Raw genomic sequence first — 48,601 nt, forward strand, 5'->3', positions numbered from 1 at the left:
GCGAGCAGAACGCGCTGCGAATGCACGAGCCCGCCGAGCCGGTCGAGATTGGCCTGCATCCGCTCGGGATAGACCAGCAGCTTCTCCACCACCCCGGCGAGCCGGTTGAGCGCGAAGTCGAGCGTCACGGTCGCGTCGGGCCCGATCATGCGCTCGACCGAGGAGTGCGAGATGTCCCGCTCGTGCCAGAGCGCGACGTTCTCCATCGCGGGCAGCGCGTAGGACCGCACCATGCGGGCGAGGCCGGTGACGTTCTCGGTCAGCACCGGGTTGCGCTTGTGCGGCATGGCGGAGGAACCCTTCTGCCCTTCGGAGAAGAACTCTTCGGCCTCCAGCACCTCGGTGCGCTGAAGGTGGCGGATCTCGATCGCGAGCCGCTCGGCAGACGAGGCCACGACGCCGAGCGTCGCGAAGAACATCGCGTGCCGGTCGCGCGGGATGACCTGGGTCGAGACCGGCTCGGGCGTCAGGCCGAGCTTCTCGGCGACGTGGGCCTCCACCGCCATGTCGATATTGGCGAAGGTGCCGACGGCGCCCGAGATCGCGCAGGTCGCGATCTCCCGCCTGGCGGCGATCAGTCGCTCTTTGGCCCTCGCGAACTCGACATAATAGCCGGCGAGCTTCAACCCGAAGGTCGTGGGCTCGGCGTGGATGCCGTGGCTACGGCCGATGGTGGGCGTCAGCTTGTGCTCGACCGCCCGGGCCTTGAGCGCCGCCAGCAGCCGGTCGACGTCGGCGATCAGGATGTCGGCGGCCCGCGCGAGTTGCACCGCAAGGCAGGTGTCGAGCACGTCGGACGACGTCATGCCCTGATGCACGAAGCGCGAGTCCGGCCCGACGAATTCGGCGAGATGGGTGAGGAAGGCGATGACGTCGTGTTTCGTCACGCGCTCGATCTCATCGATGCGGTCGACGTCGAACTTGGCCGCCCCACCCTTCTCCCAGATGGTCTTCGCCGCCTCCCTCGGGATCACGCCGAGTTCGGCGAGCGCGTCGCAGGCATGCGCCTCGATCTCGAACCAGATGCGGAACCGCGTCTCAGGCGACCAGATGTCGGCCATCTCGGGACGGGAATAACGGGGGATCATGGTCGGGCGCTCTGACAGTGGCGGGGCGGGCCGCGTCGTACCACGCGCCGCGCGGCGCGCAAGGCGAACGCAGGCGCCCTTGGCGAGATGCGAAATGCGTGGCGGGCCGAGCGGATCGGTCTCTAGCCGCCGTCGAGGTCCTTCAACGGCTTCAGATAGGTCCGTCCCCTGCCCTCCGGCCCTGGCCTGCCCTCGGACAGCGCCGCCACCATGCCGTGGAGCGTGCGGACGTCCTGCAGGCTCGGCTCCATACGGTGGATCATGTTGCGGATGTTGCGCACCATCGAGGCGCGCTTGTCGGGCGAACGGAAGAACCCGCTCTCGTCCAGCTCGCCTTCGAGATGGGCGAACAGCGCCAGCACCTCGTCATGGCTCGCGGGCGGCGACCGGGTCGGCATCTCGAAGGCCGGAGCGCCGCCCGTCGCCGCCTTGAACCATTCATAGCCGACCAGCAGCACCGCCTGGGCGAGGTTGAGGCTGGCGTAGGCCGGATTGACTGGAAAGGTGACGACCCGGCTCGCGAGCGAGATCTCGTCATTCTCGAGGCCGGTGCGCTCGCGCCCGAACATCACGCCGCATCGTCCGCCCTGCGCGGCCTCCACGACCATGAGGCGGGCCGCCGCCCCGGGCGCGTCGACGGGCTTCGCCTGGCCGCGCTCGCGGGCCGTGGTGGCAAGCACCAGGGTGAGGCCGGCGAGCGCGTCCTCGACCCGCTCAAAATGCCGCGCGGCGTCGATGACGTGATGGGCGCCGGCGGCGAACACCCGCGCCTTCTCGCCCTCGGCCTGCGCCCTGCCCCGCACGATCCGGAGCTCGGACAGCGCGAAGTTCGCCATCGCGCGCGCCACAGCCCCGACATTCTCGGCGAGTTGCGGCTCGACCAGAATGATCGCCGGCCCCGCGGGCAGGCTCGCGGCGAGGTCGGACTTGGTGCGGTCGGTGCCGGCCATGGCTCCTCGAAGCTCGACGACGGAAAGCGCGGAGCGATAGCACGCCGCCGCCGCGTCGCGCCAAGCTCAGTCGCGGCCGCGGTCGAACACCGCGAAGGCGAAAGTTGCAAGCGGCAGCGCCGCGCCGACCACCGCCACGCCCGGCCAGCCGTAGGCCGTCATCAGCGGGCTGACCAGCGTCGACCCCACGGCGCCGCCGAGGAACAGGATCGCGACATAGAGCCCGTTCAGGCGACCGCGCGCCTCGGCCGAGAGCCCGTAGATCGCGCGCTGGCCGAGGATCATGTTGAGCTGGACGCCGACGTCGACGACCACCGCGCCGACCAGCAGGCCCGCGACGCCGAGCCAGCCGTCCGCGCCGGCGACCGTGAAGCCGAGCGAGGCGAGGCCAAGCGCCGCGAGCGTGCCCGGATAGGTCAGGCCGCGGTCCGCGAGCCTGCCGGCCCAGGGCGCGACCAGCGCGCCGCTCGCGCCCGCGAGCGCGAACAGTCCGACCATCGTATGCGAGAAGCCATAGGCCTCAATCAGGCGCATCGGCGCGGCCGTCCAAAACAGGCTGAAGACCGCGAACATTGCGGCCTGGTAGCCGGCCCTGCGGCGCAGCACGGCGTGCCCGGCGAGCAGCCGCGGCATCGAGGCGAGGAACGCGCCGTAGCCCATGCCGCCCTGCGGACGGCGCGACGGCACGGCGGCGCGCACCACGACCGCGATCAGCAGCATCAGCGCGGCCGACAGCGCGAAGACGGCGCGCCAGCCGGCGAGGTCCGCGAGCACGCTCGACACGGGCCGCGCGAGGAGGATGCCGAACAACAGCCCGCTCATCACCGTGCCGACCACCTGGCCGCGCGTCTCTTCCGGCGCTGCGCTCGCCACGATCGGCAGCAGCATCTGGGCGGCGACCGACCCGACCCCGATAAGGAAGGATCCGGCGAAGAACACGCCGCCCGAGGGCGAGACCGCGGTGAGCGCGAGCGCGAGCGCCGCGGCGGCGAGCGTCACGGTCAGCAGACGCCGACTTTCGAACAGGTCGACCAGCGGCGCGACCAGGATGAGCCCGACGCCGTAGCCGAGCTGCGTCAGCGCGACCACGGAACTCGCGGCCGCGGGCGCGATCCCGAGGCCGGAGGCGATGAGGTCCACCAGCGGCTGGGCGTAATAGAGATTGGCCACGATCGCGCCGCAGGCGATCGCGGCGATCAGGACGAGGCGCGCGTCGACGGCGGCGGGCGCGACGCGGACGGCGGCGCAGTCGGCTTGACTCATGACAAGTCCTTAGGGAGGAAGCGCCGCCTTAGGTGAGCCCGCCGCCGCCGAAGGGAAGACGCTGATGCGCAGAACGCGCCATGCGTCTGCGCATGTCGGAGCTTTCGCGCCGCCGCGGGCTCGTGCTATCGAGCGCCGCATTGCCGCAGCGCAACCGTCGCCTCCCACCCGCGAAAGGCTGTCCGCTCATGTCGAAGATCAAGGTCGCAAACCCCGTCGTCGAGCTCGACGGGGACGAGATGACGCGGATCATCTGGGCCAAGATCAAGGACAAGCTGATCCATCCCTATCTCGACCTCGACCTCGAATATTACGACCTTGGCGTCGAGCACCGCGACGCGACCGACGACAAGGTGACGGTCGAGGCGGCCGAAGCGATCAAGAAGCACGGGGTGGGCGTGAAGTGCGCGACCATCACGCCGGACGAAGCCCGCGTGAAGGAGTTCGGCCTCAAGAAGATGTGGCGCTCGCCGAACGGCACGATCCGCAACATCCTCGGTGGCGTGATCTTCCGCGAGCCGATCATCTGCAAGAATGTCCCGCGCCTGGTGCCGGGCTGGACGCAGCCCATCGTGGTCGGCCGCCACGCCTTCGGCGACCAGTACCGCGCGACTGATTTCCGTTTCCCGGGCAAGGGCAAGCTGACGATCAAGTTCGTGGGCGAGGACGGCCAGACCATCGAGCACGAGGTGTTCGACGCGCCTGGCTCCGGCGTCGCGATGGCGATGTACAACCTCGACGACTCGATCCGCGATTTCGCCCGCGCCTCGCTGAATTACGGGCTGGCGCGTGGTTTCCCGGTCTATCTCTCGACCAAGAACACCATCCTCAAGGCCTATGACGGCCGCTTCAAGGACATCTTCCAGGAAATCTACGAGGCCGAGTTCAAGGACAAGTTCGCCGACAAAAAGATCTGGTACGAGCATCGGCTGATCGACGACATGGTGGCGTCCGCCCTGAAATGGTCCGGCGGCTATGTCTGGGCCTGCAAGAACTATGACGGCGACGTGCAGTCCGACACTGTGGCGCAGGGCTTCGGCTCGCTCGGCTTGATGACCTCGGTGCTGACGACCCCGGACGGCAAGATCATGGAGGCGGAAGCCGCCCACGGCACCGTCACCCGCCACTATCGCGAGCACCAGAAGGGCAAGGCGACGTCCACGAACTCGATCGCCTCGATCTTCGCCTGGACCCGCGGCCTCGGGCATCGCGCCAAGCTCGACGACAATTCCGAGCTCAAGGCCTTCGCCGAGATGCTGGAAAAGGTCTGCGTCGCGACCGTCGAGGCCGGCCACATGACCAAGGATCTCGCGTTGCTGGTCGGCGACGAGCAGAAATGGCTGACCACCGAGGGCTTCCTCGACAAGGTCGACGAGAACCTCCAGAAGGCGATGGGCTGAGGCGCGGAGGCTTTCGCGCCGCCTCGCTTTTCTTTAGAGCGGGACAGGAGACGTTTGGCGCGTTCAACCGCGCCCGTCATCCCGGCCGAAGTGCCGGGATCCATTTCCTCCGCGTGCGCCAGCCTTGCGCGGTCGGTGATAATGGGTTCCGGGACAAGCCCGGAACGACGGCGGCGTTTCTACGCCCAACCAGTGTGTGGACGCGCTCTAGCGGAGCGCGCCCTTCTTTCCCGACGAGACTTCGATGACCGTCCGCCGCGCCGACCTTACGCCCGCCCGCCTGCCGCGCGGCTTCGCCGACCGCGGCGCGGCCGAGCTGAAGACGCTGCGCGAGATGACCGAGCGCATCCGCGAGACCTACGAGCTCTGGGGCTTCGAGGGGCTGGAGACGCCGGTCTTCGAATACACCGACGCGCTCGGAAAATTCCTGCCGGACCAGGACCGGCCAAATGCCGGCGTGTTCTCGCTGCAGGACGACGACGAGCAGTGGATGTCGCTGCGCTACGACCTCACCGCGCCGCTGGCGCGCTTCGTGGCGGAGAACTTCCAGCGGCTGCCAAAACCCTATCGCAGCTACCGTTTCGGGCCGGTGTTCCGCAACGAGAAGCCGGGTCCGGGCCGCTTCCGCCAGTTCCTGCAGTTCGACGCCGACATCGTGGGCGCGGCGAGCGTCGCGGCCGACGCCGAGATGTGCATGATGATGGCGGACGCGCTCGAGGCCGTCGGCGTCAAGCGCGGCGACTATGTCATCAAGGTCAACAACCGCAAGATCCTCGACGGCGTGATGGAGGCGATCGGCCTCGGCGGCGAGGAGAACGCGGGGCGGCGGCTGACGGTGCTGAGGGCGATCGACAAGCTCGACCGGCTGGGGCCCGAGGGCGTGCGGGCGCTGCTCGGGCGGGGGCGCAAGGACGAGAGCGGAGATTTCACCAAAGGGGCGGGCCTCGACGACGAGGCCGCGCTCCGTGTGCTGTCGATCCTCAAGGCCAAGACGGCCGATAACCTTGAAACAGCCCGCCGTCTGTTTGAAGAGTTCTCCTCTACTGAGTCCGGCCAGGACGGAGCCCGCGAACTCTCGGCGATCGCAACCTTAATCGAGCAGGCGGGATATGAGGGTCGCGTCTCCATCGATCCCTCCGTGGTCCGCGGGCTCGAATACTACACCGGGCCGGTCTACGAGGCCGAGCTCACCTTCACGATCGAGGATGACGACGGCCGTCCCATCCAGTTCGGCTCGGTGGGCGGCGGCGGGCGCTATGACGGGCTGGTGGGCCGCTTCATGGCCGAGGACACGCCGGCGACCGGCTTCTCCATCGGCGTCTCGCGCCTTCTCGCCGCGCTTACCGCGCTGAAGGGCGAGACGGCGCCCGCCGCCGACGGACCTGTCGTTGTGCTGGCGCTCGACCGCGAGCATATCGGCCGCTCGATGGCCCAGGCCGCGAAGCTGCGCGAGGCGGGGATCGCCGCGGAGGTCTATCTCGGCTCGTCCGGCATGAAGGCGCAGATGAAATACGCCGACCGCCGCCGCAGCCCTTGCGTCGTCATCCAGGGTTCGGACGAGCGCGAAGCCGAGATACCGCAGGTGACGCTGAAGGACCTCGTCGAGGGCGCGAAGGCCGCGGCCGCGATCAAGGAGCGCTCGGAGTGGACCGAGAGCCGCCCCGCGCAGGTGACGGTGCCTGAGGAGCGCTTGGTCGAGGAAGTGCGCGCCATTCTCGCTCGGCACGGTTAGCGCCGCGCCCATGTCCCGGCCTCGAGCCGGGACCCATTGAGCGCTGAGGGTTCGAAAAAATGGCGTCGCTGGCTGCGCTGCGTCGGACGATCATCGCGGCGAATGGGTCCCGGCTCGAGGCCGGGACGTGAGGGCGGAGCTCGTTCGTCAGGCGTCTTCGCGGCGTCGCCCCCTCCACCGCTTCGCGGTCCCCCTCCCCCGCTTCGCAGGGGAGGAGCAGGGACGGCGCCGCTTCGGATCCTCCTCCGCGACGCGGAGGAGGGGGACCATGCGAAGCATGGTGGAGGAGGCCCGAGCGCGACGCGCTCTCTGCGCTCCCCGCCCCTACCGCACGGACGCGAGCGTCTCCGTCACGTCCGCTTCCGTCACCTGCGCCATCGGCTTCATGAACTTCACGGCCTCGGTCTTGCGCCCGACCCGCATCAGCAGAACGACCGTCTCGGCGCCGCCGCAGGCCGGGTCGCCGCAGGCGATCTCGCTCACCGTCACGGCGTCGTCCTCGCCGAGGCCCAGAGCCTCGCGGACGAGCGCAGCGACCCGGCGGGACGCGTCGGCGCGGGCCGGGTCTTCGCGGGATCGGCGGAACAGCAGGGCCATGGGCCGCAATCTAGTCCGCCGCCGCGGCGCGCCGCCAGAGGCGCGGCCGATAATCATCCGGCGCGAAAAGGGTCGCGCGGAGCGGGACGGCCTGCTAGAGGCACAATCCGTTTCGACGCCTTCGCCCCGTCATGCCCGGGCTCGACCCGGGCATCCATCATCTTCGCCAGGGGATGGATCGCCGGGTCAAGCCCGGTGATGACGGCTCATCCTGTCCGGCCCCTCGCACGCTGATCGCAGAACTCTAAGCCTTCCCATGTCCTCCCCCCGCGCCCTTCCCAGTTCCTTCGTCGAGCGTCTCGAGGGCGCGGGCTTCGCGCGCGTGACGCCCGGCGTGCTGCAGCCGGCCGAGCCCTTCCTCGACGTGATGGGCGAGGAGCTCCGCCAGCGCGTCTTCCTCACCAGCGACGCCCAGGGCCACGAGCTTTGCCTCAGGCCCGACTTCACGATCCCGACCGCGCTGATCCACATCTCGCGGGGGGCCTGCGACGCGCCGGGCGCTTACTTTTACGAGGGGCCGGTGTTCCGCCACGGCTCCAACGGCGGCGAGGCGCCCCAGGCGGGCGTCGAGAGTTTCGGCCGGGCCGACGCCATCGCGGCCGAGACCGAGGTGCTGGCGCTCGCGATCGAGGCGTGCGGAGCGCTCGGCCTGCCCGAGCCCGCGATCCGGATCGGCGACCGCGCGGTCGTTGAGGCCGCGGTCGACGCGCTCGACGCGCCGGTCGCGTTCCGCCGCCGGCTGAAGCGCTCGCTCGCCCATGGCGGCACGCTGGAGGCGCTGAGCGTCGCGCGCGCCGAGGAGGCCGAGCACGCCGGCCTGTTCGCGGCGCTCGCGGCCGCGGGGCCGGAGAGCGGGCGCGCGGTGATCGAGGACCTGCTGTCGCTCGCCGGCATCGCCGCCGTGGGCGGCCGCACCGCGGGCGAGATCGCAGAGCGCTTCCTGGAGCGCGCCGAGGCGCTGTCCGTCGAGCTTCCGGCCGACGCGCGGCGCGCGCTCGGCGCGCTGCTCGCCGTCGACGACCTTGCGCCAGAGGCGCTCGCGACGCTTCAGGCTCTGTCGGAGTCGGCCGGCGTGTCGACCGCCGTCGCGACGCTCGGGGAGCGGCTCGACACGTTCCGCAAAGCCGGCCTGCCGGTCGAGCGCATGCGCTTCCAGACCCGCTTCGGCCGCGGCCTCGACTATTACACCGGCCTCGTCTTCGAGCTTTCGGGCGCGTCGGGGAGCGAGCCGGTCGCCGGCGGCGGCCGCTATGACGGGCTTCTCACCGCGCTCGGGGCGCCGAAACGCACGCCGGGCGTCGGCTTCGCGCTCTGGCTCGAGCGTTTCCCTGGGGCGCGGCCATGAGCGGGAAGCTGTCCGATAAACTCATCCTGGGCGTGCCCTCCAAGGGCCGCCTGCAGGAGAACGTCTCGGCCTTCTTCGGACGCGCGGGGCTGACTTTCGTGCAGCCCGGCGGAGCGCGCGACTATCGCGGGGCGATCGCCGACGTGCCGGGCGTCGAGGTCGCGTATCTCTCGGCGTCCGAGATCGCGGGGCAGTTGGCGAGCGGCGCGGTCCACCTCGGCGTGACCGGCGAGGACCTGATCCGCGAGACCATCCCCGACGCCTCAGCTCGCGTAAAACTGCTGCAGCCGCTCGGCTTCGGCTATGCCGACGTGGTGGTCGCGGTCCCGCAGGCCTGGATCGACGTGAGCTCGATGGCCGACCTCGACGACGTCGCCGAGGACATGCGCCGCCGACACGGGCGCCGCCTCAGGGTTGCGACGAAATATGTCAATCTCACCCGCGGCTTCTTCGCCTGGAAGGAGCCGCGCGACGGACGGCCGGCGACCGGCGTCTCGAACTACCGCATCGTCGAGAGCGCCGGCGCGACCGAGGGCGCGCCGGCGGCGGGCGCGGCCGACGTCGTGGTCGACATCACCACCACAGGCGCCACGCTGAAGGCGAACGCCCTGAAGGTGCTGGACGACGGCGTCATGCTGAAGAGCGAGGCGCATCTGGTCGCGAGCCTGCGCGCGGACTGGACCGCCGAGGCGCGCGACGCCGGGCGTGCAGTCCTGGCCCGGATCGCCGCGGAGGTGCGGGCGCGCGCGGTGCGCGAGGTGCGGGCGCGCTTCCAGGGACGGGTGGAGCGGCTGATCGTCGATCTCGGCGCGCGCTTCGACGCGCGGGCGCCGTTCGGGCCGCCGGCGGAAGGGACGCCGCTGGTGCTGCACGCGCCCAAACGCAAGCTGTTCCCGCTGATCGAGGCGCTGCAGGCGGCCGGGGCCGGGGCCGTGACGGTCTCGACGCTCGAAGACGTGTTCGAGACCGAGCCGCCGCTGGTCGCGGCGCTGATGTCGGCGCTTGGGGATCAGACAAAATAAAAGGCGGAACCGCCTCGGGGGACAGCGGTTCCGCCTCATGAGGCTGACCGGTCGGGGGGGCCGGTCGCCTGACCAAAAGCTCTGTTGCGTGAGCTTTCGAGCATAGAACGCGGCCTTCGACCGCCGGTTCCGGCCCCCTGCAAAAAATTTTGGAACGGTTCAGGCAGCCGCCAGCCGGGCCGCCACCGCGTCGAGCGCCTCGGCCGCCTTAGCTCCGTCCGGACCGCCGGCCTGAGCCATGTCGGGCCGTCCGCCGCCGCCCGCGCCGCCGAGCGCGGCGGAGGCCGCGCGGACCAGCTCGACGGCGTTGAACTTCTCCGTGAGATCCGACGTGACGCCGACCACGACGCCGGCCTTGCCCTCGGCCGTCACCCCGACGATGGCCGCGACGCCGGAGCCTAGAGAGCGCTTGGCCTCGTCCACCAGCCCCTTCAGGTCCTTCATCTCGACGCCCTCGACCGTGCGGGCGAACAACTTGACGCCGCCGACCTCGCGCGTCGCGTCCTGACCCGACGCGCCGCCGCCCATCGCGAGCTTCTTGCGCGCCTCGGCGAGCTCGCGCTCGAGGCGCTTGCGCTCCTCGATCAGCGTCTCCACACGGGAGACCAGTTCTCCCTCGGGCGCCTTGAGCAGCGCCGCGATGTCGGCGACGCGCGCGTTCTGCGTCTCGAGATGGAGCCGCGCCGCCTCGCCGGTCAGCGCCTCGACGCGCCGCACGCCGGACGCCACGCCGCTCTCGCCCACGATCGTGATCGGGCCGATCTCGCCGGTGGAGCGCACGTGGGTGCCGCCGCAAAGCTCGACCGAGAACGCCTTGTTCGACCCCGGCTCGCCGCGGCCCATCGAAACCACGCGGACCTCGTCGCCATATTTTTCGCCGAACAGCGCACGGGCGCCCGACTCCATGGCGTCGGCGACCGGCATCACGCGGGTCACGACAGGGTCGTTCTGCCAGACCACGGCGTTGGCGACGCGTTCGACCTCGGCGAGATCGGCGTCGGAGATCGGCTTCGGATGGCTGAAGTCGAAGCGGAGGCGATCCGGCGCGACCAGCGAGCCCTTCTGCGCGATGTGGTCGCCGAGCGTGAGCCTGAGCGCCTCGTGCAGCAGATGGGTCGCCGAATGGTTGCCGCGCACGCCCGAGCGGCGGGCGTGGTCGACGATCAGCGCGACCTCGTCTCCGATCGAGATCGCGCCCTCGCGGACCTCGACCGAGTGGACGAACAGGTCGCCGAGCTTCTTCTGGACGTCCGTGACCGCGGCGGAGACGCCGGGACCGCGCATGGCGCCGTGATCGCCCACCTGGCCGCCCGATTCGCCGTAGAACGGCGTCTGGTTGACGACCACGAGGCCGCTCTCGCCCGTGGACAGCCGCTCGACCTCGGCGCCGTCCTTGACGATCGCGACGACGGCGGCCTGCGCCTCCTCCTCTGCGTAGCCCAGGAATTCCGTGGGTCCGACGCGGTCGCGCACCGAGAACCACACAGTCTCGGTCGCGGCCTCGCCCGAACCGGACCAGGCGGCGCGCGCCTCCGCCTTCTGCCGCGCCATCGCGGCGTTGAAGCCGTCGACGTCGACCGCGACGCCACGCGGCCGCAGCGCGTCCTGCGTCAGGTCGAGCGGGAAGCCGTATGTGTCGTAGAGTTTGAAGGCGGTCTCGCCCGGCAGGCTGTCGCCGTCCCCGAGCCCCGCGGAGGCCTCGTCCAGCAGCCCGAGGCCGCGCGCGAGCGTCTGCCGGAAGCGCGTCTCCTCGAGCTCGAGCGTCTCCTCGATCAGGCTTTCGGCCCGCACGAGCTCCGGATAGGCGCCGCCCATCTCCCGCACCAGCGCCGGCACAAGGCGGTGCATCAGCGGATCCCTGGCGCCGAGCAGCTGGGCGTGGCGCATCGCGCGCCGCATGATCCGGCGCAGCACGTAGCCGCGGCCCTCATTGCCCGGCAGCACGCCCTCGGCGACCAGGAAGCTAGAGGCTCTCAGGTGGTCGGCGATCACGCGGTGGCTCGCCCTGGCCTCGCCTTCGGCCGGCACCCCGGTCGCCTCGACGGCGGCGGCGATCAGCGCCCTGAAGAGGTCGATGTCGTAGTTCGACGACGCGCCCTGCAGGATCGCCGAGATGCGCTCGAGCCCCATGCCGGTGTCGATCGAGGGACGCGGGAGGTCGCGCCGGTCGCCGGGCGCGATCTGGTCGTATTGCATGAAGACCAGGTTCCAGAATTCGAGGAACCGGTCGCCGTCCTCGTCCGGGCTTCCGGGAGGCCCGCCGAACAGCTTGTCGCCCTGATCGAAGAAGATCTCCGAGCACGGGCCGCAGGGGCCGGTGTCGCCGGCCGCCCAGAAATTGTCGGACGACGCGATGCGGATGATCCTGTCGTCCGGCAGACCCGCGATCTTCTTCCAGAGGCCGTGCGCCTCGTCGTCGTCGATATAGACGGTGACGAGGAGGCGGTCCTTCGGCAGATCGAAATGCTTGGTGACGAGCGTCCAAGCCAGCTCGATGGCGCGGTCCTTGAAATAGTCGCCGAACGAGAAATTCCCGAGCATTTCGAAAAAGGTGTGATGCCGTGCGGTGTAACCGACATTGTCGAGATCGTTGTGCTTGCCGCCGGCGCGCAGGCATTTCTGGGCCGTGGTCGCGGTCGTGTAGGCGCGCTTCTCGAGCCCGGTGAACAGCGTCTTGAACTGGACCATGCCGGCGCTGGTGAACATCAGCGTCGGGTCGTTGCGCGGCACCAGCGGCCCAGACGGCACGACGGCGTGGCCCTCGCCCGCGAAATAGTCGAGGAAGGTCTTCCGGATCTCGTTGACGCCGCTCATCGTGCCCTGGAGGTTCGTCGCTTGGGTCCCGCGCCCGCGCCGGCCGAAAACGACCGGCGCCCCGTCATGCCAAGCCATTGAGCTTCTGCATCACGAGGCGCGGCGGCACCTTAGACAAGGCGGCGAGCCGCTGTCCAGAAAGCTGGCCCCGGCGCGACGCCCGGCCGCGAACTGAGCCAACCCTTGCTTCCGGAAACCACCCTTCACCTCTCCCCGTTGGGGAGAGGTCGACGTCGCGACAGCGAGGGCGGTTGAGGGGAGCAGGTCTTCCGCGAGATGGCGACGCCCCCTCACCCGGCCTTACGGGCCGACCTCTCCCCGCTGGGGAGAGGTGAAGGACGGCGCCGCGTCGCTCATGTGATCCGCCGGAGAGCGAAGGGCGCAGGCGACCCCGTCAGGCGTCGACGTCGGGGTCCGAGGGATCGACCTCGTCGAAGATCTTGTCGGCGATGACGCCGGCGGCCTGCCGCACCTCGGTCTCGATGCGACGCGCGACGTCCGGATTGTCCTTGAGGTGAAGCTTGGCGTTCTCGCGGCCCTGGCCGAGGCGCTGACTGTCGAAGGAGTACCAGGCGCCGGACTTCTCGACGATGCCGGCCTTGACGCCGAGATCGATGAGTTCGCCGGTCTTCGAGACGCCCTCGCCATACATGATGTCGAACTCGACCTGCTTGAACGGCGGCGCGACCTTGTTCTTCACGACCTTCACGCGGGTCTGGTTGCCCACGACCTCGTCGCGATCCTTGATCGCGCCGATGCGGCGGATGTCGAGCCGGACCGAACAGTAGAACTTGAGCGCGTTGCCGCCCGTGGTGGTCTCGGGGCTGCCATACATCACGCCGATCTTCATGCGGATCTGGTTGATGAAGATCACCATGGTGCGGGACTTCGAGATCGAGCCGGTGAGCTTGCGCAGCGCCTGGCTCATCAGACGCGCCTGCAGGCCGGGCTGCACCTCGCCCATCTCGCCCTCGAGCTCGGCGCGCGGGGTGAGGGCGGCGACCGAATCGACCACCAGCACGTCGATCGCGCCCGAGCGGACCAGCGTGTCGGTGATTTCGAGCGCCTGCTCGCCGGTGTCCGGCTGCGAAATCAGCAGGTCTTCCAGATTGACGCCGAGCTTGCGGGCGTAAACCGGGTCGAGGGCATGCTCGGCGTCCACGAAGGCGCAGACGCCGCCCTTCCTCTGGGCTTCGGCGATGGTGTGCAGCGCGAGCGTCGTCTTCCCCGAACTCTCGGGCCCAAAGATCTCGATGATCCGCCCGCGCGGCAGGCCGCCGACGCCGAGCGCGATGTCGAGCCCGAGCGACCCCGTCGACACCGTCTCGATCTCGGCCGCCGCCTGGCCCGCGCCGAGCCGCATGATCGAGCCCTTGCCGAAGGCGCGCTCGATCTGAGACAGCGCGGCGTCGAGCGCCTTGGTCTTGTCCATGGAGCTTCCTTCGACGAGACGAAGCGAGGGCTGGGGCATCGCGGGGCGCTCCTTATGGCACGGTGTGCGGCGGGGCTTCAACGCAACCAGATGTACCTGATTTGTTCACGGAACGCAAGGCGAACAAATTCGGCACGCGCGCTCCGCATTTCTTGTCAGCCGCGGCCCCAAAGCGTCGTCAGAGATCGGCTGGAAGCGGTTGAGCGCTTGTTCCGGCGGCTGCTTTGCTCCGGTCGCTCGACAACACGATTATCGTTTGACCGAAACCGCGCGACACTTGTTCAATTCTCGAGGTCTCATTGGCAGAGATTAAGAGTTTCATAAAATCTCAGAACTATATTGCGGTTTACGCCTTCCTTAGCTTATCTGGTCGGGCCAATCTCCAATATAATGCACACGTCATTATTGATAAGATCATAAAAAACGCGAATTGGGACGCCGACGCTCTCCACCCAAAAGCAAAACCGCCACTTCTTAAGCCCGGCATTACAAAATAATAGCTCAACAAGAGACCCACAATAATCCCGCCGCTTAAGTAAAAATATATGCTTGTACATTTAAAATAATTCAGTAAGAATATTGACGGAAGCCCTATCAAGACAGCGCACGCCAAGGACACCGTCCCCACCAACTGCATTGTCCATATTGCTAGTCGAAAGTTGTCGCCAAGCAACGTTAAGACGCACAGCAGTAAACCAGGAAACAGGGCGATCAAGAAGAGGCAGGCTACCTCCCTGGTGGATATGAATCTCTTCATGTAAAGGGCCTCACTCCGCCGGCGCGGCGGCCGCATGCCCTGATTCGGGCCGCCCGCCGCGCAGCCGGATCGCCAGCCGGTCGAGGTAGAGATAGACCACCGGCGTCGTGAACAGCGTCAGCAGCTGGCTCACGATCAGGCCGCCCACCATCGCGTAGCCGAGCGGCTGGCGGAGCTCGAAGCCGACGCCCGTTCCGATCATCAGCGGCACGCCGCCGAGCATCGCCGCCATGGTGGTCATCAGAATCGGCCGGAAGCGCAGCATGCAGGCCCGGCGGATCGCCTCCTCGGGCGCGAGGCGCTCGGCGCGCTCGGCGGCGAGCGCGAAGTCCACCAGCATGATGCCGTTCTTCTTCACGATGCCGATCAGCAGCACGATGCCGATCAGCGCGATCAGGCTGAACTCGAAGCCGACGAGATGCAGCACCCCGAGCGCGCCGACGCCGGCGGAGGGCAGCGTCGACAGGATCGTCAGCGGGTGGACGAAGCTCTCATAGAGGATGCCGAGGATGATGTAGACCGCGATCAGCGCGGCGAGGATCAGCAGCGGCACCGTCGAGATCGAGGCCTGGAAGGCCTGCGCCGTGCCCGCGAAGGAGCCGGTCAGCGAATCCGGCGCCCCGAGGCCGCGGATCGCGCTCTGCACCGCGATCGTCGCCTCGCCGAGCGCGACGCCCGGCGCGAGGTTGAAGGACAGCGTCACCGCCGGGAACATGCCCTGGTGGTTGATGGTGAGCGGCGCGGTCTCCTCGCGGGTCCAGGAGGCGAGTGCGGAGAGCGGCACCTGCTCGCCATTGCCCGGCGCCCGGACATAGAGGCGGTTCAGCGTCTCGATGTCGCCGCGCTCGACGGGCGGCGCCTCGAGGATCACCTTGTAGGTGTTGAGCTGGGTCGAGAACTGCGCGACCTGGCGCTGCCCGAAGGCGTCGTAGAGCGTGTTCTCGACGGCCTCCGGTTGGATGCCGTAGCGCGACGCCTGATCGCGGTCGATGCTGAGCGTCAGCGTCGCGCCGGAATCCTGGCTGTCGGTCGCGACGTCGCGCAGCTGAGGCAGCTTCTTCAGCGCCTCGAGCGCACGCGGAGCGAACTCGTTCAGCGTGTTGATATTGGCGTCCTGCAGCACGTACTGGTACTGCGTGCGGGTCCGCCGTCCGCCGAGGCGCACGTCCTGGGCGGACTGCAGGAACATCTGGACGCCCTCGACCTCGGCGAGCTTCGGCCTCAGCCGGGTGATGATCTCGTCGGCGGAGGCGTCGCGCTCGTCCTGAGGCTTCAGCGTGATGAAACTGCGGCCGGCGTTCGGCGGCGCAGCGCCGCCGCCCGCGCCGATCAGGCTTCCGACGGTCAGGACCGCGGGATCGGCGAGCAGGATCCGGTCGAGCGCCTGCTGGCGGTCGGCGAGCGCCTCGCTCGAGGCGTCCTGCGCCACCTCGCTCGAGCCGGTGATCAGCCCGGTGTCCTGCTGCGGGAAGAAGCCCTTCGGGATCGTCACGAACAGGTAGACCGAGGTCGCGATGGTCGCGAAGAACACCATCAGCGTCACGAACCGATGGCGCAGCACCACGTCGAGGGCCCGGCCATAGCCGGCGAGCAGCGCGTCGAAGGCGCGTTCGATGAAGGCGTAGACGCGCCCGTGACGAACCTCGTGCTCGCCCTTGAGGTGGCGGGAGGCGAGCATCGGCACCAAAGTGAGCGACACGACCGCCGAGACCGCGATGGTGATCGCGACCGTCATGGCGAATTCGCGGAACAGGCGGCCGATGATGCCGCCCATCAGCAGCAGAGGGATGAAGGCCGCGACCAGCGACACGCTGATCGACACGATCGTGAAGCCGATCTCGCCAGCGCCCCTGAGCGCCGCCTGTAGCGGCTTCATGCCTTCCTCGATGTGGCGGGCGATGTTCTCGATGACGACGATCGCGTCGTCGACCACGAAGCCGACGGCGATAACCAGCGCCATCAGCGAGAGGTTGTTGAGGCTGTAGCCGAAGGCGTACATCACGGCACAGGCGCCGAGCAGCGATATCGGCACCGCGAGCGACGCGATCACGGTCGCCCAGAGGCTCCGCAGAAAGACGAAGATCACCAGAACCACGAGGATGATGGCCTCGATCAGGGTCTTCTGGACCTCCTGGAGGGACGCCCGGATCGTGGTCGTCCGGTCGCTCATGATCTCGACCTTGAGCCCCGGCGGCAGCGAGGCGACGAGGCGCGGCATCTCGGCCTTGATGGCGTCGACGGTCTCCACGACGTTGGCGCCGGGCTGCTTGCGGACGACGATGAGCAGCCCGCGCTGGCCGTTGACCCAGGCGGCCTGATAGCGGTCCTCGGGGCCGGTCATGGCGCGGCCGACGTCGCGCACCCGGATCGGCGCGCCGTCGCGATAGGCGAGGATCACGTCGTTCCAGCGGTCGGCCTGCGCGAGCTGGCCGTCCGAATAGATCGTCAGGGCGTTCCGCCGCCCGTCGATCACGCCCTTCGGGCTGTCGGTCGTGACCGTCGCCATGACGCCGCGGATCTCCTCGAGAGTCAGGCCCTTGGAGGCGATCTTGGCGGGATCGATCTGGACGCGGATGGACGGCTTCTGCTCGCCCGCGATGGTGACCTGGCCGACGCCCGACAGCTGGCTGATCTGCTGGGCGATGCGGCTGTCGGCGAGATCGTTCGCCGTGGTCAGCGGCATCGTGTCGGAGCGCACTGAAAGCAGGAGGATCGGGCTGTCGGCGGGGTTGGTCTTGCGATAGCTCGGCGGCGAGGGAAGGTTCGGCGGCAGCTGTCCGCTCGCGGCGTTGATGGCCGCCTGGATGTCTTGCGCGGCGGCGTCGATGTCTCGGCCGAGCTCGAACTCCGCCGTGATCGTGGTCGCGCCGACCGCGCTGATCGAGGTGAGCTCGCTCAAGCCCGGAATCTGCGCGAACTGGCGTTCGAGCGGCTGGGCCACCGACGACGCCATCGTCTCGGGGCTCGCGCCCGGAAGGTTCGCGGTGATCTGGATCGTCGGAAAGTCGATCTGCGGCAGCGGCGCGACCGGCAGACGGCTGTAGGCCGCAAGCCCAACGAGCACGAGCGCCGCCATCGCGAGCCAGGTCGCGACGGGGCGCCGGATGAACGGGCCCGAAACGCCGCCCGAAACCTCCGCGCCGGCCGGCGCGGTCACTGGGTGGCCACTCCTTCGGCCGACGCAGGAGCGCGCGCCTCGGCGGCCCGCGAGACCTCGAGCCGGCTGCCCGGCTGGACGCGAGACGCGCCCCCCGTCACCACGCGGTCGCCCGCCGCGACGCCTTCACGGAGCACCGCAAGGCCGTCGGCCTGACGCGCGACCACGATCTTGCGCCTCTCCGCCTTATCCTCCGCGCCCACCACGAAGGCGAACGCGCCCCGGGGCCCACGCTGGACCGCCTCCTCGGGCACGGTGACGACCTCGCGCAGCGTGTCGACATGGACCCGCACGCTGACCGACTGGCCGGGCCATAGCGCGCCGTCCCTGTTCGCGAAGGTCGCCTTCGCCTTGAAGGTGCCCGTCGCCTGGTCGATCTGGCTGTTCAGCACCGAGACCACGCCGCGCGCGAGCTCACGGCCGTCGGGCGCGAAGGCGATCGCCTCGACCGCGCCGCGGCGCATCGCGGCCGACATGTCGGAGAAGTCCCGCTCCGGCAGGGTGAACACCGCGGTGATGGGCTCGATCTGCGACAAAGTCACGATCCCGGTCGCGTCGGAGGAGCGCACCAGATTGCCCTTGTCGACGAGCCGAAAACCCGTGCGGCCGTCGATCGGCGCGCGGATCGTCGCGTAGTCGAGCTGCGTCTGCGCGCTCTCGATCGCGGCTGCGTCGCCCTCGATCTGCGCCGTGAGCTCGGCGACCCGGGCCTTCTGCTGGTCGACCTGCTGGCGCGAGGCGTAATTCGACTGCGCGAGCTGCTGGGAGCGCGCGAGGTCGCGCTCGGCGTTGGCGAGCGACGCCTCGTCCTGCGCCTTCTTGGCCTTGGCCTGGTCGAGCGCCGCCTTGTAGGGGCGCGGATCAATCTGGACCAGGAGGTCGCCGGCCTTGACCTGCCTTCCTTCCTCGAAGGCGATCTCGGTCACCGCGCCGTCGACGCGGCTTCTCACCGTCACGACGTTGAGCGGCTGCACCACGCCGAGGCCGGACAGCGAGATCGGCACGTCGGCGCGCCGCGCCTCAGCGACCGTCACGGGCACCCGCGGGTCTACGCGCACGCTCGGGATCGCGGCGTCCGCGCCGCCCTGCATCCGCCAGACGCCGAAACCCGCCGCGCCCGCCAAGGCGAGCGCGAGGACGAAATAGGCGCGTCCTGCCATCTGTCGCTTGTTCCGTCCTTGCTACGGCGCGGCGCGGCGATGTCGGCCGATCCAACCCGCCGCCGGTTCGGCGTCGCCGCTAGACTCCACTCAGCGACAGCGAGAGTAACGCATTTTCACGCCCTATACGCCCCCTCCGCGATGACATGCGCGTGTCGCGCCCGGGACGGCCTCGCGCCGCCGTCGGAAGAAGCTCATGGCTTGCCGGCCCCGCAGGCGACGCCATATCCACACACCCGTGGCGGAGAACAACCATGCATTCATTCGAAATCGGCGAGACGGCTCATTTTCTCGGCAGTCCTGTAGGGGCCAAACCACAGGAGGCCGAAGTCATCGCGCGTCTGCCGCTCGAGGACGGACAGCCCGGCTACCAGGTCCGCTGCCTTGGCGACGGTCGGATCCGCCACGTGCTCGAGTCCGACCTCAAGGCGCCCGCCGCGAACTGACCCCGCCGAGAATCGGGCCCGTCAGGCGGCGCGCGCCACGCTCGGCGCGCCGCCATGCAGGCGGGCCGAGCGCCGGCCGGTCGATGGGTCGACCGTGAACAGCGCCCAGCGCCGTCCCGGATTGCGGTTCGCGGCGAGCTCCATCTGGAGGCGCCACCATTCGGGCGGCAGCGGCGCGGCGCCTGCCGGCGGCCTGCCGGGCTCGAGCGGCACGGCCACATAAACGAAGCGCTTGGCCGCGGCGAACAGCTCGTCCAGCGCCCACGCGACGTCCTCCTCCGGCAAGCCCGAGAGCGAGTCGATCGCCGCCACGCCGTCATGCGGCCCGACGACTTTCGTCGCGAACGGAGCGCTCGGCCCGACGGGCACGGTCTTGGCCCCGGCGAAGGCGCGGGGAGCGCCGTCGGCCGAGGGGGCCGAGACGTCCAGAACATCCTTCGCTCCGGTCGCCGTCACGAGCTTCGCCACTTCGGACGCATGGCGACGCTCGTCGCCGGCCGTCGCCGGCGCGGCGTTCCCTGCCCGCGCGATGGCGTCGGCGAAGCCGCCGCTCGGATGGTCGCGTGCGAAGGTCGTGAAGCGCGCCGCGTCCGCGGAGCGCTCGAGCGCGTGCCACACCTCGCCGTCCGGGTGCGGCTCATAACGGAGCTGGTCCGGGAACGGCCGCCAGGGCTGGGTCCTGAGCGTTGTGAAGTGGAAGCACTTGGACCGGTCGGCGGAATATTCGCTGTCCCGGGCGTTCCATTCGCCGGGCAGTTTCCCGAACAGGCCGCGCCCGTTCATGATTCCGAGGAAGAAGTCGCGCTTCAGCGGCTGGCGCGCGTCCTCGATCCGCCAATGCGGCGCCATCTTGGCGCAGTCGATGAGCGCGACCGAGGTCTCGTCCTGCTCGACGCACAGGATCGCCGCGTCGCCCATCTCGAGGTCGAACAACTCGGAGGGGTCGGCCAGATAGATCTGGTCGACGTCATTGTAGATCGCGCGGCCTCGCCGCCCCGCGAGCTCGGGGATGGCGTAGCGGTAGTTCGTGAAGCCCGTGGTCCAGCCTGACCGGTCGAACCCTTTCAGGTTCTTCATCAGATGGATCTCGTAGGCGCGCGACGGCTCGCGGACCTGCAGCACCGACCAGACGAACACGCGTTCGGCGCGCGCCTGCAGGGGTTCGGTGCCCAGAAAGATCCGCACCGGCGGTTTCGGCGACGGCGCGACGCCCGGCTCCGGGTCGAGGCGCACCACCTCGGGCGCTTCGCGATGGCCGGGCGGGCGCGGCCGGTCCTTGCGGAACCAGAACTTCGGGTGGCGATGATACCACCGCGTCTTGTACTTCTTGCGGGTGTCAGGAGTCTTGCCCACGTCCGTCTCTCTTCGACGTTTTGGGCGCCGCCAGGGGCTGGCGGGCGGGCCGGCACGCTATGCCGGGGGGTCGCGTCGCGCAAGCCGCAAGCCGTGCTCGCGGGACGGACGGCGCTGGCGCCGCGCCGCCCCCCTCGGATAGAAGTCGCCGGTCGAAGCTGGCGGCTCACAACCCTCCGCCGGCCATTCTGCATGGGCGAGACGCATGGCCGAAATCGCGATCGTCATGCCCGTCTTCAATCGCGAGCGCAGCGTCGGCGCCGCGATCGACAGCGTGCTGGCGCAGGAGTTCGACGACTTCGAACTGCTGATCGTCGACGACGGGTCCAGGGACGGCACGGTCGCGGCGGTCCGCGCCTATGACGACCCGCGGATCAGGCTGATCGTCCAGGACGTCAACCGGGGCGGCAACGCCGCCCGCAACCGGGGCGTCTCGGAGGCGACGGCGCCGCTCGTCGCCTTCATCGACAGCGACGACGCCTTCCTGCCGCACAAGCTCGGATATCTGGTCACGTTCTTCTCAGAACGTCCCGAAGTCGACGTGCTGATCGACAGTTTCGAGCTCGTCTATCCGCCGGAGACGGGAAAGTCTCCCGCCCCGCGCCTCAATCCCGTGCTCGACGGCAGCCCCGAGATCGAGCAGGCGATCTTCGACCGGCGGGTGTTCAAGGCGACGCCCGCGATCAGCGCGCGCCGGGACGCGATCCTGCGCGCCGGCATGTTCGACGAGACTCTGAAGCGCCGGCAGGATTTCGACCTGATGCTGCGGCTGACCAAAGTCGCGCGCTGCGCCACGACCGACGCGATCCTGTGGACCAAGCAGTGGTCGGCTGACGCCATCTCGGCCAAGGACGACACCTTCGCGGCCGCGACCATCGACCTCTGCCGCAGGCATCCGCAATATCTCGCCGACCCGCGATTCCGGCCGGGCCTCGCCCGCGACGTCGCGCGCCACTTCGTCCGGCTCGGCGCCAAGGGCGCGCTCGGGGTGGCGGCCGCGGACGCGCGACGCCTCGGCCAGGAGTTCGGCGCAAGGACGCTCGCCCGGCTTGCGGCGCAGGGCGTCGTGGAGATCGTCAGGCGGAAGCGCGAGAAGAAGGCCTCGCGCTGAGCGGCGTCAGCCGTGGACGAAGGCGGCGGGCGGCGTTCGCGCGCCGGGGCTCTCGGGCAGCGGGCCGAAGCTGCGCGTCAGCGCGCTCTGGAGCTGGCCGACCAGGGCCGCGCCGAAGAAGCCCAGCGTCACCAGCATGGCGAAGGGCCGCTGCCAGACCGGCAGGCCGACCTCGCCGCCCTTGGTGACGATGCGCTTCCAAGACCGGAACAGCTTCGACGCGAAGAACTGGAACGCGAAGCCGACACGGCCGAGCCGGCTCTTGGTCACCGTGTGATAGCCTTGGAAATCGCGGTCCATGCCGGTGGTCCAGGCGCGCCAGGCGAGGAACTTGTAGCCCGGGTGCGGCGCATGGATCGTCATGGCGTCCGCGGTGCGCGTCCATTTGAAGCCGCGCTGGTCGATGTCGCGCAGCCAGAAGCCGCACTGCTTCTTGAACGCAGGCAGGTCCGGGAACGGGTTGCTGCGGATGAAGTCGCCGCGGAAAGCGCAGTTGTTGGCGTGGATCTTCTTGCGCTTCACCGTCTGCTTGCGCTCGCTCGGCAGGTTGAAGATCCAGCTCAGCGCCATGGTGCGCGACAGGAAGTCCTCGTGTCCGAGCACGGTGAAGCCGCCGACCGCCATCATCTCGGGGTCGGCGAACGGCTTCAGCAGGCCCTCCAGCCAGCCGGGCTGCGGACCCGCGTCGCTGTCGAGCATGATGACGAAATCGGTGTTCGCCCGCGCGACGCCATAGTTCTTCAGCTTGTAGTAGGTGAGGCCCGGGGTCGCGACGAGCTCGATATCGGCCAGCGTCCGGAGCTTCGGCGCGACCTCGTCGATGACGTTGTCGATGGTCGAGGCGCTCACCGCGCCTTCGTCGTAGAGATACATGACGCGCGGCTTCACGGTCATGCGGTTGTGCGCGCGCTCCAGCTCGTCCTGGAAGCACGTCATGGCGCGCTTCGCCCACTCGTCCTCGACGTCGATGGCGTTCTCCCATTCGACGATCACGGTGAAGGGCGGAAGCGGAGCCTCGGTCGCGGCCGAAGGCGCAGTCTCGGTCATGGTCATGGATGTCGTCCTCGCTCGCGCGACGGATCGGCGGCGGCGTTCGCGCCAGCCTGCCTTTGGCCGACCCCATAAACCAGCGCGCCCGCGCGTTCAACGAAGAACGATTCTGACTTCGGCGGGCTGGAGGCCGGAGACACCGCCTTCGGCTATGTCCCGAGGACCGAACGCATCCGGTCCGCGAGCCGCTCGCGCTCGTCATGCGGGGCGGGAGACTTCCGGTTGAGGCGGCCGTCGAACACCCGGCCCCAGCCCCGCTCCTCGATCATCCGGTGGAAGGCCGCAAACTCGCGGCGCGGCGTGACGAGACCGTCGGACATGATCTTCCGGCAGAGCGGCGCGAACAGGCCTCCGCGGATCGCCGTGCGGGCGATCCAGGCCCGCGCCAGTGAGATCGGCCGCATTGGCGGCTCGTGCAGCGGATAGATCGTCAGCGGCCGCTGCGCCTGAATCGCCTCCGCGAGCATGGATTCGCTCTCACCCGTGACCACGAGCAGGTCGGCGTTGGCGAGGATCGCCAGATAGGGGTTCTTGGAGCGGTCCGGCGACCATTCGAACAGCCGCGCCTCTCCCGCCGCCGCGCGGATCGCAGCGACGGCGTCGGTCGGCGTCCGGGGGCTGGTGACGATCGCTAACCCACCCCCGGTCTCCGCCGCCGCGGCGGCGGTCTCCTGAGCCATGCGGCCGGCGAACTCAGCCGTGAGGTCGTGCTGCCCGGTCGGTCCGCCGACCAGAAAGGCCGTGCGCGGCCGCTGGAGCCCCGCCAGCGGGTCAGGCTCGTTCTTCGCGATCTCGTCGAGGCGCTCCCGATCGACCTGGGTCAGCGGCAGATCGATCTCGAGCAGCTTCGGGTCGGGAACCTGGCGGAAATAGGAGAGCCGCACGGTGAGGTCCGCGACTCCATCGGGCGTCTTGCGGCCCAGAAGCACCGCCTTGGCGCGGCCGCGGCTCGCCTGCTTGATCCAGCTCACGACCGGCACGGACCGCCGGCCGGCCGCGATCACGAGGTCGGGGAAAGGTGGCGCGATCTGTTCGCGGGACCGATCATCGAGAGTGTCGAGGGAGGCGCCGCGACGCCCGAACCAGCGGCTCTCGGGAGTCCGGAAGCAAAGCGCCTTCTCGATCGACGGCAGGCCGAGCGCACGGGCTGCCCCGAGCACCTGGGTCCGGTTGCCCGGACGATCGTCTGTGAGGAGCCAGACGATCGGTCCGGCGGAAGGCGGCTCGGTCATGAATTCTCTGGCGGAACTCCAAGCGGCGACGACCGCCGCCCGAACGCGCCGGTCATGACGGCCATGGCCGTCATGCAGCCGCGCACGCGGCTTCGTCAACGCCATGCGCTTGAGACGGCGCCCGAATGCTCATAGACAGAGCGCCGTCGCAAGGGTCCGAGAACCCGGGTCGCGCGCGCCCCGCGCGCCGCAGCCGAAATCGCCATGACGCCGAAGCGGACCGCAATCCTCACAGACGAAAAACGCGCCCGGCCGTCGACGCTGATGCGGATCGCCTCGGTGATCCCGCTCCGGCGCACGGTCGTGACGCTGGTCCTGCTCGTGCTCGCGGGCGCCGCCGAAGGCATCGGCATCGCGAGCCTGCTTCCGCTTGTCGCCGCGGTCGGTCCGGAAGCCTCGCAGCCCAAGGGCGCGAGCGGAAAGATCGCCCATGCGGTCGAGAGCATCGGGCTCGAACCGACGCTCGGACTGTTCGTCACGGTGCTGATCGTCGGCATGCTGCTGAAGGCAGCCCTCACCATCATCGCGATGAACCGGGTCGGGCGCGCGGGCGCCGACGTCGCGACCAAGATGCGCCTCGACCTGATCGAGTCGCTGCTCGCGGCGCGCTGGTCCTACTATGTGCGCCAGCCGGTCGGCCGCTTCTCCGCGTCGCTCTCGATCGAGGCCATGCAGTCGGGCGAAGCATACAACTCTCTCTGCAAGTTCGCCGCGGAGATGATCCAGGTCGTCACCTATCTCTCGGTGGTCACGCTGTTCTCGTGGCAGCTCGGGCTGCTGTCGGTCGCCGTCGGCCTGATCATGGTGCTGACGCTGAACCGCTTCATCTCGATGGCGAAGCGCGCCGCGCGCAAGCAGAAGAAGCGGGTCAGCGCGCTGGTCGGCGCCCTGACCGACCTCCTGGTCGGCATCAAACCCATGAAGGCGATGGGTCGGCAGGCGCGCTTCAAAGAGCTGTTCGAGCGCGACGCCGAGGCGATCCGCAAGGCGCAGCGCCGCCAGTCCTTCGCCCGCGACACCAATAAGGCGCTGCAGGAGCCGATCCTGGCGATCTTCATCGCGATCGGCGCCTATGTGACGATCGGCGTGATGGAGATGCCGACCGGCCAGGTCATCGTCATGGCGCTGCTGCTCGGCCGCACCGTGTCGACCATCGGCAAGGCCCAGCAGCAGCTCCAGTCGGTCCGCCTCCAGCAGGCCGGCTTCAACGCCATCAGCAACTCGATCGAGATCGCCCGCGGGATGCGCGAGCAGACCCGTCCGGGCGTCGCGCCGGCCTTCGAGCGCGGAATCGAGTTCCGCAACGTGTCCTTCGCCTTCGGGGACACCGAAGTGATCAAGGACGCGAGCTTCGAGGCGCCGAAGGGGCGGGTCACCACCATCACGGGCTCGTCCGGCGCCGGCAAGACCACGACGGTCGACCTGCTGCTCGGGCTGCACGAGCCCTCGGGCGGCGAGATCCTGGTCGACGGCGCGCCGCTGCAGTCGATCGACCTCCTAGCCTGGCGCAGGCTGACCGGGTACGTCCCGCAGGAGCTGATGCTGTTCCACGACACGCTGCGCGCCAATGTGACGCTCGGCCAGCCGGAATTCACCGACGAGGACGTGGCCCGCGCGCTCGAGCAAGCGGGCGCCGCCGATTTCGTCGCAAGCCTGCCGGAAGGCGTCGACACGGTGGTGGGCGAGCGCGGCTCGCGGCTGTCCGGCGGCCAGCGCCAGCGCATCTCGATCGCCCGCGCGCTGATCGACCGGCCGCGTTTGCTCATCCTCGACGAGGCCACCACCGCGCTCGACCCCGAGACCGAGGCCGCGATCGTCGCGAACGTGGTCGAGCTCACCCGGCGCACCGGCCTGACGGTGCTCGCGATTTCGCACCAGCCGGCCTGGGCGCGGGCGTCCGACAACGTCGTCCACCTCGCCAACGGCGTCGTCACCAAGATTGACAGGCGCGCCCCGGAGTGGTCGACCCCCGCGGAGCCGGAGACAGAACAGCCGCCGCGCGTGCGCGCGCTCGGCCCAATGTCCTGATCCCGATCCCGACCGACGCAGGAGGCACAATGACGTCGGACGTCGCCGACCTTGCGCGCCCGCTGACGAGCGCGGGCGCCGCGCCTACGATCCTCGACGCGCTCGAAGCCGCGGGCCGCGGACCGGAGGGTTTCAACTTCCATTCGGGCAAGGGCGTCCTCACCGGAGCCCTGCCCTTTTCCAGGCTCGTCAAGGAGGCCCGCGCGCTCGCTCTCAAGCTGCTCGGCGTCGGCGTGAAGCCCGGCGACCACGTCGCGCTGATCGCCGACACCGAGGGCGACTTCGTCCGGCTGTTCTTCGCCTGCGCCTATGCCGGGGTCGCGCCTGCGCCGATGCCGCTGCCGATGGCCTTCGGCGGGCGCGACAACTATCTACTCCACGTCCGCCGCATGATCGAATGTTCGGCCGCGTCGGCCGCCTTCGCGCCGGCCGCGATGAAGGATTGGCTCGTGGAGGCGGCCGACGGTCTGGACCTCCACCTCGTCGGAACGATCGAAGACCTCGCCGACGTCGCGCCGGCGCCGGGCCCGCTCACGCCGCCTGATCCTGACGCGCTCGCCTATCTGCAATTCTCGTCAGGCTCGACGCGCTTCCCGAAGGGCGTTTCGGTCACCCATCGCTCGCTGATGGCGAACGCCACCGCGATCAGCCGCCACGGGCTGAAGACCCGCGCCGGCGACCGCTGCGTCTCATGGCTGCCCTTCTATCACGACATGGGGCTGGTCGGTTTCATGCTGTCGCCCATCGTCGCGGGACTTTCGGTCGACTATCTCGCGACCCGCGACTTCGCGCGCCGCCCGCTGCTGTGGCTCGAGCTCATCGCTCGCAACAAGGCCACGATCTCCTATTCGCCGAGCTTCGGCTTCGAACTCTCCGCGCAGCGCGCAGCGACCGTCGACCTCGGCACGCTGGACGTCTCGTCCTGGCGCTGCGCCGGGATCGGCGGCGACATGATCCGCCCCCACGTGCTGCGCCGCTTCGCCGAACGATTCGGGCCGCACGGCTTCAGTCCCTCCGCTTTCGTCGCGAGCTACGGCATGGCGGAGGCGACGCTCGCACTGTCCTTCGCGCCGCTCGACGAGGGTCTCAAGACCGAGACCGTCGACCTCGACCGGCTGGAGCAGGAGGGAGTCGCGGCCCCCCCGACCTCCGCCGACGCCCGCTCGCGCGAATTCGTGCTGTGCGGACCGGCGCTTCCGGGCCACGAGATCGAGTGCCGTGGGCCGGACGACGCTGCGATGCCGGAGCGCCGGGTCGGCCGCGTCTTCGCCAGGGGCCCGAGCCTGATGCGCGACTATTTCCGCGAGCCGGAAGCGACCGCGGAGACGCTGTCGCCCGATGGCTGGCTCGACACCGGCGACCTCGGCTATCTCGTCCATGGCCAGATCGTCATCACCGGCCGCGCCAAGGACCTCATCCTCGTGAACGGCCGCAACGTCTGGCCGCAGGACCTCGAATGGGCCGTGGAAGCCGGCGTTCCGGGCGTGAGGAGCGGCGACGTCGCGGTGTTTTCGGTCGACCGCCCGGAGGGCGAGGAGGTCGTCGCGCTCGTGCAGTGCCGGAGCCAGGACCCGGCGGCCCGCGCGGGGCTCGCCGAGGAGGTCGGCAAGCTGCTGCGCCTGCAGTTCGGGACGCCCGTGACGGTGCGGCTCGTCGGCGCCCACGCGCTGCCGGTCACCTCCTCGGGCAAGCTCAGCCGAAGCCGTGCGCGGGAGCTGTTCCTCGCCATGCAGCCCGAGGCCGCCTGAACACATTCGGCGACGAAATATTTCAGTCATAAAGCAGTTTGCGCGCGTCATGCCCATCTGACGGCGGATCGGCGCCGCCGCAACGCTTGCGGCCATTGACCGAACGGTTCGGTCAAGCGGCCATAAACCTTTCTGTCACAAGCCGTTTTTGGCGGCTCGTCTGATCGACGCGGCGGCGGCAGACGGCTCCACTCTCGCCCCCCGGACGCGGCGCGGCGGCAGACGGCGCGAAGTGCATTTTGGCAACACCTGGCGAGCTATGAGGTCGAACGCCTTCTCGGCCTCGCTCGACTCATGGTTCAGTAAGGTAACGAGCGTGTAACATCCTGCATTGATTAGTGTTTTCGAACCGTCTTCGTGAACTTTACAGGGCCGGGAGCGCTCCCTAGGTTCCGGCTCGAGACTAAAGTTTGCTGTGGCGTTCCGCCAAGGCAATGAGATGAGTGAAGATCAAGCAGCGTTGATCGACGAGATTTCGGAAGTCCTTGAAGGCGTCTTGAGCAGAAGAATCGAGTTGAAGCCGGAAATGAACATCGTGAATGACCTTGGCCTCGACTCGATCGCCGTGATGAATTTCACCATGGCGCTGGAAGACAAGTTCGATATCTCGATCCCGCTGCATGACATGGCCAGCGTCGTGACCGTCCAGGACCTCCTGAGGACGATCGAGACGCTGCGGAGTGACGCGTAATGTCCATTCTCGACAAGTTCTCCCCGCTCGCCGGTCGTTACGACCGGATGCGCGACAGCGGAGCCGATCCGTTCTCGATCAAGTTCGACGACGTCGTGTCCTCGGTCGAGGGCGTGGTGAACGGCAAGCGCACCCTGCTGTTCGGCACCAACAACTATCTGGGCCTGACCTTCGACCCGCACTCCGTCGAGAAGTCGGTCGAGGCGATCCGGCTGCACGGCACCGGCACCACGGGCTCGCGCATCGCGAACGGCTCCTACAAGGGGCATGAGGAGCTCGAGGCCGCGCTCGCCGATTTCTACGGCCGCAAGCACTGCATGGTGTTCTCGACCGGCTATCAGGCGAACCTCGCCATGATCTCGACGCTGGTCGGCCAGAACGACCACCTGATCATCGACGCCGACAGCCACGCCTCGATCTACGACGCCTCGCGGCTCGGCCACGCGCCGGTCGTGCGGTTCCGGCACAACAACCCCGACGACCTCGCCAAGCGCCTCTCGCGCCTGAAGGACCAGCCGGGCGACAAGCTGATCGTCGTCGAAGGCATCTATTCGATGCTCGGCGACACGGCGCCGCTCAAGGAGTTCGTCGACGTCAAGCGCGAGTTCGGCGCCTATCTCATGATTGACGAGGCGCACTCGATGGGCGTGCTCGGCGAGACGGGCCGCGGCCTTGCGGAGCGCGAGGGCGTCGAGGAGGACGTCGACTTCGTGGTCGGCACCTTCTCGAAGAGCCTGGCCTCGGTCGGCGGCTTCTGCGTCTCGAGCCTGCCGGGCTTCGAAATCTTGCGCATCGCCGCACGTCCCTACATGTTCACGGCTTCGCTGCCGCCGGCCATCATCGCGTCGACGACCGCCGCGCTGGAGACCATGCGCTCCGAGCCGCAGCGCCGCGCGAAGCTGACCGCCAACGCCCGCCGCTTCTACAACGGCCTGAAGGGCGCCGGCTTCACGGTCGGCCCGGAGGCCAATCCGATCGTCGCCGTCATCCTCAACGAGGTCGACGTCGCAGTGGCGTTCTGGAAGCGGCTGGTCGACGAGGGCATGTATCTCAACCTCGCGCTGCCGCCTGCGACGCCGAGCCACCAGGCCTTCCTGCGGTCGTCGGTGAGCGCGGCCCACGAGCCGGAGCACATCGACTTCGCGATCGAGCTGATGACCCGCGTCGGCCGCGAATTCGGCCTGCTGCCCGAGAACGTGCACCCGTTCCCGCCGCGTCAGGTCACCGCAGAACGCCTTTCCGCCAGAGCCGCCACAATGCCGGCCCGGCGGCCAGCAGCGGATGTCGGCGCTGGAATGGCGTGACCTCGATCTTGTGGCCGGAGTGCCGCTCGATCTTCCAGGCGATGTAATCGGCGCCGCCTGAGAAGCTGAAGGCGGCCTTCGCGAGCCGCAAAAGGTTCAAGGGCTTGGCGAGCCGTTTTCGGGCGCGCCAGGCCCTTTCCGCATCCGCCCGCGCTTGTCGGCCGATGGCGGGCGACAACTCGCCGAGATCGTCGCGGAACGCGATCCCCTCGGCCGCCCAGGCGAGCCTGAGCGCCGCGTCGTAGCGGTCGGGCGCGGCCTCGACGATCGAGCCGGGACGCGACGCCCCCTCAACCCGGAGCTCCGACGAATAGGTCCGCGAGAACAGCGCCGACCAGAACCCGGCCGCCGATCCCTTCTCTGGTCCGAGATGCGCCGCCCACCAGGCCGCGCCCCTGACCGCGACCGCGACAGCCTCCGCCACCGCCTGCGCGGCGAAGGCGTCGCGGCTCCAGGCGAGCGCGGAGGGCTGAGCGAAGCGCGCCCAGATCGTTGTGTCGCGGCTCTGGTGGCGCGCGTGGCGGCGGAACTGGCCGAGCGTCATGACCGCGAGCTTCGAGCGCAGCGTCATGCCGGCCGCGGTGGTCTCGGCATATTCCACATTGGGCGGCAGATGGCGGGCGCCGAAGCGCAGCAGGGGCGAGGCGTCCCAGGCTTCGAGCCGGTCGAGCAGGACGTAGAAGTCGAGCAGGCCGTCTGTCGCGCCGGTGCGGAGCGCCGAGCCGTAGAACAGGATCCCGACCACCCCCTGCCCGCCCCGCGCGGCGAGCTCGGCCGCGAAGGTCGAGACAGCCGCCGGCACGGGCCGTGCGAGCTCCTCGGCGACGAAACGGACGAGGGCGGCCCCGGGGGCGGTCACAGCCGCACGAACCTGATCTCGGGCCCCGCGGTCAGCTCGACGCGGCCGTCGGGACCCGCCACGAAGGTGTCGCCGTCGAAGATGAAGGGCTCGCGGATCGTCAGAGACAGCCGGTCGGCCTTGTGGCTCTGATAGCCGGCCTCGGCGGCCCATGACGGCGGACGGCCCATGCCGGCCGTCGCGAGCGTGCGGATCAGGCGGCGGGGCGGCGCGGCGACCTCGGTGACGTCGAACGCGCCCTCGCCCGTTCCCCAGAACGGCCACAGACCAAGCATCAGGCGGTGGAGCGAGGTCGCGAGCAGCGCGAAGCTGTAGCGGGTCTCGGGATTCGAGCCGTCGATCGAGAGCGCGAGCGGCACGCCGTTCCGCCAGGCGTCGCGGTCCTTGCCGAGCGCCGCGGCGCCCGCCATGAGGACGCCGAGCGCGACGCCCATCTTCTGCGCGAAGCCGCGCGAGTGGACGCGCTCATTGGCGAGACGGGTGGCCCGCTCGAAGGCGCCCAGGCCGAACACGAAGCCCAGCATCTGCGCGCCGGCGGCCTCCACGCGGATCGGCCGGCGCGTCTGGGCCGGAAGCTCGGCGCCGGCGCCGACCGCCTCGGCGAGCGCCGCGAGCCGCTCCGGCGGCACGCCTCCGACGTCGGCCGCCGCCACATTGGTCTTGCCGCTCGGGACGATCGCGATCGCGGGCAGCGTCTCGCCGAACGCCCAAGGCAGCGCGCTCATGACGTCGCGCAGCGTCCCGTCGCCGCCGTCGACCGCCACCACGTCGACGCCCGCCTCGGCGAAGCGCCTCAGCGCATGCGGATAGTCGTCGAGCGTCTCGGGCGCCCCATACAGCACGCCGTCGCCAGCCGGCGCGAGCGGCGAGGCGCCCGCCCGGTTCCGCCAGCTCCGCGCGTTCGAGATGACGCCGAGCCGCGTCATGCGCTGCCGCCGCTCACGCGGCGTCGAGCCAGGACACGAGCCTCGCATGGCGGCTGAGGATCATCGCCTGCACGAGCTGGGCGAGGTGGACGACGAGCGACAGCACGATCCACGCGCAGACCAGGATCATGCCCCAGTCGGGCCTCCCGACGAGGGTCAGCGCGGTCAGGATCACGAGATTCGGGTTCCGCCGCGCGGTGATCAGCCGGAAGAACGAATCGAACGGCCGCCAGACATGCATGTGGAAGCCCCAGAGCCGGATGAACGCGCCTTCGAAGACCCGCTGCACGATGTAGCCGCCCACGATGATCCAGATCATCAGATCGGCGTGCGGAACCTCGAAGCCGGCCTTCGGCAGACCCCAGATCCACGCGATCCACCAGAAGGGCGGGTGGATGAGGTCGATGCCGTGGTCGAGAACGTCGCCGAATTTCGAAGACGTCATGGTGACGCGTGCGAGCTTGCCGTCGACCGTGTCCAGGAAGGTCATGATCCAGGCCGGGATCAGCCCGAGCAGGAAGTTCCCATTCCAGAACAGGAAGAGCGCGAGGAACATCAGCGCGAGGCCGAGATAGGTGACGGCGTTCGGCGTGATCTCGCGCTCCGCGCACCATTTGGTGACGGCCTTCGCCGGCCGCGGCCAGACATATTTCGTGACGACGTCGGTCACGCCCTTGTAGGAGCCCGCGAAGCTCCTTGCCTCGACCTCCGCCACGCTCCGCTCGTCGAGCGGGATCAAATAGGCGATCTCGCGCTTGCGGAGCTTGCGGTTGTAGGAGCCTGCGAGCCCTTCCGAGTCGAGCGCCTCGAGCCCGTCCGGAACGCGGCCCGCGCCGATCTCGGCGACGGCCTCAGCCGCCTGGGCGCCTTTGACGTTCGCAGCCGCCGCCGCGCCGCCCGCCACGAGCGCGACCCCGGGGCGTATCGCGAGCTCGTCGATCAGGCGTTGCTCATAGGCCCAGTCGAGGCGCAGAATCATCACGTCCGCGTCAGGCGAGACCCCTTCGGCGTCGGCGCGCACGTCTTGCACACCTGCCCGCGCGAGCTGGCGCCGGAGGCGTTCCGCCGAGCTCATGCCCCAGATGAACACCGTCGACGCGCCCGCCAGAACCGCGGTCGCCGCCCGGGCCTCGCTGCCATTCTCAGTCATTCCTCTTGCGTCGCTCCACGCTGCGGGACTATCGCGGTGTCGTTTAACGGCGAAATCCGCGCGGCGCCAGCGAGCCGGCCCCTTCATCGCGAAGGCGCAGGCCAGGGATCATGAAACTCTCATGACGAACGCCACGATGCAGAAGTTCGGCCATCCCCGCTCCGCGGTCGCGGATGTCGGGGCCTGGACGGTGCTCGTCCGTCCCAAGCAGCCGACGCTCGGGTCGCTGGTCCTGGTCTGCCGCGAGGACGCGAAGGCGTTCTCCGAACTGAGCCCGCAGGCCTTTGCGGACCTGCGGGACGCCGTCGCCGGGATCGAGCGCGTCCTCAAGGCGCATGTGGACTACCAGCGCATCAATTATCTGATGCTGATGATGGTCGACCCGGACGTCCACTTCCACGTCATCCCGCGCTATGACGGCGAGCGGCGGTTCGGCCAGGCGGCGTTCACGGACGTGGGCTGGCCGGGGCCGCCGGACCTCGGAACCGCCGTCGACCTTGACGACGCCGCGCTCGACGCGCTGGTGGCCGAACTCAAGTCGCGCTGGGCGGCCGCCTGATGACCCTCCTGCCTCGGATGCGCATCCTTGACCGTTATGTGCTCGCGCTGACGCTGAAGCCGATGATGGTTTCGCTCGGCGTGGTGCTGATGGCGCTGCTGCTCGAGCGCATCCTGCGGCTCATCGACATCCTGGCGACCGCCGGCGCCCCGATCTTCATCGCCTTCGCGCTCGCCGGAAATCTGGTTCCGCATTATCTCGGCTTCGCGATGCCGGCGGGCTTCGCGCTCGGGGTCTACAGCGCGATCTCCAAGCTCAGCGCCGGCGCCGAGCTCGAGGCGGGGCTCGCCTCCGGCGTCTCCGTCCGCTCGATCGTGCGGCCGCTGATCGCGCTCGGCGTGGTCCTCAGCGTCGTAAGCATCGTGGTGGTTGGATATCTCTCGCCGCTATGCCGCTACGCCTATCGCGAGATCATCAACCAGTCGGTCTCCTACGCCTGGCGCGCCCACGCGCCGGCCGCGACCTTCATCAGCGTCAAGGACGGCCTGACCATCACGGCCGACGAGGTCGACAAGACCGGCCGGAACCTCAAGGGCGTCTTCATCCAGAACCGCGAGAACGGCGTCGACGTCGTGACCTCCGCCGCCACCGGGTCGCTCGAGCTCACGCCCGACAAGACTCAAATCCAGCTCCGCCTCAAGAACGGCGCCGTGGTCCGCGACTACGGCGCTGAACGGCCGAGCACGCTGCGCTTCCAGGACTTCATCCTCGACCGCAAGTTCGACCTGAAGGCGCCGCCGTTCCGCGAGCGCGGCGGCAGCGAACGCGAACTCACCATGACCGAGCTCTGGAACGAGATGGACGCGCCCCTGCCCTCGCAACCACGCGAGCAGCTCGCCGCCGAGTTCCATTCACGGCTGGCGCGGTCGCTCTCGCTCATCTTCCTGCCGCTGCTGATCGTGCCGCTCAGCATGACGATGCGGCGCAACACGCGCATCGTGAACATGGCGGCGGCCGCGATCATGATGGTGGTCTGCCACAACGCGCTGCAGATCGGCGAGACGCTCGCCGACAAGGGCCTGGCGCCGGCCTGGATCGCCTGCTGGAGCCCGTTCGTGCTGTTCCTCGGCATCGCCCTCATCCTGTTCCGCACCAGCACGGACCGGCCTGGCGACACCATCATCTCACGCGCCATAGACGGGGTGAGCGACAGCCTCTCCCAGGCGACGCGCCGCGTCGTGGGCCGGTTCCGGACCGCGGAGGCCTGAATGCGGTTCTCGCGTTATCTCAGCGTCATGCTGTTCAAGCTCGCGCTGACGGCGACCTTCATCCTCGCCTTCATCGCCGAAATCCTCGACCTCGTTGAAAACGCCGGCGACATCCTCGGGGCGGGCGAAGGAGTGCTGGGCATCCTGCGCTACGTCGCGCTGCGGTTCCCGACCCTGCTGGTCCACGCGCTGCCGCTCGGCGCGCTGGTGGGCGCGCTGATCACGCTCGCGCTGCTCGCCCGCAACAGCGAGATCACGGCGATGCGCGCGGCGGGGCGAGGCGCTTTGGGCATGTTCCTGTCGATGCTGCCGGGCGCGCTCGCGCTCGTCATCGTGCATTCCACGCTGATCGACGTCATCGCGCCGCGCACCGAGGCCAAGCTCGCGATCCAGGCGACCAAGCGGCTGGAGAAGGCCGAGGAGGAGGGCAAGAACGCCAAGACCACATGGCTGCGCGTTGGCGACGCCGTGATCTCCTTCGACCGCGTGAGCGATCGCGGCCGCAGGCTCCGCGACCTGCGCATCTATGACCGAGACTCGAGCAAGATCGTGATCGCGCGCACGACGGTGGCGGAGGCCCGTTACCGCGACGGCAAATGGACGCTTTCGGGAGCCGAGCGCGTCTCCTGGGCGCGCCAGACGCTGAACGAAAAATCCTCCGCCGACGGCGTCTGGAACACCACCATGACGCCGGACGACGTGCTCGCGGCGCTCTCGCCCGAGAGCCGGATTTCGCTCACGGCCGCCCGCAAGGTGGTGGCGGGCGAGCAGACGCCGAACGCGCCGCTGCCGTTCTACGAGACGCTGATCGAACGGGTCTACGCCGCGCCGCTCGGCCTGATCGTCATGGTGCTGCTCGCGATGCCGGCCTCCCTGCTCAACTGGCGCGACGCCCGCTCGACATGGCACGGCTTCACGGCGCTGGCGGCGGGCCTGCTGTTCCTGCTCGGCGACGGCGTGATGACGACGCTCGGGCTGACAGGCGTGGTGGCGCCCGCGGTCGGCGCGTGGACCGGGCTCATCCTGTTCGCGCTGATCGGCGCGTGGCGGCTGTGGCGGATCGACGGCGGCTGGCCCGAACCGCGCGCTCCACGGCCTCCCGCGGGCCGCCTCGCGGAGGCGACGGGTTGAGCTCTCCCGAGATCCGTCCGGTCGATGGCGCGCGCGAACTCGACCGGTTCATCGCCCTGCCGAACCGGCTGCATGCCGCCGACGCGACCTATGTCGCGCCGCTGAAGCTCGAGCGTCGTCAGGCGCTGTCGCAGAAATCCAACCCGCTGTTCAAGCATGTCGAGGCCCAGTTCTGGATGGCCTGGCGGGATGGGCGCCCGGTCGGCCGGATCAGCGCGCAGGCCGACCCGCGGCTGGGCGAGGTCGGGCAGTTCGGGCTGATCGCGGCCGAGGACGACGGCGAGATCTTTCATGCGCTGTTCTCGACCGCCGAGGAGTGGCTGAAGTCGCGCGGCAAGACGCAGGCGCAGGGTCCGTTCAACCTCAACATCAATGAAGAGTCCGGGCTGCTCGTCGACGGCTTCGACACGCCGCCGATGCTGCTGATGCCGCACGACCTGCCTTACGTCGCGCCGCGCGTCGAGGCCGAGGGCTACGCCAAGGTCATGGACCTTTTCGCCTATCTGCACGACACGCAGGTCCCGTTCCCGCGCGCGATCGAGCGCATCCTGGAGCGGGAGCGTCCGGCCGACGTCAAGGTCAGGCACATGGACTGGTCGCGCTACCATGAGGAGCTCGCGACCGTCGTCGACATCTTCAATGACGCCTGGTCGGAGAATTGGGGCTTCCTGCCGTTCGGGCCGGACGAGCTCGACCACATGGCGAAGTCCATGAAGCTGCTGCTCGACGAGCGGCTCCTCTGGTTCGTCGAGGTCAAGGGACGGCCGGCGGCCTTCGGGCTGTCGCTGCCGAACCTCAACGAGATGATCAGGGATCTCGACGGCGAGCTGCTGCCCTTCGGCTGGGCCAAGCTGCTCTGGCGGCTGAAGCGCCGCACCTACACGTCGGGCCGCATCCCGCTGATGGGCGTCAGGCGCGAATTTCATTCGGGCTATCTCGGCAAGGTGCTGCCGCTCTTCATCTTCGAGAAGTTTCGCGAGGAGGGCCGCGCCCGCAACGTGCGGCACGTCGAGATGTCCTGGGTGCTCGAGACCAACAAGCCGATGCGCCATATCGGCGAGGCGCTCGGCGGCGGCAGGGCCTACAAGACCTACCGCATCTACGAGAAGGCGCTGGCGCGGTGACCGCCGCCCTGGTGCTGGCCGGGACCCGCAAGGGCGGCGACCAGCTCGCGGAGTTCGCGGGCGTCAGCCACAAGGCGCTGATCCCGGTCGGCGGCGAGCCGATGCTGGAGCGGGTCGTCCACGCGCTGAAGGAGAGCGGGCGGGTCGACCGCATCGTGGTGTCGATCAACCGGCCGAAGCTCGTGACCATGCCGGGCGTCGAGGTGATCCGCTCGGCCAGGACGCTGAGCGAGAGCGTGATCGACGGCCTCAGGACGACCGGCGGACCGACGCTGATCACCACCGCCGACCACGCGCTGCTCGAGCCCGAATGGGTTCGCTATTTCATGGATCATCGGCCGGCCAAGGACGTCGTGATCGGCGTCGCGCGGGCGGAGATCGTCATGGCGGCGGCGCCGGACACCAAGCGCACCTTCATCAAGCTCGCCGACGCCGCCTATTCGGGCTGCAACCTGTTCCACCTCGACAATGTCGACGCCGAGCACGCCATCGGCCTGTGGCGCGAATTCGAACAGCTCCGCAAGAAGCCGCTCAAGATGCTGCACAAGCTCGGGCCGAGCGCGATTCTGGCCTACGCCATGGGGAGGCTGACGGTCGCGCGGGTGATCGCCGAGGTCGAGCGGATCGGCGGACTGACGGCCGGCGTCGTCGAGATGCCGTTCGGCCGCGCCGCGATCGACGTCGACAAGCCGGAAGACCTCATTCTGGTGCGCCGCCTGGTCGAGGCGGCCTGAAGCAGCGCGCGACGTCGAAGCCCCCTTCTCCCGCAAGCGGGAGAAGCTAAGGATGAGGGGGCGTCATCCGCCCCGCCCTTTCCCAACCCTCTCCCGCAAAGGGGAGAGGGTCGGCGCGCGCCACGATCTACGCCCCCTCCTTCTCCGCGATCAGCGCCTCGAGGCTCTCCAGCCTGTCGGCCTCCGCGGTCGGCTTGTCCCAGCGGATGCGGGCGACCCTCGGAAACCGCATGGCCACGCCGGATTTGTGCCGCGTCGAGCGCGCGATGCCTTCGAAGGCGATCTCCAGCACGAGCCCCTGCTCCGCGGTGTGGACCACCTCCCGCACTGGGCCGAAGCGGTTCGTGGTGTTCTTGCGCACGAAGCGGTCGAGCTCGGTCAGTTCCTCGTCGGTGAAGCCGAAATAGGCCTTGCCGACCGGCGCCAGCCGCTCTCCTTCCTCGGGATCCGTGGTCCAGACCCCGAACGTGTAGTCCGAATAGAAGGACGAGCGCCGTCCGTGGCCGCGCTGGGCATACATCAGGACCGCGTCGACCGTCATCGGGTCGTGCTTCCACTTGAACCAGAGACCCTTGGGCCGGCCGACCACGTATGGGCTGTCGCGGCGCTTCACCATCAGCCCCTCGACGGCGGCCGCGTCGTCGCCGGCGCCCGCCGAGGCCGGGTCGAGCCGGGCGGCCGTGAGCCCGTCCCAGTCATCGAACGGGACGATGGCCGAAAGGTCGACTCGGCGGTTGTCTTCCCGCGCGATGAAGGCCTCAAGGCGCTTTCGCCTCTCTTCGAAGGGCCTTTCGCGCAAGTCCTCGTCGCCTTCGACGAGCAGATCGTACGCGCGGATATGAGCCGGGAACTCGGCCAGCAGCTTCGGCGTCACGCTCTTCCGGTTCAGCCGCTGCTGCAGCACGTTGAAGGTCTGCACGCGGCCCTCGCGCAGGATCAGCAGTTCGCCGTCGATCGCGCCATCGAAGGTCAGCGCCTCGACGAGATCCGGAAACGCGCCCGAGACGTCCTCGCCCGACCGGCTCCAGAGCCGCGCGACATGTCGCCCCTCCGCGTCGCGTCCGGCGGACGCCTGCACCCGGATGCCGTCCCACTTCCATTCGGCGACGAAGTCCTTGGGCTCGAAGGCCCGGAAGTTGGCGTCCTCGAGCGGGTGCGCGAGCATCGGCGGCCGGAACGGCGCCGGGTCCTCGGCGAAGGGCCTTTCGCCCCGCCCCTCCACCCAGGCGAACAGATCTTCGTAAGGCGGCGCCAGCCCCGGCCAGACCAACTCGACGTCGTCGGGTTTCACGTCCTCGCCGAGCGCCGCCACCGCGGTCTTGGCGAGCCGCGCCGACGCGCCGATGCGCAAGCTGCCGGTGATGAGCTTCAGGAGCGCCCAGCGGCCGGTCTCGTCGAGCGCGTCGAGCCATTGCGCGAGCCGTTTCGGCAGGTCGAGCTTGGCGGTCGACGTTAGTCCCTCGACGATTTCGGACAGCAGCGGCGAGCGATTGGCGCGGGTCTCCCCCGGCCACATCAGCGCGACGGTCTCGGCGAGGTCGCCGACATAGTCGTAGGACAGCCCGAACAGCACCGGGTCCGTCCGCTCCATGATGAGGCCGCGGATCAGGCCGGGCTTGGCGTGCCGGAACGACAGCGCGCCGGTGAGCGCCGCCAGCGCGAAGCCGCGCTCCGGGTCGGGGGTCTCGCGAAAGTACTCGGCCATCAGCCGGATCTTGGCGTTGCGCCGCGGCTCGTAGGCGAGGCGGTCGAGCAGGAAGGCGAAGCGGTTCACGGCGCGGCCGCCTCCTCGGCTGGCGTCTCGTCCCCCTCGTCGCCATAGCCCACCAGCCTGAGCGGCCGCGCCTTCAGCCCAGCGGTCCCGCACCAATGGACCAGCGCGTCCTCCTCGCCATGCGTGACCCAGATCTCCTCGGCGCCCGTGTCGAGGATCGTCCGGCGGAGTTCGTCCCAGTCGGCGTGGTCGGAGACGACGAGCGGCAGCTCCACGCCGCCCTGGCGCGCCCTGGCCCGGACCCTGAGCCAGCCGGAGGCCGCGACCGCCACGGGGTCGGGGAACTTGCGGGCCCAGAGTTCGCGGAGCGCCGAGGGCGGGCAGAGCACGATCGCGCCGGCGAGCTTGGCGCGGTCCGCCGCCGTCACCTGCACAGTCTCGCCGAGATCGACGCCGAGGCGCGCATAGGCCTCCGTCACCCGGACCATCGCGCCGTGGAGGTGGATCGGGCGGTCCCAGCCGGCGGCGCGCAGCAGCTTCATGAGCCGCTGCGCCTTGCCGAGCGAATAGGCCCCGACGAGATGCGCGCGTTCGGGAAACAGCTCGACGGAATGGAGCAGCTTGGCGATCTCGTCCTCGGCCGGCGGATGCCGGAACACCGGCAGGCCGAAGGTCGCCTCGGTGACGAACAGGTCGCAGGGGACGACCTCGAAATCGGCCGCCGTCGGATCATGGGCGCGCTTGTAGTCGCCCGAGACCACGGCCCGGAACCCCTTCCACTCCAGCCTGATCTGCGCGGCGCCCAGCACGTGGCCAGCGGGGTGGAAGCTGACCGAAACTTCGCCGACCCTGGTCTTCGCGCCATAGGGCGACGGTTGGCGCGTCCCGCAAAAATCCTCGCCATAGCGCGCCTCCATGATGGCGAGCGTCTCGGGCGTCGCCATCACCGCGCCGTTGCCGGGGCGGGCGTGGTCGGCGTGGCCGTGCGTGATCAGCGCCCGCTCGGCGGGCCGCATCGGGTCGATATAGGCGTCGGCCGGCGGGCAATAGAGGCCGCGGGGGGTGGGACAGAGCAGGTCTTCGGGGCGCATGCGGAGAAAGAGATATGCCTCGTTCCGTCAGGTGCGAGTCAAACCAGCCGGCACCCAATATGGTACCTCAGTATCCCATGCGTGCTTTTGCCGATCGCTGATCTTTGACACATCGCTCGACGCCTTCCCAATATGCGCCGAACGCATTCTTGCAGAACTGAACGATTGGATCTGCATCTTGCTGAGCGCGCGCCGCCTTAGCGTTCGCCTCGTCATAGGCCGACAGCGTGCCGCTGCGCTGGAGCAAGACGCAGTCGAGGGCCGCGGTCTTGGTCGCCTCGGACCCACATTCGCGCTGGCTATTCAGTTTCCAGCGGTCTGCGAACTCGGACTTCAGCCCCTCTTTATTCTCGGCGCCGAGATCGCCCTTGAAGTGCTTTAACCAACCGATCTCCGTGTAGCAGTTGATGGCGTCGCTCACGTCATCGAACCGACTGCAGAAGTCTTTCAGCTGATGTTCCGAGAGCAGCTGGATCGGCGTTCCCTTTGCCTTCGGTGCCTCACGGAGGCATTGCGAGATCAAGCCGCCGCTGCCCGAGAAGATTGCCCGGCAAGCCTCCGGGTTGTTGTCTCCGGCGGCGACAGGCTCGAGAATGCCGGTCATAATCAGCGCGACGGCAAGAAATGTTCGCGTCACAGCGACGACTCCGGCTCACCGAAATGCGGCGATGATCTCAGGCAAGCTATCAATCGGCAAAAGGCTTATCACGTCGGGCGGCCTTCGACTGGCTCGAGCGCGTCGCGCGCTTATATTATAGACCGTGTCCGCCCGCTGTCGCAGCGACGCAGCCGCGATCCTGCCCGACCGCTTCCTGCGCTGGTTCGCGGACCGCGGCTGGACGCCGCGCGCGCACCAGCTCGAGCTGATGGCGCACGCCCGCGCTGGCCGCGACGCGCTGCTGATCGCGCCGACGGGCGCAGGCAAGACGCTCGCGGGCTTCCTGCCGAGCTTGGTGGAGCTCGCCGAGGGCAGCCAAAGCGAGAACGCCGGACTCCACACCCTCTACGTTTCGCCGCTCAAGGCGCTCGCGGTCGACGTCGCCCGCAACCTGACGACGCCGGTCTCCGAGATGGGGCTGCCCATCTCGATCGAGGGTCGCACCGGCGACACGCCGCCTTCGCGCCGGAAGCGTCAGAAGCAGCGCCCGCCCGACATGCTGCTGACCACGCCCGAGCAGCTCGCGCTGCTGATCGGCGATCCCGGCGCGGTCCGCCTTTTCGAGACCGTGCGCCGCATTGTGGTCGACGAGCTGCACGCGCTCGCGCCGACCAAGCGCGGCGACCAGCTCGCGCTCGCGCTCGCCCGCGTGAAGGCGATCGCGCCGGAGCTTACGACCGTCGGCCTGTCCGCGACGGTGAAGACGCCCGCGGAGCTCCAGCGCTGGCTGAGCGATCCGAGATCGCGACGCGGGCCTGCGGAGCTGGTCCAGATCGCCGGCGGCGCCGCGCCCGACATCACGGTCCACGAGACCGACGAGCGGCTGCCCTGGTCCGGGCATGGCGGCCGCCACGCCATCCTCGAGATCTACGAACAGATCAGGCGCCACAAGACCACGCTGGTCTTCGCCAACACGCGCGCGCAGGCGGAGCTCACCTTCCAGGCGCTGTGGGAGGTCAATGACGACACGCTGCCGATCGCGCTCCACCACGGCTCGCTCGACGTCGGCCAGCGCCGCAAGGTCGAGGCCGCGATGGCCGAGGGGCGGCTGAAGGCGATCGTCTGCACCTCGACGCTCGACCTCGGGATCGACTGGGGCGACGTCGACCTCGTGGTCCAGATGGGAAGCCCTAAGGGGTCCTCGCGTCTGCTGCAGCGGACGGGCCGCGCCAACCACCGGCTCGACGAACCGTCGAAGTCGATCCTGGTGCCGGCGAACCGCTTCGAGGTCATTGAATGCCAGGCCGCGCGGGAGGCGGCGCTCGCCGGCGAGCAGGACGCCGATGCCGTGAAGCCCGGCGGGCTCGACGTGCTCGCCCAGCACGTCCTCGGGGTCGCCTGCGGCGGCCCTTTCGACGAGGACGCGCTGTACGAAGAGGTCGTCTCCACCGCGCCCTACGAGACGCTCGACCGCGAGACCTTTTCGGACGTCGTCCAGTTCGTCGCGACCGGCGGCTACGCGCTGAAGTCCTATGAGCGTTTCGCCAAGATCCGGAAGACCAAAGACGGGCTCTGGCGCGTCGCGAACCCCGCGACAGCGCAGCGCTGGCGCATGAATGTCGGCACCATCATCGAGGCGACGTCGCTCAAGGTCCGGCTCGGCCGCGTGCGGCGGACGGCCGCCGGCGGCGTCGGCCCGGCGGGCTTCGGCGGGCGGGTGATCGGCGAGATCGAGGAGTATTTCGTCGAGACCATGACGCCGGGCGACACCTTCATGTTCGGCGGAGAGATCCTGAAATACGAGGCGCTGATCGAGACCGAGCTCTACGTCTCGCGCTCGTCCTCCGAGGCCCCCAAGGTCCCGACCTATGTGGGCGGGCGCATGCCGCTCACCACCGACGTCGCCGCCCGGGTGCGGGCGATGCTGGACGACCGCGAGAGCTGGCCACGGCTGCCGACCCAGGTGCGCGAATGGCTCTCCTACCAGCAGGAGCGCTCCATCATCCCGAACCGCAACCGGCTGCTGGTCGAGACCTTTCCACGGGCCGGAAAGCACTTCCTCGTCGCCTACCCGTTCGAGGGGCGGCTCGCCCACCAGACGCTCGGCATGCTGCTGACGCGGCGGCTGGAGCGCGCCCACGCCCGCCCGCTCGGCTTCGTGGCGAGCGACTATGCGCTCGCGATCTGGGGACTTGGCGACGTCTCGGCGATGATCGACGGCGGCCTGCTCTCGCTCGACCAACTGTTCGACGAGGACATGCTCGGCGACGACCTCGAAGCCTGGATGGCCGAGAGCGCCTTGATGAAGCGCACCTTCCGGAACTGCGCGATCATCGCCGGGCTGATCGAGCGCAACGTGATCGGCGCGAACCGCAAGACCGGCCGGCAGGTCACCATGTCCACCGACCTGATCTACGACGTCCTGCGCCGCCACGAGCCGAACCACGTGTTGCTGCGCGCGGCCCGCGCCGACGCCTCGCGGGGTCTGATCGACCTCTGGCGGGTGGCGGACTTCCTGAAGCGGGTGAAGGACCATATCGAGCACCGGCCGCTCGACCGCGTCTCGCCGCTCGCCGTGCCAATCCTGCTCGAGGTCGGCCGCGAGCCGGTCTATGGCGCCGCGCAGGACGCGCTGCTGCGCGAGGCGGCCGAAACGCTGGTCGAGGAGGCGATGGGGCCGGAGGCGGCGGCGAAGGCGCAGGACCGAGGGCCGCCGTCGTTTCTGAGAGCGCTGTGAGAACGCGTCATCCCGGAAGGCCGACAGGCCGATCCGGGATCGCTTCAGAACTGGCCTCACGGTCTCGCGCCCAGTCCGGAGAACGATCCCGGCTCCGCGCGGCTTCGCCGCTTCGGCCGGGATGACGCTGCGCCCAGGTTCCTGCTACGTTCTCGCTCGATGATTCTTTCCGCCCTCCTCCACGACGATTTGGTCGAGCCTACGCTGTCCGTCGCGGGCGTCGCGCTCGTCGCCGATCCGTCGGGCGCGCTCTACGAGCCGCGCTCCGGGGCGCTCGTCGTGGCGGACCTCCATCTCGAGAAGGGCTCGTCCTTCGCGCGGCGCGGCCAGTTCCTGCCGCCTTACGACACGGCGACCACGCTCGGGCGCCTGGCGCGGCTGGTCGAGGCCTACCGGCCGCGGGCGGTCGTCGCGCTCGGCGACAGCTTCCACGACGGCGGCGGTCCGGACCGGCTCTGCGAGGCGGATCGCGCATCCATCGCCGCCTTCCAGCGCGGCCGCGACTGGATCTGGATCTCGGGCAACCATGATCCGGAGCCTCCGGCCGCCTGCGGCGGCGAGGCGGCGGCCGAGATGGCGCTCGGAGCGCTGACGCTCCGCCATAAGCCCCGCCCCGGCGCGAGCTCGGGCGAGCTCGCCGGGCATCTTCATCCGGTCGCCAAGGTCGCGATCCGCGGACACGGACTGCGCCGCCGCTGCTTCGCGACCGACGGCGCGCGCGTGGTGCTGCCGGCGTTCGGGGCCTATGCGGGCGGGCTGAACGTTCGGGACGCCGCGTTCCACGGCCTGTTCGCCGCCGGCGCGCTGACCGCCTGGATGCTGGGCGAGACCGGCGTCTACGCGGTCGCGGGCCAGGGCCTGAGGCCCGACTGACGCGCAGCGCGTCGCTTAACGGCCGTCAGCGGCTCACCAGCGGTAGCGCAGGCCGACCGTCTGGTATTGCGAGCCGCCGCCAGTCTTGTTGAACACGCCGAGACCGCCGCCGGAGCGGTGGTGGAAGCGGAACACCAGGTCGAGATTGGGCTGGCTCGGCAGACCGAAGGTGATCTCCGGCGATAGATAGTGAAGCACCTCGGACTGGTGGTCCCTGGACTTCTCCTCCTCGATCCGCGAGACGCCCGACGCCCAGTTCAGGCCGGTCGAGACCGCGATCGTGGTGCGGACATAGTCGTTCCAGGGAAATTTCTTCCAGCGGGCGTAGAGCGCGCCCCAGAGCTCCCATTCGTCCTGGTCGCCGAAGCGCTTGCCGGCGCCGAGCTCGGTCTCGAAGGCGAAGAGTTCTCTATACGTCAGAACCTCGCGGTTGAAGGCGCCGCTGACGAGGGTCGAGTCCTTCGTCTTCCAGTCCCAGGGCGGCGTGTTCCATTTAATGAAGATGTCCGTCATCGGCGTCGCAATGTAGCGCCCGAGGAACAGGGTCGCGGTGCAGTTCATCTCGCAGGGACCGAAGGGATTGATGATGCGCCAGCCGTTCTCGACGCGCGCCGTCGCCTCGATCGGGGCGGCCGGCTCGTAAAGATCGGCGGCGCGGGCGGGGGCGGCCGCCACGCCGAGGGACAGCGCGATCGCCGCCCCCAGCGGGCCGCGAATGGCCTTCAGACGCTCAAACACTGTTTCGCGGACTCCCCAGTACGCTCTTACGCCGCCCCATAGCGCGCCAAACCTAGCAGGTTGCGCGCAAAGAACCATATCATGCGGCTTCGGCAGCCGCTCGCGCCTTCAATTACCAGCGGCTTGCGACGCCATGACAACAGCTGCGGCCGCCGTCGCGATGGTCGAGAGGGCGGCGAGCAGTATCCGCAACCGCGGATACCAACGCGGCGTCGCGAAGCGCCCGGAGCGGACGCCGTCGAGGATGCCATGGGCCGCGAGCCCGGCCGCCATCAGTCCGAGGCCGGCGGCGCCGCCGACCAGAAGTCCAGCCCAGGCCCAGAGCGGCGGCATCATCGCCACGACGTAGAGCCCCGCCCGCGTCGTCGCCGAGGGATGGCGCAACGCCAGCCCCCAATGCACGCCGCCGAGGAAGGACAGGATCGTCGCGCCGTAGAACAGCAGCGCCGCCCCGGCGTCGATCCCGACGAGGTCGCGGTGCTGGAGCGCGACCGCAAGCGCGAGCGCGATGAAGGGCGCGAGCCCGGCGAGCCCGAGCGCCAGCGGCAGCGTCGGTATCTCGCGGTCGTCTCCGATCGGTTCGGACGCGATCAAGGTCATCGCGCGGCCCGCTCCTGGGAAGGCTCGGCCGGAGCCTTCAGTCCCGACGGAACATAACGCTCGCGAGCCAGCCGAACAGCAGCGCGAGCGCCACAGTGGCCGCGCCATAGGCCGCGCGGTTGGTCTCTGCGAGCCCGGCGACGCGCGCCTCGAAACCGTCCTTGGCCACGCGGAACGTCGTTGCTCCGGTCGCGACCGTCACGCCGGCGCGCATCAGCCGCGCCTCGATGCTGAAGTCTCCGAAGGGCACGTTGGGCGGGAGCGTGATGGCGCCCTTGAACAGCGACGATCCGATGACTTCGACGCCCGAGGCGTCCTCGCGCCAGAGCAGCCGGCGCTCCTGGAGACGCCGGAGGGCGGCGGAGAACTTGGCGTCGTCGCCCTTCAGCGGCGTCAGCGCGTTCGACAAACCGCCCGCCGCCACCGCGTCGAGGCCTAGGCCCCCTTCCCTCCTCCGCTGGAAGTCCGTGATCTCGTCGAGCGGCCGCGACGACAGGACGTTGAGGAAATAGGGGACTTCGCGAAACTCCCTGCCCGAGCGGTTGAGCCAGAGGCCGTGGGAGCGCGACTTCTCGCGAACCGTCAGCGTCTCGGCCGGTCCGCGCGTCGTCACGACGAGGTCGTAGTCCTCCACGGACTGCACGGCCCCCGAGGCGTCGACCGCCGCGCCGAACAGCGTCACCTCGCCGCCCTGGAAGTTCGAGGCGATCACGACCTTCGGCGTCGACAGGGTGAGCAGCAGGCCGTCGGCGCGCGCCGGCGCAGGCGCCAGCACGAGGCCGATGAGGAGCAGCGCCGCCCTCACCGTCCGCGCTCCGTGATCGAGACCGAAAAGCGCTCGTCGGGCGCGGCCGCGAGCTGGTGCAGGAAGCGGGCGCCGACCGCGAGCAGCAGGAGGGCGAGCAACAGGCGGAGCTGCTCGCCCGGCAGCTTCTGGCCCACCCGGACGCCGAACTGAGAACCGACCGCGCCGCCGATCATCAGCAGCGTCGCGAGCAGAATGTCGACCGAGCCGTTCGTCACGGCGTGCATCATGGTCGAGGCCAGCATGGTGACGAGGATCTGGAACAGCGAGGTCCCGACTACGACCGCGGTCGGCACGCGGAACACGTAGACGAGCGCCGGAACCAGCAGGAACCCGCCGCCGATGCCGAGCACCGCGCCGACGAAGCCCACGAAGGCGCCGAGTCCGACCAGCGGGATGGCGCTGACATAGATCATCGAGCGGCGGAAGCGCAGCTTGAGCGGCAGCCGGTCGGCGAGACCGCGGCCGCCCGCCGGGCGCTTCGGCTTCGGAGGCTCGCCTCTGCGCAGGATCGAGCGGATCGATTCGACCAGCATCAGCCCGCCGATCGCGCCGAGCAGCACGACATAGGCGACCGCGATCACGGCGTCGAGCTGGCCGGCGTTCCGCATCGCGTTGAAGAACCAGACGCCCAGGCCGCTGCCCGCGACGCCGCCCGCCAGCAGCACCAGCCCGAGCTTGAGGTCGATCGCCCGCCGTCGCCAATAGGCGAGCGCGCCGGTGAAGGCCGAGGCTGCAATCTGCGGCGCCTCGGAGGCGACCGCGACTGCGGTCGGCACCCCGATGAAGATCAGGATCGGCGTCATGAGGAAGCCGCCGCCGATCCCGAACATGCCGGAGATGAATCCGACCGCGAGGCTCGCGCCGAGCACGAACAGCACGTCGACCGGGATTTCGGCGATGGGCAGGTAGATCTGCATCAGACGGACGATCCGCGCCCGTCGGGACGCGGGCCGCAGCACTCAAGGCCCGCCCTTTGCGCGTCCGTCAATCCCAAGCACTTTGGTCGGACAATGCCTTAGGTTCCCGGATCAGGGCGTCCGCGCGTCCTTTTTCTCAGCGACCCGGTCCCACCCGCCGGCGGGCGCCGGAACCTCGTTGGCGGCGGCGTCCACCGCGCGCGGACGGAACTGCTCGACCGCAGCCTTGGCGACATTGATCGAGGAGCCGAGCGCCTTGCCGACCTCGTCGCGCTTGCGGGCGGCGTCCTGGTCGCCCTGGGCGGCCGCGAGCGCGAACCATTTGTAAGCCTCGACGAGGTCCCGCTTGCCGCCCATGCCGCGCGCGTAGAGCACCGCGAGATTGTACTGGCTGTCCACAAGGCCGCGCTCGGCCGACATGCGGAACCATGTCACGGCGGCGCCGAAATCCGGCTTTCCGAGTCCGCCTTCGGCGTGAACCACGCCGAGATTGTGCATGGCGCGGACATTGCCGGACGCGGCCGCCTGCTCGTACCAGCGGCGCGCCGTCTGGACGTCGCGGACCACGCCGCGCCCCTTCTCGTAGAGGCTGCCGAGCCGGTGCTGGGCCGGAGCGAGGCCCTGGGCCGCCGCCTTCTCGAGCCAGCGGGCCGCAGCCGTGGCGTCGGGCTCGACATTGCGGCCGTCGAGCAGGCGGTCGGCGATTTCGAGCTGCGCCGAGGGATCGCCGGAGGCCGCCCGCATTCGCAGGGTCGGACCGCCGATCTGGTCGGGGAGCTCGTCGCCGAGCCGCGCGACCGAGCCCGTGGTCGCCGGCTCGCCGATCTTCCAGGTGCCGCCGCGGGTCGTGGCCGGATCCGAGAAGGCGAAGCCGGTGAGGTCGCGCGCGGGGGCGCGGGGCGCGGTGATCTGGGCGGCCGGCTTCGGCGCCGGCGGAGGCGGAGCGGCCTCGGCCGCCGTTCCGGCCGGCCGCGCCTCGATTGGCGGCGCGACGTTCGCCGCGCCCCCGTCTTCCGGCTCCGGCGCCGCGAACTCGGGCGACGCTGCTGCGTCCTGACGTCGCGCCGCGTCCTCGGCCGCGGGACGAGGCTCGGGAGCGGGCGCAAGCCGCGACTGCCGGGCCGGTTCGGGGGTCGGGTCCGGCTGCTCGCCCG

Annotated in this window: 39 protein-coding genes; 17 read left to right on the top strand and 22 right to left on the bottom strand. The window is 69.3% G+C overall.

Translation table 11 applies throughout. From position 1 onward, the window contains the following. The 3 genes from purB to EK403_RS01140 form a co-directional block, all read right to left on the bottom strand. Nucleotides 1–1,088, bottom strand: a 1,088-nt coding sequence (gene purB / locus EK403_RS01130) for an adenylosuccinate lyase (protein ID WP_245479438.1), incomplete at its 3' end; no start/stop codon positions are given. Between the two features lie 122 nt (nucleotides 1,089–1,210). Further along, on the bottom strand, nucleotides 1,211–2,038 hold the full coding sequence (locus EK403_RS01135; protein ID WP_128775670.1) for an RNA methyltransferase: 828 nt from the start codon (nucleotides 2,036–2,038) through the stop codon (nucleotides 1,211–1,213). A 66-nt stretch (nucleotides 2,039–2,104) separates the two neighbouring features. Further along, complete coding sequence (locus EK403_RS01140; RefSeq protein WP_128775671.1) at nucleotides 2,105–3,301, bottom strand: MFS transporter; 1,197 nt, start codon at nucleotides 3,299–3,301, stop codon at nucleotides 2,105–2,107. A 188-nt stretch (nucleotides 3,302–3,489) separates the two neighbouring features. Here EK403_RS01140 and EK403_RS01145 point away from each other — a divergent pair, with 188 nt between their 5' ends. Then, a complete protein-coding gene (locus tag EK403_RS01145; RefSeq protein ID WP_128775672.1) occupies nucleotides 3,490–4,701 on the top strand; it encodes an NADP-dependent isocitrate dehydrogenase in 1,212 nt (403 codons plus the stop codon). 244 nt (nucleotides 4,702–4,945) lie between these two features. Next, the gene (gene hisS, locus EK403_RS01150) at nucleotides 4,946–6,433 is read left to right on the top strand and encodes a histidine--tRNA ligase (protein WP_128775673.1); all 1,488 of its coding nucleotides are present in this window, start codon (nucleotides 4,946–4,948) and stop codon (nucleotides 6,431–6,433) included. A 324-nt stretch (nucleotides 6,434–6,757) separates the two neighbouring features. On the opposite strand, the gene EK403_RS01155 is transcribed toward hisS, so the two are convergent. Beyond that, on the bottom strand, nucleotides 6,758–7,030 hold the full coding sequence (locus EK403_RS01155) for a hypothetical protein (protein WP_128775674.1): 273 nt from the start codon (nucleotides 7,028–7,030) through the stop codon (nucleotides 6,758–6,760). Between the two features lie 256 nt (nucleotides 7,031–7,286). On the opposite strand from EK403_RS01155, the gene EK403_RS01165 reads away from it, so the two are divergent. Next, nucleotides 7,287–8,375, top strand: coding sequence for an ATP phosphoribosyltransferase regulatory subunit (locus tag EK403_RS01165; protein ID WP_128775675.1), 1,089 nt, complete (start codon nucleotides 7,287–7,289; stop codon nucleotides 8,373–8,375). A gap of 8 nt (nucleotides 8,376–8,383) precedes the next feature. Beyond that, on the top strand, nucleotides 8,384–9,397 hold the full coding sequence (gene hisG, locus EK403_RS01170; RefSeq protein ID WP_128775876.1) for an ATP phosphoribosyltransferase: 1,014 nt from the start codon (nucleotides 8,384–8,386) through the stop codon (nucleotides 9,395–9,397). A 159-nt stretch (nucleotides 9,398–9,556) separates the two neighbouring features. Here hisG and alaS read toward each other — a convergent pair whose 3' ends face one another. The 4 genes from alaS to EK403_RS01190 form a co-directional block, all read right to left on the bottom strand. Beyond that, complete coding sequence (gene alaS, locus EK403_RS01175; protein WP_128775676.1) at nucleotides 9,557–12,211, bottom strand: alanine--tRNA ligase; 2,655 nt, start codon at nucleotides 12,209–12,211, stop codon at nucleotides 9,557–9,559. Nucleotides 12,212–12,605: 394 nt separating this feature from the next. After that, nucleotides 12,606–13,682, bottom strand: a complete 1,077-nt coding sequence (recA, locus tag EK403_RS01180; protein ID WP_128775677.1) for a recombinase RecA — start codon at nucleotides 13,680–13,682, stop codon at nucleotides 12,606–12,608. A 728-nt stretch (nucleotides 13,683–14,410) separates the two neighbouring features. Then, the gene (locus tag EK403_RS01185; RefSeq protein ID WP_280986287.1) at nucleotides 14,411–17,557 is read right to left on the bottom strand and encodes an efflux RND transporter permease subunit; all 3,147 of its coding nucleotides are present in this window, start codon (nucleotides 17,555–17,557) and stop codon (nucleotides 14,411–14,413) included. Further along, nucleotides 17,554–18,717: an efflux RND transporter periplasmic adaptor subunit gene (locus EK403_RS01190; protein ID WP_128775678.1), complete on the bottom strand. Its 1,164-nt coding sequence runs from the start codon at nucleotides 18,715–18,717 to the stop codon at nucleotides 17,554–17,556. Before EK403_RS01190 ends, EK403_RS01185 begins: the two co-directional genes overlap by 4 nt. A gap of 254 nt (nucleotides 18,718–18,971) precedes the next feature. Between EK403_RS01190 and EK403_RS01195 the strand changes: the two genes are divergently transcribed. Then, entirely contained in the window at nucleotides 18,972–19,163 is a 192-nt protein-coding gene (locus EK403_RS01195) for a hypothetical protein (RefSeq protein ID WP_128775679.1), read from the top strand. A 21-nt stretch (nucleotides 19,164–19,184) separates the two neighbouring features. Here EK403_RS01195 and EK403_RS01200 read toward each other — a convergent pair whose 3' ends face one another. Continuing rightward, complete coding sequence (locus tag EK403_RS01200; protein ID WP_128775680.1) at nucleotides 19,185–20,516, bottom strand: glycosyltransferase family protein; 1,332 nt, start codon at nucleotides 20,514–20,516, stop codon at nucleotides 19,185–19,187. 205 nt (nucleotides 20,517–20,721) lie between these two features. On the opposite strand from EK403_RS01200, the gene EK403_RS01205 reads away from it, so the two are divergent. After that, the gene (locus EK403_RS01205; RefSeq protein WP_128775681.1) at nucleotides 20,722–21,627 is read left to right on the top strand and encodes a glycosyltransferase family 2 protein; all 906 of its coding nucleotides are present in this window, start codon (nucleotides 20,722–20,724) and stop codon (nucleotides 21,625–21,627) included. A 6-nt stretch (nucleotides 21,628–21,633) separates the two neighbouring features. On the opposite strand, the gene EK403_RS01210 is transcribed toward EK403_RS01205, so the two are convergent. Next, complete coding sequence (locus EK403_RS01210) at nucleotides 21,634–22,680, bottom strand: glycosyltransferase (protein ID WP_128775682.1); 1,047 nt, start codon at nucleotides 22,678–22,680, stop codon at nucleotides 21,634–21,636. A 146-nt stretch (nucleotides 22,681–22,826) separates the two neighbouring features. Then, nucleotides 22,827–23,909, bottom strand: a complete 1,083-nt coding sequence (locus EK403_RS01215; RefSeq protein ID WP_164919451.1) for an ELM1/GtrOC1 family putative glycosyltransferase — start codon at nucleotides 23,907–23,909, stop codon at nucleotides 22,827–22,829. Between the two features lie 204 nt (nucleotides 23,910–24,113). Between EK403_RS01215 and EK403_RS01220 the strand changes: the two genes are divergently transcribed. The 4 genes from EK403_RS01220 (at nucleotide 24,114) to spt (ending at nucleotide 29,680) form a co-directional block, all read left to right on the top strand. Next, the gene (locus EK403_RS01220) at nucleotides 24,114–25,937 is read left to right on the top strand and encodes an ABC transporter ATP-binding protein (RefSeq protein ID WP_128775684.1); all 1,824 of its coding nucleotides are present in this window, start codon (nucleotides 24,114–24,116) and stop codon (nucleotides 25,935–25,937) included. Between the two features lie 29 nt (nucleotides 25,938–25,966). Beyond that, entirely contained in the window at nucleotides 25,967–27,685 is a 1,719-nt protein-coding gene (locus EK403_RS01225) for a fatty acyl-AMP ligase (protein ID WP_128775685.1), read from the top strand. A gap of 415 nt (nucleotides 27,686–28,100) precedes the next feature. Next, nucleotides 28,101–28,376, top strand: a complete 276-nt coding sequence (locus EK403_RS01230; RefSeq protein WP_245479439.1) for an acyl carrier protein — start codon at nucleotides 28,101–28,103, stop codon at nucleotides 28,374–28,376. Continuing rightward, nucleotides 28,376–29,680 carry a serine palmitoyltransferase gene (gene spt / locus EK403_RS01235; RefSeq protein WP_128775686.1) on the top strand — a complete coding sequence of 435 codons (1,305 nt, stop codon included), beginning with the start codon at nucleotides 28,376–28,378 and terminating at the stop codon, nucleotides 29,678–29,680. The genes EK403_RS01230 and spt overlap by 1 nt, the downstream gene beginning before the upstream one ends. On the opposite strand, the gene EK403_RS01240 is transcribed toward spt, so the two are convergent. From EK403_RS01240 to EK403_RS01250, 3 genes are read right to left on the bottom strand one after another with little or no spacing between them, the layout of a single operon-like run. Beyond that, nucleotides 29,598–30,539: a hypothetical protein gene (locus EK403_RS01240; RefSeq protein WP_128775687.1), complete on the bottom strand. Its 942-nt coding sequence runs from the start codon at nucleotides 30,537–30,539 to the stop codon at nucleotides 29,598–29,600. The genes spt and EK403_RS01240 overlap by 83 nt on opposite strands. Further along, a complete protein-coding gene (locus tag EK403_RS01245; protein WP_164919452.1) occupies nucleotides 30,536–31,465 on the bottom strand; it encodes a diacylglycerol/lipid kinase family protein in 930 nt (309 codons plus the stop codon). Before EK403_RS01245 ends, EK403_RS01240 begins: the two co-directional genes overlap by 4 nt. Before the next feature lie 13 nt (nucleotides 31,466–31,478). After that, nucleotides 31,479–32,615 carry a CDP-alcohol phosphatidyltransferase family protein gene (locus EK403_RS01250; protein WP_128775689.1) on the bottom strand — a complete coding sequence of 379 codons (1,137 nt, stop codon included), beginning with the start codon at nucleotides 32,613–32,615 and terminating at the stop codon, nucleotides 31,479–31,481. Between the two features lie 121 nt (nucleotides 32,616–32,736). Here EK403_RS01250 and EK403_RS01255 point away from each other — a divergent pair, with 121 nt between their 5' ends. From EK403_RS01255 to EK403_RS01275, 5 genes are read left to right on the top strand one after another with little or no spacing between them, the layout of a single operon-like run. Then, the gene (locus tag EK403_RS01255) at nucleotides 32,737–33,174 is read left to right on the top strand and encodes an HIT family protein (protein WP_128775690.1); all 438 of its coding nucleotides are present in this window, start codon (nucleotides 32,737–32,739) and stop codon (nucleotides 33,172–33,174) included. After that, nucleotides 33,174–34,382, top strand: coding sequence for an LptF/LptG family permease (locus tag EK403_RS01260; RefSeq protein WP_128775691.1), 1,209 nt, complete (start codon nucleotides 33,174–33,176; stop codon nucleotides 34,380–34,382). The genes EK403_RS01255 and EK403_RS01260 overlap by 1 nt, the downstream gene beginning before the upstream one ends. Continuing rightward, nucleotides 34,383–35,513 carry an LptF/LptG family permease gene (locus EK403_RS01265; protein ID WP_128775692.1) on the top strand — a complete coding sequence of 377 codons (1,131 nt, stop codon included), beginning with the start codon at nucleotides 34,383–34,385 and terminating at the stop codon, nucleotides 35,511–35,513. After that, nucleotides 35,510–36,637 (top strand): dATP pyrophosphohydrolase, encoded by a 1,128-nt coding sequence (locus tag EK403_RS01270; protein ID WP_128775693.1) that lies wholly within the window; start codon nucleotides 35,510–35,512, stop codon nucleotides 36,635–36,637. Before EK403_RS01265 ends, EK403_RS01270 begins: the two co-directional genes overlap by 4 nt. Next, nucleotides 36,634–37,371: a nucleotidyltransferase family protein gene (locus EK403_RS01275; protein WP_128775694.1), complete on the top strand. Its 738-nt coding sequence runs from the start codon at nucleotides 36,634–36,636 to the stop codon at nucleotides 37,369–37,371. The genes EK403_RS01270 and EK403_RS01275 overlap by 4 nt, the downstream gene beginning before the upstream one ends. Nucleotides 37,372–37,498: 127 nt before the next feature. Here the strand turns inward: EK403_RS01275 and EK403_RS01280 are convergent, their stop codons facing one another. The 3 genes from EK403_RS01280 to EK403_RS01290 form a co-directional block, all read right to left on the bottom strand. Further along, nucleotides 37,499–39,145, bottom strand: coding sequence for a cisplatin damage response ATP-dependent DNA ligase (locus EK403_RS01280; protein WP_128775695.1), 1,647 nt, complete (start codon nucleotides 39,143–39,145; stop codon nucleotides 37,499–37,501). Next, nucleotides 39,142–40,176 (bottom strand): ligase-associated DNA damage response exonuclease, encoded by a 1,035-nt coding sequence (locus tag EK403_RS01285; RefSeq protein WP_128775696.1) that lies wholly within the window; start codon nucleotides 40,174–40,176, stop codon nucleotides 39,142–39,144. Before EK403_RS01285 ends, EK403_RS01280 begins: the two co-directional genes overlap by 4 nt. 67 nt (nucleotides 40,177–40,243) lie before the next feature. Further along, nucleotides 40,244–40,813, bottom strand: a complete 570-nt coding sequence (locus tag EK403_RS01290; protein ID WP_164919453.1) for a hypothetical protein — start codon at nucleotides 40,811–40,813, stop codon at nucleotides 40,244–40,246. A 124-nt stretch (nucleotides 40,814–40,937) separates the two neighbouring features. Here EK403_RS01290 and EK403_RS01295 point away from each other — a divergent pair, with 124 nt between their 5' ends. Further along, nucleotides 40,938–43,511 carry a ligase-associated DNA damage response DEXH box helicase gene (locus EK403_RS01295; protein WP_128775698.1) on the top strand — a complete coding sequence of 858 codons (2,574 nt, stop codon included), beginning with the start codon at nucleotides 40,938–40,940 and terminating at the stop codon, nucleotides 43,509–43,511. Nucleotides 43,512–43,670: 159 nt separating this feature from the next. Beyond that, complete coding sequence (gene pdeM, locus EK403_RS01300) at nucleotides 43,671–44,384, top strand: ligase-associated DNA damage response endonuclease PdeM (protein WP_128775699.1); 714 nt, start codon at nucleotides 43,671–43,673, stop codon at nucleotides 44,382–44,384. A 33-nt stretch (nucleotides 44,385–44,417) separates the two neighbouring features. Here the strand turns inward: pdeM and EK403_RS01305 are convergent, their stop codons facing one another. The 5 genes from EK403_RS01305 to EK403_RS22080 all read right to left on the bottom strand — a co-directional run. Continuing rightward, nucleotides 44,418–45,122 carry a hypothetical protein gene (locus tag EK403_RS01305; protein WP_245479440.1) on the bottom strand — a complete coding sequence of 235 codons (705 nt, stop codon included), beginning with the start codon at nucleotides 45,120–45,122 and terminating at the stop codon, nucleotides 44,418–44,420. Between the two features lie 108 nt (nucleotides 45,123–45,230). Further along, a complete protein-coding gene (locus EK403_RS01310) occupies nucleotides 45,231–45,722 on the bottom strand; it encodes a DUF3429 domain-containing protein (protein WP_128775700.1) in 492 nt (163 codons plus the stop codon). A gap of 37 nt (nucleotides 45,723–45,759) precedes the next feature. Beyond that, on the bottom strand, nucleotides 45,760–46,527 hold the full coding sequence (locus EK403_RS01315; protein ID WP_128775701.1) for a TIGR02186 family protein: 768 nt from the start codon (nucleotides 46,525–46,527) through the stop codon (nucleotides 45,760–45,762). After that, nucleotides 46,524–47,447 carry a sulfite exporter TauE/SafE family protein gene (locus EK403_RS01320; RefSeq protein WP_128775702.1) on the bottom strand — a complete coding sequence of 308 codons (924 nt, stop codon included), beginning with the start codon at nucleotides 47,445–47,447 and terminating at the stop codon, nucleotides 46,524–46,526. The genes EK403_RS01315 and EK403_RS01320 overlap by 4 nt, the downstream gene beginning before the upstream one ends. A gap of 111 nt (nucleotides 47,448–47,558) precedes the next feature. Then, nucleotides 47,559–48,601: tetratricopeptide repeat protein (locus EK403_RS22080; RefSeq protein ID WP_164919454.1), on the bottom strand; the 1,043-nt coding region annotated here is incomplete at its 5' end.

This window comes from Hansschlegelia zhihuaiae (genome assembly GCF_004103825.1).
GTDB classification, from domain to species: domain Bacteria; phylum Pseudomonadota; class Alphaproteobacteria; order Rhizobiales; family Methylopilaceae; genus Methylopila; species Methylopila zhihuaiae.

What these genes read in the sequence shown, in the direction of transcription:
- EK403_RS01255 (WP_128775690.1), top strand. Translation starts at nt 32,737, where the DNA reads ATGACGAACGCCACGATGCAGAAGTTCGGCCATCCCCGCTCCGCGGTC.
- EK403_RS01285 (WP_128775696.1), bottom strand. Translation starts at nt 40,176, where the DNA reads ATGCGCCCCGAAGACCTGCTCTGTCCCACCCCCCGCGGCCTCTATTGC.
- spt (WP_128775686.1), top strand. Translation starts at nt 28,376, where the DNA reads ATGTCCATTCTCGACAAGTTCTCCCCGCTCGCCGGTCGTTACGACCGG.
- alaS (WP_128775676.1), bottom strand. Translation starts at nt 12,211, where the DNA reads ATGAGCGGCGTCAACGAGATCCGGAAGACCTTCCTCGACTATTTCGCG.
- EK403_RS01250 (WP_128775689.1), bottom strand. Translation starts at nt 32,615, where the DNA reads ATGACTGAGAATGGCAGCGAGGCCCGGGCGGCGACCGCGGTTCTGGCG.
- EK403_RS01190 (WP_128775678.1), bottom strand. Translation starts at nt 18,717, where the DNA reads ATGGCAGGACGCGCCTATTTCGTCCTCGCGCTCGCCTTGGCGGGCGCG.
- EK403_RS01215 (WP_164919451.1), bottom strand. Translation starts at nt 23,909, where the DNA reads ATGACCGAGCCGCCTTCCGCCGGACCGATCGTCTGGCTCCTCACAGAC.
- EK403_RS01320 (WP_128775702.1), bottom strand. Translation starts at nt 47,447, where the DNA reads ATGCAGATCTACCTGCCCATCGCCGAAATCCCGGTCGACGTGCTGTTC.
- EK403_RS01245 (WP_164919452.1), bottom strand. Translation starts at nt 31,465, where the DNA reads ATGACGCGGCTCGGCGTCATCTCGAACGCGCGGAGCTGGCGGAACCGG.
- EK403_RS01195 (WP_128775679.1), top strand. Translation starts at nt 18,972, where the DNA reads ATGCATTCATTCGAAATCGGCGAGACGGCTCATTTTCTCGGCAGTCCT.
- hisS (WP_128775673.1), top strand. Translation starts at nt 4,946, where the DNA reads ATGACCGTCCGCCGCGCCGACCTTACGCCCGCCCGCCTGCCGCGCGGC.
- EK403_RS01225 (WP_128775685.1), top strand. Translation starts at nt 25,967, where the DNA reads ATGACGTCGGACGTCGCCGACCTTGCGCGCCCGCTGACGAGCGCGGGC.
- EK403_RS01310 (WP_128775700.1), bottom strand. Translation starts at nt 45,722, where the DNA reads ATGACCTTGATCGCGTCCGAACCGATCGGAGACGACCGCGAGATACCG.
- recA (WP_128775677.1), bottom strand. Translation starts at nt 13,682, where the DNA reads ATGCCCCAGCCCTCGCTTCGTCTCGTCGAAGGAAGCTCCATGGACAAG.
- EK403_RS01210 (WP_128775682.1), bottom strand. Translation starts at nt 22,680, where the DNA reads ATGACCATGACCGAGACTGCGCCTTCGGCCGCGACCGAGGCTCCGCTT.
- pdeM (WP_128775699.1), top strand. Translation starts at nt 43,671, where the DNA reads ATGATTCTTTCCGCCCTCCTCCACGACGATTTGGTCGAGCCTACGCTG.
- EK403_RS01135 (WP_128775670.1), bottom strand. Translation starts at nt 2,038, where the DNA reads ATGGCCGGCACCGACCGCACCAAGTCCGACCTCGCCGCGAGCCTGCCC.
- EK403_RS01220 (WP_128775684.1), top strand. Translation starts at nt 24,114, where the DNA reads ATGACGCCGAAGCGGACCGCAATCCTCACAGACGAAAAACGCGCCCGG.
- EK403_RS01260 (WP_128775691.1), top strand. Translation starts at nt 33,174, where the DNA reads ATGACCCTCCTGCCTCGGATGCGCATCCTTGACCGTTATGTGCTCGCG.
- EK403_RS01155 (WP_128775674.1), bottom strand. Translation starts at nt 7,030, where the DNA reads ATGGCCCTGCTGTTCCGCCGATCCCGCGAAGACCCGGCCCGCGCCGAC.
- EK403_RS01145 (WP_128775672.1), top strand. Translation starts at nt 3,490, where the DNA reads ATGTCGAAGATCAAGGTCGCAAACCCCGTCGTCGAGCTCGACGGGGAC.
- EK403_RS01265 (WP_128775692.1), top strand. Translation starts at nt 34,383, where the DNA reads ATGCGGTTCTCGCGTTATCTCAGCGTCATGCTGTTCAAGCTCGCGCTG.
- EK403_RS01165 (WP_128775675.1), top strand. Translation starts at nt 7,287, where the DNA reads ATGTCCTCCCCCCGCGCCCTTCCCAGTTCCTTCGTCGAGCGTCTCGAG.
- EK403_RS01140 (WP_128775671.1), bottom strand. Translation starts at nt 3,301, where the DNA reads ATGAGTCAAGCCGACTGCGCCGCCGTCCGCGTCGCGCCCGCCGCCGTC.
- EK403_RS01205 (WP_128775681.1), top strand. Translation starts at nt 20,722, where the DNA reads ATGGCCGAAATCGCGATCGTCATGCCCGTCTTCAATCGCGAGCGCAGC.